Here is a 57,671-nt window from a genome sequence, read left to right on the forward strand (position 1 = left end):
GTGGTATCGGGCAGCGGCGCCTTGTCGGTATTGGAGCCGCCAAACAGATAGCGCCCGGCAATATCGGAATTGAGCATGGTCACCAGCTCGTCCAGCCGGGCATAAGACAGGCCCGGCAGCGTCGCCATATTGATATTGTTGGTGCCATATTGGCCCGGCATGGCCGAAGCGCGCCCCTCGGCTTCCATCTTGTCGAGGCGCGTCATGGCATTGTCGAGAAAACTCAGGCGCAGATTGACCGTGTCGATATTGGCGGAGAACGAATCGATCTTGGCGAGGCGCGAGCGCACCGATATCGACATGGGCAGATCGTTGCCCATCTCGGCCAGGGTCGATGCCTTCATGCCGGTGCCCAGCTGGGTCTGTAGCGTGGCAAAGCGATCCTGCATGCGCGAGATGACGGAGAACCCGGTCTGGATCGGATACATCGACTTGTTGACGATCATTCAGGGGTCTCCTCAGGTCGAAGCAAACAGGGCGTCGAGCAGTTCCTTGACCACCGACACGATGCGGGCATTGGCGGCATAGGCGTTTTGCAGCTCCATCAGCCGCGCCATCTCGGAATTGACGTCCACGCCGTATTCGGACGACATCTGATCCACGATGGTGTCGAGGGTCAGCTGGCGGTCATCGGACCGGGTCAGGGCCGCATTGATGCTGGAGCCCTGGAAATTGAGGACCTGGCCGATCACCTCGCCCAGATTGCCATTGAGCTGGAAATTCTTGGAATCGGCCGGATTGCCGCCGGAGACGAATTTGAGGTCGTTGAGCTGCCCGATGACGAAATTGGCGCGATCGGCATCGCCCAGCGTACCGCCCACCTCGTGCTGCACCATCAGGCGATTGTCAGCCAGGATCGCGCTATTGACCGTGATGCGCGCGGCAAAGCCCTGCTTCTGCGGCGGAATGCCATTGAGATTATTGGTGAAGGACGAGTCGCCCTGATCCACGAACAGATTGAACGCCAGGCCATCGCCCTGCACGCCTGAAGCGGTCGTGCGCACGGCAGCCGATTTGACCGTGGTCGGCCCGCCCGCGCCGCCATCCAGCACGCGAATATTGCCCGCGCCGGTGCTGCTGATTGTCAGGTTGGGCAGCTTGCTGCCCAGCATGTTGGCGGCCGCAGTGGCATCGCCCGACAGATTGATGCTGATGACGCGCTGCCCGGTGGCGTCGACATAATCCTTGCCATCGGTGCTGTTGACCACGCGAACGCGCCGTTCGACGCCGTTCTCGGTATAGGTCAGCACCACGTCATTGCCGGGCTGCATATTGGCCAGGCTCAGATCGAAGCCCGAAGCGCCCGCGGCACTGGCAGGCGTGCCTTGCGCCGTTTTGGTCGAGAAGGCCTGGGCAAGGCCCGCCGCGATCTCGTCGAGCTGGTCCTGCGCTTCCACCAGGGTGCGGTCGCGCAGGGTGACGAGGCCCGCCAGTTCCCCGCCCTGCAGGATGCCCTGCGCCACCAGATCGAGCTTGAGGCCCGACGGGGTGGTCAGGATCAGCTTGCCGACCGAGGTCTGGTTCTGATCGACATTGAACTGCGAATTGGGGGAGAGATTGCCCGCGCTTTCAAAGGAGAATTGCGAGACGCCATTGTCCAATAGCCCCACACCGGAGCGGGTCATCAGGGAAACGGTGCCATTGGCGCGGTAATCGGCTTGCACGTCGATCAGTTCGGCGACACCAGAGACCAGGCGATCGCGCTGGTCTTGCAAGCTGGCGCGCGCGGAATCGGTCATGCCCAGGTCGAGCATGCGGTTGTTCACTTCAGCGAGCGAATTGAGCATGCCATTGAGATTGTTGACGTGGCTGGCGATCTGCCCTTCGGTTTCCTGGCGCATGCCCTGGACCGTGCCGGACAGGCGATTGAGAGTCTCGGCCATGGTCTGGGCAGAGGCGACGGCCTGAGAGCGGGCGGCATAGTCGTCCGGGCTGGTCGCAATGCCCTGCAAGGTCTTTTGCAGATCGGCAAAAATGGTATCGAGCGAGCCGGCAGTGCCGGGCTTGCCCAGCGCGCCCTGCAGGCGATCGAGATAATTGGCCTGGATGCCCGAATTGGCGGCATCGCTGACCTGGCGCGTGTAATAGGTCTGCAGGCTGGTGTTGAAGGCGCGCGTGGTGCCCAAAGTACGGGCATAGCTGCTGTTCTGCGAATTGTAGTCGACGACGTTGAGCGACTGCCGGTGATAGCCGGGCGTTCCGGCATTGGCCACGTTGCGGCTGAGGATGGAGAGCGCATCCTGGCTGGTGCGCAGACCCGAAACCGCATTTGTCAGAGATGTCGTCAAACCCATGTCTTGGGCTCCTCACGCGAGAACAGGGTCCGCAGCCATTGCCGCGAACCCAAACTGTCGCCGCCGCTTCTAGCGGATCATGTTGAGCGCTTCCTGCAGCATCTTGTCGGCGGCGCTGACGATGCGAGTGCTGGCGGCATAGGCCTGCTGGGTCACGATCAGCTTGGTGAATTCATCGGAAATGTCGGTGTTGGAGGCTTCGAGCGCACCGCCCATAATGCCCTCGCCGGTGAGGTCCAGAATGGCTTCGCCCGATTCCGAGGTCGACGCGAACACTCCGCCATCGAGCCGCTTGAGCGAGTTGATGGCGTTGAAATTGGCCGTGACCACCTGCGCCATGTCGATGCGCTCGCCATTGGAATAGGTGGCGACCACCCGGCCATTGTCATTGATGGCCACCGAGACGAATTCGCCGGCGCCATAGCCGTTCTGGTTCAGCGTCGAGGTATTGGCCTTGCCGTTCACATCAGCGAACTGCGTCAACCCGTTGGTGTCGTAGCGCAATTCGACATCGCCCACGCCGATGCCGTTGATGTTGAGGCCGGTCAGCGTGGTGGCGCCGCCCGTCGGCGCTGCCAGCGATCCATTGGCGGCAAACTGGAAGGTTTCGTTGACACGGGTCCACTGCGTCTCCGTACCGGCGGCATTGCCGTTGGACATGTAATAGAGGTGCCAGGTATCGGTGCCGGGGGGTGTGCTGGTGGCGCTATCGACCTTGGCCCAGCGCATGGTCACCTCAGCCGGGGCGCCGTTCTGGGCGTAGACGGTGATGGAGCCGGCGGGGATCGTGTTGGTAAGGAATTGCGCATTTTGATTGGCGGTGATGGCGTTCACCGGCGTGCCATTGGCCACTGAGCTGACCGGCGGCGTGGTGTTGAACGAGGTCGAAAGCCCGGCGCTGGCCGAGGCTGTCATGGCGAAACCCGAATTGGTGGGCATGGTGATCTGCAGTTTGCCGGCGTCGGTACCGGTGGCCGGGATAGCGACGGTCGAACCGGAGCCATTCGGACGACCCTGCATATGGGTCTCAACTTCCGCCAGGACCTGGGCGACCGTCTTGCCATCGGTGTCGATATACATGTTGGAGGCGTTATTGGCGGGCGGAGCGCCGGCAGCGGCCGAGTAGAAATTGTAGTTGAACGCAGTGCCGCTGATCGCAATGGTCAGGGACTCGCCCACCAGATCGGCAGGGTCGGTGGTGAACGCGGTGGTCGAGGTGGCGCGTGCTGGCGTGAAGGTGCTCGGCAGATAATCGCCGGCCCGCATCAGCTCGCTATTGGGTACCGAGGCCTTGTATGCATCGGTCTTGGGCAATTGCGGCAGGTTGGCCTGGTAATTGATGCGGGTGGTCTGCTGGGCCGGCAGGAAGGCATTGGAGAGCTTGATGACGGCCGGGGCCGAGCCCGAGACGTTGCCCGTCGCCGGATCGATCGCCAGGCCCTTGAGGTAATAGCCGGCGCCATTGACCAGGAGGCCATCCTTGTCGATCTCGAAATCGCCGCGGCGGGTGTAGAAATTGGTGCCGGCAAAGGTGCCGTCGCCATCGGCCTGCCCGTTCTTGGGCTCGACCACGAAGAAGCCGTTGGAATTGAGCGCGATGAAGGTCTCGTTCGCCACCGTCTTGATGTCGCCCTTGACGTCATTGGTGCCGCGCGACTGCGCCAGCACCGCGCCCGGCACCTGGCGGCGGACGGGAGCGTCGGGGATTAGATCCAGGAAATCGGTTTCGATGCGCTTGTAGCCAGTCGTCTGCGAGTTGGCGATATTGCCGGAAATGTTTTCCAGCGCGTGCGCCTGCGCTCGCAGACCCGTCACCGCACTGGAAAGAGCCCCGTAAATACCCATCAAAAACTCCTCAAACTGCTCGCGCTGGTTGCGCCTGTTCAGCAGGTAGAGGAGCAAGTAGAGTGCCAACTGCGCTTGGCGTTGATTTTAAAAGGTAATTTCCTCAGAGACCGGGCAATTGCGGCGAAAACCCGGCAATTGAGTCCGGGCCCACCGGCAGAAATTGCCGCCCGCTTGTTGAGCCGTGGGGGTTAAGTCTGGTATTTTTGCCGAATGGCCACGTATTTTCGCGGGCATAGATTTAGTATTTCCCGGATCAACGAGCCACCTGCATCCTGCCGACAACAATATATCGGAGCTGCTACTAGGCCGGCAGCACCCAGTCCTGCCAAGTCGTCCGTGCCCCCTGCTTTCGTCCAGTGTTGAACCAATCGCCACGTGGCTGCTTGCGCCCCCCTTTTGACCGTCCATCTCATGTTATCGGGAATACGAAAGCTGCCATTCCGCGGTTTGAAGCGCTGTAGGAGAAGAGCCGCATTGGGTCGTTAGCCGAAAAGATTGCAGTTCCCAAAGGTGGACTTGAGAATAGGCATGTTATTGAATCTTGGGTGGTGCTGCTCTCAGTTGTAGGCTGTCAGCACCTGATCTGGATCCATAAAGCTTTCGTTAAATCGACTCGGTCATTTGCGTGCGCGCCCAAAACCATGGACGCGATATGCCGATGCCTAAAGGTGCCCTCACCCCGCGAATGATCTCCGATTTCTGCCGGCTTCGCTTGGCGAAAGTCCTCGAGGAAAACGAGCGGTCCGCGGTTTGTAGGTATCTCACAGACCTCCTAGAGCTACTCGTATTCCCGCCGTATCGCGGCCGATGGATCGACTGGGCGCAGGTCGCCATTACCGCCAGCGTCGAGAAGGATCGGCTCCAGTCCGCTCGGCACCAGCTCCAGCCGGTTTTCGATGCCGTATCGCGTGCAGTCGCCCTGCAGGACGCGGCGCCATCTCTCCGGACGCCACCTGAAGATATCCTGGCCGCCGAGACGCGGAACGCTCGATCGGTGCGAAAGGCCCGGTCGGTCGCGGCCGCAGAAAAATCAGCACCACGTAAGCGCGGGCCGAAGCCGAAGGTGATCGTGGAGTTCCCCGAGCCGCTGTGGACCGAATGGGAGGAACCGGAGACCCTTTCCGAGGCGCTGAACCTGCACATGCGACGCCACGGCGATTCGGTCCGGCACCTATTCCTGGCGCTGGACAGCAGGGGGACCGCCAACGACCAGCGCACCCTGATGAAGTGGTGCACCGGCCAGCTGGTGCCGCGCACGGTGCAAAGCCTGGCCGTCCTTGCCAAGGTCGAACGTCGCTACCGACTGCCCGAGGGCTACTTCAAGTCCAAGGTGCCGAACCGCGGACGGGCTACGTACGGAAATGGCCTCGAGGGGATTTCTGCACATGAGCGCCGGCGCCTTGCTTGGCATCTGCCCGACGACTTCCTCAGCCGGTCGAAATCGGAGCAGGACGAAATCCTGATTTGGGTGCGCCGGATCATCATCACGGGATCGACGGATTATCGCCGCTATCAGGCCGAGGCCATGAAGCAAAAATATGCGGTCCGCTTTACCGCTTTCCTGGGACGCCAGCGCAAGTCGGTCATGGCCAACGACAATCGGGACATCGACCCAGACGACCTGGACGCGGAACTGGAGTCGGCAGTGGTCGATGCGCCGGCGGCGCTGGACCGCGAAATGAACGAGCTCCTGCGTTTCAAGACCGCCACGCTGACGGCTTTCGGTCTCCAGCGTAATGGCGTCTGGAACGAGGAGACGGCATCGCAGAAGGTCGAGCATCTCAGCCTCATGTTCGGCTCGCTGGCGTCGGATCCCCGGAGTACGGTCAAGGGCTGCGGCGTGCCGCTGGATAGCCTGTGCTTCGCCATGCTGGTCTTTCCGTCTGTATGGGACTGGTACCTGCAATGGCGCGAGCGCCGGCGCGGATTCTACACGAAATGGGAAGTCGACATGCTCAGTGTGGTCCTGGGCATGACACGGGCCGACACAGGCTGGATACGGCAGACGCCAGCGCTCGCCGATCGCCTGCGGTCGATCCCGGGTCTGATATCCGACCATGATATCGAGACGGTCCAAAAGGACTGGGACGCCGCTTGCGAGACTTTCCACAAGCACGCTCGACACCGCATTAAGGAAATCCAGCGCGTCGCGCGCATCCACCGCGACCCGTTCGAGCCCATCCTGCCGGTGCTAGAGTCCGACAGCCCGGTCGGGGAATACCGCAAGATTACCGAGGAAATCCTGCGCCTAATGCCGGACGAACGTCGGTATCCCCGCGCGGCCGCCGAAGCCGTCAGGTCGTTCCTGCTGCTGCGCCTGGGCATGCACCTCGGGCTGCGGCAACGAAACCTGCGCGAGCTCCTGGTATGCCCGCGCGGCCGCATGCCGACGTCGGAGCGGCACCTCGAGGACAGGAAACGAGGCGAGCTGCGGTGGAGCGATCGCGATAAAGGCTGGGAAGTTCTGATCCCGGCCGTTGCGTTCAAGAACTCGACGTCGTCGTTCTTTGGGTCGAAGCCGTTCCGGTTGGTGCTGCCAGACCTGGCCGGGCTCTACGATATGATCGAAGCCTATCTGGATCGGCACCGGGTCCGCCTGATCGGCGATGCGGCAGACCCCGGCACGTTCTTCGTGAAGTCGGTCAAACGGACCAGCGCCGACGCATCATATAATCAGAACACATTCTACGAAGCATGGCGCCTGACCATCCAACGCTACGGCATCTACAATCCCTACACCGGCCGTGGTGTCATCCGGGGCTTGCTTCCGCACGGTCCGCATAATGTCCGCGACGTGCTGGCGACCCACATCTTGAAGCAAACAGGGTCGTATGAGCAGGCCAGCTACGCCATCCAAGACACGCCGGCCATGGTGGCAAAACACTACGGGCGCTTCCTGCCTCAGGACAAGGCGGCAATCGCTGCGAAGGTACTCAATAGGGTATGGGAGGCGGCTTGATGATTGGCATCGGAGGAATCGCCAAGTGTGGCAAACAAGCGCCCCATTCCAGCCGTTGAGGCCGGCATGGCCATCCACCAAAAGCGGACACCCTGGTTTGACGACTCCACGGCCCCTTGACCAATCAGCCATTTGCCTTGCCATATTGGGCGGTCGCCACCGGATCCGCTCATGCCTGACACCCGCTCCCCACGTCTCGCCGTCCTGATCGATGCCGACAACGCCTCGGCTCGGATTGCCGATGGCCTGTTCGAAGAGATAGCTAAGATTGGTGAAGCGAGTGTCCGGCGCATCTATGGGGACTTTTCCAGCCCGCGGTCTAAGGCGTGGGCCGATGTGTTGTCGAAGCATGCGATCATTCCACAGCAGCAGTTTGCCTACATCACCGGCAAGAACGCTTCCGACATAACATTGGTGGTCGACGCCATGGACCTCCTACACAGTGGAAGGTTCGATGGTTTTTGCCTCGTGTCATCTGATAGTGACTTCACACGACTCGCCGCTCGCATACGGGAGCAGGGTGTTGATGTCTTCGGCTTTGGCGAGCAGAAAACGCCAGAGAGTTTCCGACAAGCCTGTCGCCGCTTCGTCTACACTGAGAATCTTTTGCCGGAAGCCCCAGCAAATGTGGAGAGCGCGGGAGCGAAGGCTGCCCCCCTCCAATTGCCTGCCGATGCCGTGCCAATTCTGATGCGGGTGATGGAGCAGATGGACACTGAGGACGGATGGGTGCCCCTTGGCGCGGTCGGCAATCAGCTTGCCAACCTGGCGTCTGATTTTGACCCGCGCACTTTCGGCTTCCGTAAACTAAGCGACCTCGTTCGGCAGACCAGCGCGTTCGAGCTTGATCAGCCGGAGGGCCGAGCTCTTCGTATTCGAGCTAAGCTCGATAAAAAGCATCGCCGATAGCCGGCGAGCGTTGCGGCTCTGCGCTCCATTCCGGCCGTTGCCAACGGCAGGCAAGAATCTCAAAAGCCGCCGGTGGGTATATCACAGCAACGTCCATGACGCCTCATATCCCACGTTTGGAACTCGCTTCGCTTCCTATAGGTGGAACGGAAAGCGATCCCACTGTGTCCAGTCGAGCAGCGCGCACGACCGGCTCAAGCCTCAGCCGCGTAGCGTGACCGTCTGAACCAGGCCGCCCGACTGGCCATTACGGATTTCAAGCTGGCCGCCCGAACGTTCGATGATCTCCTTGGCGATCGCCAGCCCGAGGCCTGCGCCGGGAATAGTTTGGACGCGGCCGGGCTCAGCACGGAAAAAAGGTTCGAAGACACGCATGAGCAAGTCTTGCGGAATGCCCGGCCCCTTGTCGGCGATCTCGATCACGACGCTGGATCCGTTGGCAACCAGGCTCACAGTCCCGCCCTTGCCATGCGTAGCAGCATTGATCAGAAGATTGCGCAGTGCCCGCCGCATGGCCAGGCTTGGCAGCAAATCTATGATTGCCCCGTCGAGCCGGCCCAGCTCGATCAAATAATGCTGGGCTTGCAGTTCCTCGACCGTTTCGGCCAGCAGCTTGTGCAGTTCCACTGGGCTGTGATCACCCCAGGACACTTCCTCGCGCACCAGGCGGATCGCACTATCGGCGATCAGTTCGAGTTCATCGATATCCTTGATCCAGGAATCGCGGTCTTCGTCGGGCAGGAATTCCACCCGGATGCGCATACGGGTCATGGGGGTGCGCAGATCGTGGCCGGCGGCGGCGACCAGCCGCATGCGGCTTTCCACGGCGCTTTTAAGGCGGGCTGAGAGCCGGTTGAGAGCGGAGGCGGTTTGGCGCGCTTCCCCCGATCCAACCTCCGGGATATGAGGAATGACACCATCGCTACTGACTGAATTGACGGCGTTTTCCAGCATGGCAAAGGGCCGCGTCACGCGATAGGCCATGAATAGGGAAACCGCGATCACTCCCAACACGATCAGGCCAAGCCAGTAGGCCAGAGCAATCCATAATTCGGGCGGCGGCCCATCCATATTGGGAAATTCGACAGCGAGTTGCCGGCCGGCCACCTCGACCAAGGCCAATTGCCCATCCTGTTCGATCTTGTCATGGACGGCGACTGGCAGGTCGACGCCGCTTTGGCCCAGGCGGGCTTGTAGGGCATCGGTCAAATCGGGCCGCAATGGCCCCGTCTCGCTCGGCTGGGTGGCCACTTGGCTTGCGGAATCAAGGTTTTCATCAAAAAAGGCGCTGATAGCGACGATCTGGCTCGCCACCGGCACCACCATGCGGTCGGGGTCGGGTTGGTTCAGGGCAAAAATGACGGCTGTCGTCGCTACCAGGACGACGACGACGATGGCGCCGATCAGGATCGCGGCAATGCGGAAGCGTAGCGACCTCACGGGCTGGTCTCGCTGACTTCGACCCGCGTCGCAAGCTGATAGCCACCATTGCGGATGGTCTTGAGGATGTTGGCTGAGCCGGCTTCGCGGAACTTGCGGCGAAGCCGGCTGACCAGCACGTCGATGGAACGATCAAACGGGTTGGCTTCGCGGCCCTGCGTCAGATCGAGCAATTGATCGCGCGAAAGGACCCGGCCCGGCCGGTCCAGAAACACCTGCAGCAATTGATATTCGGCGCCGGTCAAGTCTACCGGAAGCTCATCCCGACCGATCACCGAACGGGTCGAGGCATCGGCGGTAAAGCCATCGAAATGATAAAGCTGCCCGGTTGAGATTGCTGGGCTGGGTGCGTTGACCGGCGCGCGGCGCAGCACAGCACGCATGCGAGCCACCAGTTCGCGTGGGCTGAACGGCTTACCGAGATAGTCGTCGGCGCCCAGTTCCAGCCCGATAATGCGATCGACCTCTTCCTTGAGCGCCGTCACCAAGATCACCGAAACATGAGGCGTGCGATTGCGCAGCATGCGGCAGATATCGAGCCCGGACCCGTCGGGCAGCATCACATCGAGCACCACCAGATCGATGGCCTCGCTGGCAATCCGCTCATCGAATTCCTGCCGGCTGCCGGCAAGGGAAACGCGAAAGCCCTGTTCGCCGAGAAAGCGGGCGAGCAGGCGACGAATTTCAAGATCGTCATCGACGACCAGAATGTGAGCGGACATGGCAAACCTCCACATCTTCAATAGCCCAGACGAGACTATTGCAAAGCGCGATTTTGTAACCGCACGTTGCCAAGGTCGGTCTGGCAATATCTGGCAACAATAATGGCCCTTCCAGCAATATACCGACACATCGGGACAATTCTGAGCAAAGAAGCTGGGGCATCAAGCGGGGCGAACTGCGCAATGGAGTGTCCCCCGTGTTCCGCGTCACCACGACTCTTGCCACCACACTGCTCCTTGCGGGCTGCACGACACTAGGCCAGCCCTATGTCGCGCCAAGTGTTGACACCAATGCCCGCTACGGCACCGCTGTGGCGGGTGGGGCCAAATCCGTAACCGCAAATACGATGTGGTGGCGCGCCTTCAACGATTCCCAGCTCAACGCGCTGATCGAAGCCGGGCTCAAGCAGAACCTGACGGTTGCGCAAGCCGTCGAGCGAGTGATTGCGGCCCGCGAAACCGCTGCCGCCAGTGGCATTGGCCTGCCGACCGGGTCGGCCTCGGGCTCGGCCGCAGCAGAAGGCAACAGCGCCGGTGGCGATGTCGAATTGAACCGCTCGGCGACAGCTACGCTCAACTGGGAAATCGATCTCTTCGGCGGCCTGGCCAAAAGGCGCGAAGCCGCGCAGGCCTCGATCGACGCGGCAACCGAAGAAGCCAATATGGCGCGATTGACCTTGATCGGGGATATCGCCACCGCCTATGTCGAGGCGCGGGGGTATCAGGACCGCATCCATATCGCCCGCACGACGCTGGAGAGCCAGAACCAGACCCTGGCGCTGACCCGCAAGCAGAATGAAGTCGGTGTCGTCACCCGGCTCGACGTCACCCAGCTTGCAGGCGATGTGGCGAGCACCGCAGCGAGCATTCCGGCACTCGAAATTTCGCTGAACGAGTCCATTCATCGATTGGGGGTGTTGCTGGGCCAGCAACCCTCAGCGCTCAAATCCATGTTTGCCGCCGCAACGCAAATTCCGCGCCTGTCGGGAAGTGTGCAGGCCGGCATTCCATCCGACCTGATGCGGGACCGGCCCGACATTAGGAAGGCCGAACGCACCCTGGCCGAGGCCGCAGCCAATATCGGGGTGGCGCAGTCCGACCTCTATCCAAGCCTGACGCTGGCCGGCAATCTCTCGGTGAGTTCTTCCACCAGTTGGTCGCTCGGCCCCACGCTGAGCCTGCCCATTTTCAACCGCGGCGCCCTGCAGGCCACCGTTCGTCTTGAGGAATCCGATGCAAGGCAGGCCTACCTTGCCTATCGCGAGACGGTGCTCGAAGCGGTTGAAGAAATCGAGAACGCGCTAGTGGGCTTCAGCAAGCAACAGGCCCGCCGCAGCGAGCTCGCCAAGAGCTATACTAGCTACTCCGAGGCCACCGATATTGCCGATGATCTCTACCGGGCGGGCGATACGACGCTGCTTGACCTGCTGACGGCCCAGCGCTCGCTCTACGACGCACGCGACTCGCTGGCGCAGAGCTCGGTCGCGGTGGCGACCCAATACATCATTCTTTGCAAAGCCCTGGGCGGCGGCTGGAACATATCCGGCGCCACCACGGCGGAGTCCCGCTCATGACGCATTCTGTCTTTTCCCGCTTGGTTCTGGTGCTGTCCACCAGCATGTTTTTTCCGCTTGGCGCGGCTTTCGCACAACCTGCTGGCCTTCCTCCTGGCATGGGGCTGCCGGCCGGTCCGACCGAAGTTGGCGTCGTTACTTTGACCGCCCAATCGGTTGCGATGACCAGTCTATTGCCCGGTCGGGTAGCCGCCTCGGCGACCGCCGAAGTGCGTCCGCAGGTAGGCGGTCTCATCACCGAGGTGAAGATTACGGAAGGGCAAGACGTCAACGCCGGCGACGTGCTCTTCGTCATCGACTCGGCGAGCTACCAGGCCGAGGTTGCGGTGGCGGAGGCTGATGTCGCCAGTGCCGAGTCGCAGATTCCTGCCGCCCAGGCCACCGTTACCCGCTACACTTCCCTGGTGCAGTCGGGCGGTGTCGCCCAGACTGAGCTGGATACTGCCGAAGCCACTTTGGCCCAGGCCAAGGCCCAACTCCTCTCGGCGCGGGCCTCGCTGCGGAAAGCCCAACTATCGTTGGACCGCGCCAATGTCACCGCGCCGATTTCCGGCACCGTTGGCACTATCGAGGGACAGATCGGCGCGCTGGTTACCGAAAACCAGGCCGACGCGCTGACCACCATTCGCCAACTCGACCCGGTCGATATCGAACTGGCCGAGAGTAGCACCAATCTGCTGGCGCTGCGCCACGCCCTGACGTCGGGTGCGCTGGAGGGGCAGAACGGAGAGCCGCCCACCATCTCGCTGACCCTGGAAGACGGTTCCAGCTATGATCAGACTGGCACCATCTCGGCCGCCGACATTATCGTCAGCCAGACCACTGGCAGCTTCACCATTCGCGCCAGCATGCCCAATCCCGATCGTCTGCTGATGCCGGGCATGTTCGTTCGGGCCACGGTGAGCGTGGGCAGTCAGCCCAATGCCTATCTCGTGCCGCAACGGGCGGTGACCTTCAATGACGAGGGGCAGCCCACCGCCTATTTTGTCGGCGCCGATAACAAGGCCGAGCAACGCGTGCTCACCGCCAGTCGCGAGTACGAGAATGCCTGGGTTGTCCTGTCAGGCGTCAAGGATGGCGATCAGCTCATCGTCGATGGATTGCAGAAGATCACGAATGGCGACGAGGTCAGCCCGCTCGCCGTGGTCATCGAGGACAATGGCGTGATCAAGCAAACGCCGCCGCGCGAAGTTGCCGACGCCATGCCAGTTGCCGGAGCCAACCCATGAGCGAGGTGACCGTGACCAATTCGGCGCCGGCCAAGGGGCCGCGCAAATCCATTGCCAGTTTCTTCATCGCCCGGCCGATCTTTGCCATGGTGCTGGCCATTGGCATTTCGCTGGCCGGTATCGTCAGCGTCTATACGCTGCCTATTTCCCAATATCCTGAAATCGCGCCGACCACAGTGAGCGTCAGGGCCACCTATACGGGCGCCAGCGCCGAAGCGGTTGAAAACTCGGTGACCACGGTTATCGAGAATGGCATGACCGGCTTTACTGACCTGCTCTATATGTCGTCGAGCTCCACCACCGGCTCGTCTAGCGTGGATTTGACCTTCGGCAGTTCGGTCGATCCGGACATCGCCCAGGTGCAGGTACAGAACAAGCTCGCTCTGGTCGAAAGCCAATTGCCTGAATCGGTGCAGCAGTCGGGCCTGGAGGTCAGCCGCTCCGGCAACAGCATCCTGATGATCGGCAACATTGTCTCGCCTGACGGCAGCCACACCAGTGACCAGCTCGCCGACATTATGTCCTCCATTATCGAGCCTCGCATCGAGCAGCTTGAGGGCGTCGGCGGCATCCAATCCTTCGGTTCAAGTTATGCAATGCGTATCTGGCTCGACCCGTTGGCGCTGGCCCAGTACAGCCTGACGCCGGCCGATGTCTCTTCGGCCATCGAGAAACAGAACACCCAGGTTGCAGTCGGCTCGATCGGCGCCTCGCCGACTGTCGAGGGCCAGCAATTGCGCGCCACCGTCACCGCACAAAGCCTGTTGCAGACGCCCGAGGAATTCCAGAACATCGTTCTCGTCTCCGGCGAGGATGGCGCCACCGTCCGGCTGGCAGACGTCGCCAGGGTCGAGCTCGGGCTCGAATCCTACGGCTCCAGCTCGACCTATAATGGCCAGCCGGCGGCGGGTTTCGGCGTTATGCTGACCAGCGGCGCCAACGCCCTGGACACTGCCGAGGCGGTGCACGAAGCGCTGGACGGTCTGGCCAATACCCTGCCCGAAGGCGTGGAGGTCGCCTATTCCTATGAAACGACGCCTTTCGTCGAGCTCTCGATCGAAAAGGTCGTCCACACGCTGATCGAAGCCATCATTCTGGTCTTCGTGGTGCTGTTGATCTTCCTGCAGAATTTCCGCGCCACCCTGATCCCCATGATCGCGGTGCCCGTGGTGCTGCTGGGCACTTTCGGCGTTCTGTATGTGCTGGGTTACTCAATCAACACGCTGACCATGTTCGCCATGGTGCTGGCCATCGGCCTGCTCGTCGACGACGCAATCGTCGTGGTGGAGAATGTCGAACGCGTCATGGCCGAGGAGCATCTATCGGCTCGCGAAGCGACCGAGAAGTCAATGTCCCAGATCACGGGCGCCTTGATCGGCATCGCCCTGGTCCTGACTGCCGTGTTCATCCCCATGGCCTTCATGTCCGGTTCGGTGGGGGTGATTTACCGCCAGTTCTCGATCACCATTTCCACCGCGATGATCCTGTCCGTGCTGGTCGCCGTCGTCCTGACGCCCGCTCTGTGCGTGATGTTGCTCAAGCCGCATGATCCCGGCAAAAAACGGTTCGCGCCCTTCCGCTGGTTCAATACCGGCTTTGGCAAGGCGACCGGGGGCTATGTGAGCACGGTCGGCCACCTCGTTCGCCGTCCGCTGCGCATGCTCGTGGTCTTCGCGGCCATTTGTGGCGGCGCCTATTATGTCTACAGCCAGATGCCGAGCTCCTTCCTGCCCGAGGAAGACCAGGGCGTGTTGATGACCATCATTACCCTGCCCAACGGCGCTAGCGCCGCCCGCACGCAGGCGGTGATTGACCTGGTGGAAGACTATTATCTCAACGTCGAGACCGAGGCAGTCGACAGCGTGTTTATGTCGCTGGGCTTCAGCATCTCGGGCAGCGGGGAAAACGCCGCTATGGCCTTCGTCCGGCTCAAGGATTTTGCCGACCGGACGGATCCCAGTCTCTCTGCGGCAGCCATTTCCGGGCGTGCCATGGGCTATTTCTCCAAAATCCGCGATGCCGAAATTTTCGCGCTGGCCCCGCCGGTGATCCAGGGCCTGGGCCAGTCCAACGGCTTTTCTATGGTATTGCTTGACAACGCCAACAACGGTGCCGATGCGCTCGCACAGGCGGCCAACCAACTCGCCGACAATACGGCCGGCAGCAGCATCGTCACCAATATTCGCGGTAACACGCGCGATCTGGACACCCAGCTCAAGGTGACGATCGACCAGGAGAAAGCCGGTGCATTGGGCGTGGATCTAGCCGCAGCCAATGCCTTGCTCGGGGCCGCCTTCTCCGGTTCGCAGGTCAACGATTTCATCTATCAGGGCGAGATCAAGCCAGTGATTATGTCGGGTGATGCCGATTTCCGCATGCAGCCGGAAGACATCAAGAACTGGTATGTGCGCAACAATACCGGCGAAATGGTCCCCTTCTCGGCCTTTGCCACCACGTCCTGGGAAAAAGGCTCCAGCTCGCTCGCCCGCTTCAATGCCACCTCATCGGTCACGATCAGCGGATCTGCGGCCGCTGGCGTCAGCTCTGGCGACGCGATGGACGAAATGGAGGCCCAGGTCGCCAAGCTCGAGGGCGGCTATGGCGTCGCCTGGACCGACCTGTCCTACCAGGAGCGCCTGTCAGGTTCGCAGGCCACTATGCTGTACGGCCTGGCCGTACTAGCAGTATTTCTCTGCCTCGCAGCGCTTTACGAGAGTTGGATTATCCCGTTCTCCGTCATCCTGGCCGTTCCGGTCGGGATTTTCGGCGCCGTCGTCGCCGCCCACACGTTCGGGCAGGACAACGACGTCTATTTCAAGGTGGGCCTCCTCACCACGATCGGCCTGGCCGCCAAGAATGCAATCCTGATCGTCGAATTTGCCAAGGATCTGGCGGCACAGGGCCGAAGCGCCATCGAAGCTGTGCTGGAGGCGGCGCGTTTACGGCTACGCCCGATCATCATGACTTCGGTGGCCTTCATTCTCGGGGTGCTCCCGCTCGCCACGGCCACGGGGGCCGGCTCAGGCGCCCAAAACGCCATCGGTATCGGCGTGCTGGGCGGCATGCTGGCGGCGACAGTACTTGGGATTTTCCTCGTTCCTGTATTCTTCGTCATCGTGAGCGGCAGGACCAAGGTTGTCACAGTTTCAGTTCCTGAGGAATGATAGAAAAAGGTCGGGCCCCTCCGACGTGCTCTCAGAGGCGCCAGTCGCTGCACTATATCCGTATCGATGCGGAGCAAAGGCAACTTGTAAGGGTACCAACCCGCCCAAACTGCTGCATGCGGTCGGTAATCGAACGCACCGCTCAATGGAGCGACTGCTTGCTCGGTTCCTTCACCAGAAGCCGTCCGTCTGCTTTCGGCCCCCTTTCAGCCATTTAGCGGGATCCGGGCAACTGCAAGAATGGGGCCGCTTGCAGCCTGTCCGGTTATATTCTCAACCGGTGGCAAGCAGACGATGTACTTGTGACCAAATCAACCGCGCCTGGTCCGAGACGCCGCTCTGATGATTACTGTGGTGGCGCTGGTGACGACGCTGGTGCTGAGCAGATGGAACAGCGCTCGTCTGTCGGCGGACCGGAACCTAGCCGAGCTCTTCGAAACCAGCCGCTCACCAACTTCCACGCAAATATGACAGCTACATGCCCACGTAGTTCGGGCCAGACCCTCCCTCTGGCGGCACCCAGTCGATGTTCTGCGATGGGTCCTTGATGTCGCAGGTCTTGCAGTGGACGCAATTGGCAGCGTTGATGCGCAATTGCGGCGCGCCCGCTTCCTCCACGATTTCATAGACCCCAGCCGGGCAGTACCGCTGCGCCGGCTCATCATAGATCTTCAAATTTACTTCGGTGGGAACCGATTGGTCGCGGAGGCGCAAATGGACAGGCTGCTCTTCGTCATGTGTCAAATTGGCCAGATAGACTGACGATGCGCGGTCAAAGGTAAGCTTGCCATCCGGCCTGTCATAAAGGATGGAACCCGCCGATTTTGCCGGTTTTAGCGTGGCGTGGTCAGCGTTGCCGTGGCGCAATGTGCCGAAGATGGACCGCCCCAGTATTCTGTGAGACCACAGGTCGATCCCACTCAGACCCAAACCCAGAAGCGCGCCAAAACGACTCACAATAGGCTTTGCATTGCGCGTCGGCCAAAGATCCTGCCGGATCGGCCCCTCGGTCACGCTCTCATTCAGGTTCTCGATCAGGTCATTGCCGCGTCCGGCCGACAGTGCGTCAACGAGCGCATCCGCCGTTTTGATGCCTGACCACATTGCGTTGTGCGTGCCCTTGATGCGCGGCAAGTTCATGAATCCTGCTGAACAACCAATCAGCGCTCCACCCGGAAAAGCGAGTTGCGGAACCGACTGCCAGCCACCGCTGGTCATAGCGCGCGCGCCAAAGGCAATGCGCTCCCCGCCTTCCAGGAGCGCACGCAAGTGAGGGTGCGTCTTGTATCGCTGCATCTCGTCAAAAGGCGAAAGATGAGGATTGTCGTAATTCAGGTGAACGACTAGGCCGATATGCACCCGCCGGCCCTCGCCGTGGTACACAAACCCCCCGCCCCCGGTTCCTGTTGAAAGCGGCCACCCAACGGTGTGCTCGATGCGTCCGGGCACATGCCGTTCCGCCGGCACTTCCCAGACCTCCTTGATACCGATGCCATATTTCTGCGGACCGCTTTCGTGGTCCAGATCGAAACGTGCGATTAATTGTTTGGCGAGTGAGCCCCGCGCGCCCTCTGCGATCAAAGTGTAGCGTGCATGTATCTCCATGCCAGCGGTGAAACCCGGCTTGGGCTTGCCCTCGCGGTCGCGTCCCATGTCACCGGTGGCCACGCCGCGGACGGCCCCCTGCTGGTCATAGAGCAGTTCAGTTGCTGCAAACCCGGCGAATACATCAATACCGAGCTTGGCCGCCTGCTCGCCCAGCCACCGGCAGATATCCCCAAGACTGGCAACATAATTGCCGTGATTGTTCAGGATCGGCGGCAGCAGAAATTGCGGCACCGCGAAGCGGCCCTGTCTGGTCAGGACACTGAAACTGTCGGAGCTAACAGGGGTCCGTAGTGGCGCCCCACAATCCGCCCAGTCTGGAATGAGAGCATCCAGGGCCGTAGGATCAATGACGGCGCCTGAAAGGATGTGCCCGCCGATTTCCGCGGCCTTTTCCAGAACCATGATGGTCAACGGCTGACCATTGGCCTGTGCCCTTTGTGCCAGCCGGATGGCAGCACTCAGGCCCGCGGGGCCCGCACCCACAACAACCGCGTCGACCGATATCGCTTCACGCTCACCCATGGGAGTGCTTCCCATCAGTCTTGAAGTTGTCGCGTAAGTTCGGGAATGGCCTCGAAGACATCGGCGACGAGGCCATAGTCCGACACCGCAAAGATCGGGGCCTCGGGGTCCCTGTTGATGGCGACGATCATCTTGGATGCTTTCATCCCCGCCAAGTGCTGGATGGCTCCGGAAATGCCACAGGCGACGTAGATGTCAGGGGCGACGATCTTGCCGGTCTGGCCGACCTGGCAGTCACTGGATACAAATCCCGCGTCCACTGCAGCACGCGATGCCCCGACGGCAGCATTCATTCGTTCGGCAAGGGGCAGGATGAGGGACTCAAATGCCTCGCGGCTTCCCAAGGCCCGACCGCCCGACACGACCACGCGGGCGCTCCCTAGATCTGGCCGCTCGCTCATATTCGGACTGACCGAAACCACGCGCGATGCGGACGCGCCTATGCTGGCAGGCATCTGGCGAACTTCGGCAGCACCATCCAGCGCAGCCGGCTCAAAGGCGGAACTGCGCACTGTCAGGACCAGCGTGGGATCGGACGAGCTCACCGTTGCTATGGCGCTGCCGGCATAGATGGGACGCTCAAAGGTGTCGGGCGCCACAACTTTAATGACTTCGGACACCTGCATCACATCGAGCCTGGCGGCAAGGCGGGGCATCACATTCTTACCCGACGTTCCGGCAGGTGCCATGAACACGGAATAATCCGATGCAAGCCGCGCCAGCAATTCCACCATCGGCTCAGCCAGGTGCCGGTCCAGTTGCTGGTTTTCGGCCAGAATGATCGCATCGACACCGCTGATCCTGCTCAGTTGCATGGCGGCCTGCCGGCACTCGACGCCCGCAAGCAGGATATGAATACCGGTTCCGATTTCTGCGGCCGCCGAAGCTGCCCGGCGGGCGCTGTCCTGAAAACTGGCTTCAGTGTGATCGACTATGACAAGAATGGACATGAGTGCCTCAGATCTCTCAGATACGGCCTGCGGCCAACCTCAAAATGCTGGCGAGTTCGCCCACCGACCGAACCATGGTGCCCGCTTGACGGACGTCCGGTTCACGAACACCCAGCAAGGTCAGCCGTGGCGCGATGTCGACGCCGAGGTCCTCAACGGCGATCTCGGCCAGGGGCTTGTTCTTGGCCTTCATGATGTTGGGCAGCGACGCATAGCGCGGCTCGTTAAGGCGCAGATCCACAGAGACCACCGCCGGAACGGACAGCGCCAAGGTTTCCAGGCCATCGTCAACCTCGCGCACGACGGTGATCTCGCCACCGGCAATCCGCACAGAGGACGCGAAGGTTGCCTGGGGCCAACCGAGAAACTCGGCGAGCATCTGCCCTGTCTGGTTACAATCATCATCGATGGCCTGCTTGCCCAGGAAAACCAGGTCCACCGCCTCGCGTTGAGCGATTTTTTTCAATACTTTCGCCACTGCAAGCGGTTCAATCTCGCGCGGGGCCAGCACATGAATGGCACGGTCCGCGCCTATGGCCAGCGCCTTGCGCAGGGTTTCCTGTGCGGTACGCGGACCGATGGAAACCACCACAACTTCCCGCGCCATCCCCGCTTCCCTCTGTCGGATAGCCTCTTCCAGGGCAATCTCGTCAAAGGGATTGGCGGCCATCTTGACGCCTGACAGATCGACATCGCTGCCATCATTGCGAACGCGTATCCGCGCTGTGGAATCGGCAACCTGCTTGACGGGAACAAGGATGGAATAGGTCATGGCTTTCTCTGAAGTCCGGGGCGGCTATGTTAGGCCGTATGCGCCTGGCGCCCCGCTTTGGGTACCAGGCGCTTTTAAGGTCAGTGGCCGGCGATCATTTCATCGATGACCTTGCGGGTAGCCGTCAGCTCATCGAATTGAGCCGCCGATGACACGGACACCATATGCGAACCGACTTCGCCGATGCGGCGATTGAGATCGGCGCCCACGGCGGAGTCCGGATTGGTCAACTGGCCAAGATGCTCTTCTTCGCCGACCATGGACATGCCCTCGGTTACAAACCAGGCAGCGAACAGACGTGCGGCATTGGGATTGGGCGCATATTCGGGCACGAAAACCTTCATGCCCAGGACCGGCGTATAATCCGTGAACGGACGGAACCGGAGCGGCTCACCGCGATCGATGGCCAGGTCCGTGGCGTAAGCCATGCCCGTCCCAATCGCCGCTTCACCTGCCGAGACAGCCGCTCCGACTGCGCCGCTGCCGTCCTTGAGCACCGGGTTGTTGTTCAACAGCCCCTCGACAATCTCCACCGTGGCGTCATGTCCGATTTCGTAATTGAGATAGTCGACCGGCGCGATGTGGAAGGCATTGAGCGCGAGCTTTCCCTGCCATTTTGGGTCGGCCATATCCGCAACCTTCTGCGGCAGGTCGGCTTCGTCGACAAAATCGGGGTTCCAGATTAACCCATAGACCAGGTCATACATGGCCAGGACGGAGTTCTTCATCTCCGGCGGCACCCCACCTGTTGCCGCTGCAATGCCACGCAGATTGTCTGCGAACAGACCGGCCCAATCGACATTGGCCACATATCCGGCCTGAACCGACGGCCACAGATCATCGACACTGCCCTGCCCCACATCGGCGCTGAACCGACCTGACGGACTCTCGGCCGCCAGTCGGGACATCAGAGTGGTCGGGTGCATCGGCGCCCATTCAATATTGATATCGAGATCGTATTTGTCCTTGAACGCATCGATCAGCAGTTCGCGGCTTTCCGGCTTGGTGGGCTGAAGCAGCAGGACCACCAGATTGCCTTCTTCCCGCGCACCAGCGACCAGATCTTCAACGTTTTCGGCGGCCTGGACGGCGGCACCACCCAAAGTGGCGAACATCGTGCCAGCGACAAGTAGCGCCGGCAAATGGCTCAGTTTGCGCATGATTTTGAACTCTCCTCCTGTGCCGCAGGCAGATCAGGGCCGCGGACTTTTCATGGCCAAGGCTCCTCCCTTTGCCATGACTCAACGATAAATCCGGAAAACATGCACGTCAACATAATATCAGACCTTTTAAAAAAACATGCCAAATCGACATTTGGAGGTTGGTGGCGCATTTCATAGCCGTCCGCTTTCGCAAGTCACCAATCTGCACCGGCCACAGAAACTAAAATACTTATTTGTCCGATCAATGATCCATAGATAAGATATGCCCATTCTAATGCCTGTTTCAGGAGGCCTCATGAAAACCACACGCCCCAGGACTCCCGCCAAGTCAGCAGACCCGTCGCCCGTCGGGCGTCCGTTGAAAGGTGCAGAGAAGTCTACCGGCCGCCGCTTCAGTATCGAGCGAATTCGCATTCCCAAGGCGGCAGACGTCCTCGCATCTCATCTGCGCGACGAGATTGTGGAAGGCCGTTTATCCAATGGGGAAATGCTGCCTACTGAACGCGAGCTGGCCGAAGGCGCCGGCCTGTCGCGCTCGTCGGTTCGCGAAGCATTGCACATGCTCGAGATCGAGGGCTTGCTGGTGACCAAGCCTGGCCGGAACGGCGGGTCCATGGTTTGTCAGCCAAGCCGGGACACCATCGTCAAGACTGTCAGTCTGTATATATCGAGCCGCAAGACGCAACTGACCTCATTGATCGAAGCGCGGGCCGCGCTCGAGCCTTCCGGGGCCATGTTGGCAGCGAAGCATCGGACCGATGTCGATATCGAAGCGATTCGGTCCATGCACGAAAACCTTGAGGCGAGCATTGACGATCTTGACGAGTTCCTGCGCGCCAATATCGATTGGCACCTGGCGGTCATACATGCCAGCCACAACGACCTGATGATCGCTTTCATGGAGTCGATCTCGGGTCAGGTTTATGCGGCCACCAATGTGGAGCGCATGAACCCGCTCGAAATCAGGCAGCAGGTCATCAAGGTGCATGGCCGCATTAGCGATGCCATCATCGAAGGCGACCCTGCCGCCGCAAAGCGCAGGATGGAGCGGCATGTGGGCGCTTATGCGGGGCATCTGGGCATTGAATAAAACAAGGCAGGGGCCGCCAAGCCTGTTCGGAAACGACGCTAGATCAGTTCCGAGTGAAAGGCCTTCGCCACGATCCTCCAGCCATCGGCGGGCCGCAGCAGGTGCAAGACGTCAACGAAGATTTGCGTCGGCGTGACCATCTCGAGCATGACCGTCGCGCAATGGGGGCCGGCGAACTGGATGGAGCGTAGTGCACTCCGCTGTTCGTGCCCCTGCGATGCAGCAGAGGGACGGTTCGCAACGATGTCGATCCATTCACTGGCGAGAAAGAGTTTCAACGCGCCTTCGGCAACGAATTGTAGACGGCAGTCCGGCAGGAACAGGGTCCTCAGGGTTGCCGCGTCGCCTTCGTGAAAGGCTCGGGCATAAGTTTCGGCGAGTGTGGCCACTGCAGTGTAGTCTGCGTTCATTGTGTTGTCCTCACGTGTTGTCCTCACGCATTGATCTCGAGCACTTGCTTCATCCAGCGGCATCCGTTGTGAAAATTGGTCACTGCGCTACCCGGCGGCACCAGCGCATCGAACTGCGCTTCCAGTTCAGCAGGAAAGGCCAGGTCAAGAACCGGCAGCATGTCTTCCAGCTGCGCCATGGTGCGCGGACCGAAAATCGGCGCTGTCACCGCAGGACGATCCCGCACCCACGCCATTGCCAATTGCGCCACCGGCACACCGATCTCGCCCGCTATGCGCGCCACACCAACGCCGACGGCAATTCCGCGGTCATTGACGCGGTCAGCATAGGCGCCGCCACGAACGACGGCCCGAGAATCTGCGGGCAGATCTGCCTTGCTGGTGTAACGTCCTGCCAGCACGCCCTGGGCCAGTGGCGCATAAGGAATGAGCCCTATGCCTTCCTGCAGGCATAGCGGCACCAATTCATTCTCAACACGGCGATCGAGCAGGTTGTAAGGGGGCTGCTCGGCTACGAAACGAACCAGGCCGCGTCTTTCGCTGACGCCGAGGCCCTCCATGACTTTCCAGGCCGGGTGGGTGGAAGTGCCGATATAGCGCACCTTGCCCTGCTGAACGAGATCGTTCAACGCCCCCATAGTTTCTTCGACAGGCACCTCGAAATCCGGGCGATGCAATTGATAGAGGTCGATATGATCGACTCCCATGCGCCTCAAGCTGCGTTCGCATTCGCGAATGATATGCAGACGGGAATTGCCCCGGTCGTTCGGCCCTTCGCCAACCGGATAATGCACCTTGGTGGCGATGACGATGTCATCGCGCCTCCCGAATTCTCGGATAGCCCGACCAAGATAGGCTTCGCTACGCCCTTCATTGTAGGAATTGGCCACGTCGAACAGATTGATGCCTGCAGCCATGGCGCGTAGCATGATCGCTACGGACTCGTCTTCCGGCGTAGGCCCGCCGAAATTGAAAGTGCCAAGGGCCAGTGGCGAAACCTTGAGGCCGCTGCGACCCAGATACCGGTATTGCATCGAATATCCTCTTTCGTTCAGGCGCTGGATTTGCTCGACCGCCCCAGTTCCAGGCGGGACGTGAAAATCTGCACTGGCACCACCAGCATCAGCAGTCCGGCCACCAGCACGATGGCCAGCGCGGATGATTTCGGAATTTCCGGCGTCGTCCAGAGAACGTAAAGTTCGGATGCCGCCACGACATTGGTCGCTGTGATGAGAAACAGCGGAAAGGTGATGTCACGGGCGCTGTGACCTGCCACCCAAAGCCAGCCATTGAGAATATGCGGCAAGAGGAGCGGAAAGATCACGCGCCGAAGCATGGTGAACCATCCTGCACCCGAGATCAGTGCCGCGCTTTCCAGCTCCTTGTGAATCTGCAGCAGGGCGGCATGCATGGTCCTGGTGCCGTAGGCGATATAGGCCGTGACATGGGCAAGGATGATCAGCCAGATCGTGCCGTAAAGCGGGGTCCGCAGATAGATGAGCAGGATCGCAATCGCCAGCACCACTGGAGGAATGGCCATCGGCGCAAAGGACACCAACTCCAGCGCACGGCTCACACGGGTCTTGGTGCGCACGGCAATCCAGGCGATCATCACCGAGAGCACCATCACAATGGTGGCGGAAAACAGGATCAGGATGATCGTGTTGAACAAGGCCCTGGTGATCTGACGTTCCTTGAAGACACTGGCATAGTTCTGCAGCGTGAAGCGGCTCAGCGCCTCCCAGGAGGGTATTGCATAGAACGGCTGGAAGCTGGTCCAGAGCAGCACCAGGAACGGCAGCAGCATGATTGTGAAGTAAAGTCCCACCATGACCGCAGCTGGCAGCTTCCAGGCCCCGAGCGGACGCTTCGAAGGGCGGAAGGCCTTGCCAGTCACCACTCGGAAACGCTCACCCAGCCGGACCACACGAAAATAGACGGTCATCAGCACAGCCGCCAGAACCAGGAAGAACGTGCCGAACGTGGCGGTCAGCGAGTAGTCAGGGCGGGAAATGTCGGAATTGGCCAGTAGGAAAATCTGGGTGGACAGCACCTGAACCTTGGCGGTCAGGCCGATGACCAGCGGCAGGTCGAAGGCCTGGATCATCGCCATGAACAACAGAATGCCGACCGACATCAGTCCGGGCACCAGCAGAGGCAGGGTCACCGTGCGGAACACGCCCAGGCCTGAGGCACCATGCACCGCCCCGGCACTTTCCAATTGCGGGTCCATATTGCGCAGCAGGCCGGCAATCATCGAAAAAGCGGTGGGCGCAATGGCGAGACCGGTGATCACGATCATCGAGCTCATCGAATAGATGGTAAAGGCCACCCCTTCGACACCGAACAGGGCGCGCACCACCACATTGATGATGCCATTGCCGGGATTGCCCAGCAGAATCCACCCGAAGGCCAAAACCACTGGCGGAATGGCCATCCACGAATACATCAGGGTGCGCACAAGCGCCTTGCCCGGCAGGTCCGTCCGTTCCACGAGCCAGGCTATGCCGAAGGCGAGCAATACCCCAATAGTCACCGAACCGAGCGCGTATTGCAGCGTATTGAGGACAATCTCGAGCAGGCGAGGATTGGTGACGGCCTCGATATAATTGTCGGGCGAGTAGGTACCGGACTCGAAAGGCAATTCCCCCGAGGGGGCCAGGCTGGTCCGGAACAGGATGAGCAGGGGCGCGACAACCAGAAGGGTCATCAGCGCAAGCAAAACAATGGAAACGATCGTTGTGACGTTTCGCCTGGTGTGCTGATTGGTCAGTGCTGCGGCGGGTGCAGAAGACATTGAAGCGTTCCTTTGCAAGAGCAGTCGCTACGACCGACAGGCCAGAACAAGGCACCGGTCTTCGGGAAGGCGGAAGGCGACCGCGGTTCCCGTCTCATGCCGCTGATATGGACTACCGAATACCCGCACGATGGCCCCATCCGCCGACACGAGCTCAATGTCGAAGAACTCGCCCAAAAAGCTGGTGCGACCGACGGTGGCAGCAAATACGTTCGCCCCCTTGGCTTCGGCCCCGGCGGGCAGGATCTCTACGCCATGGGGACGCACCATCAATTCGGCTGTCTGCCCCTGCTGCGCGGTTGCCGGCAGGGGACAAGAAAGCGGCCCAAACGCCGTGTTCACCACGCCGCGCCCATCGACACCCACCTGCTCGACTTTGCCCTGGATGATATTGCTGCGCCCGACGAACTCGGCCACGAATGCCGACTTCGGCCGAAGGTAGAGGTCTTCCGGCGTTCCGAGCTGAACCACGCGCCCCTTGTTCATCAGGGCGATGCGATCGGACATCGAGAGCGCCTCGGTCTGGTCGTGGGTGACATAGATGGTGGTGATGCCCAGCGCCTTGACCAGATCGCGCAACTCGACACGCATGGCGTCGCGGAGCTTGGCATCCAGATTGCTCAGAGGCTCATCGAGCAGAATAATGGAAGGCTCGCTGACCAGGGCGCGCGCCAATGCCACACGCTGCTGCTGTCCACCGGAAAGGTATGGCGCAGGCCGATCCACATAGTCCTGCAGCATGACACGTTCGAGGGCCGCCTGCACTTTCGTGCGCACCGTGCTCGAGGGCAGTTTGCGCGGGCCATGCTGCAGCGGAAAAGCCACGTTCTCATAGACCGTCATATGGGGCCAGATCGCGTAGGACTGAAAGACCATGCCAAGGCCGCGCTTGTTTGGCGGCACCAGGATACCCGGGTCACTGTCGAAGACGACCCGGTCACCCATCGTGATACGTCCGGTGCCCGGATGCTCGAGCCCTGCAATACACTGCAGGGTAGTCGTCTTCCCGCATCCGCTGGGGCCAAGCAGGGTGAAGAACTCTCCCTGAGCGATATCCAGCGAGACGTCGGTAAGCGCCGGCGCAGGCATCGCCCCGGCACCGACCTCGCCGGTTGGAGGATAATACTTGTTCAAGTTTTCTAGGCGCAGCACAGTCTTCCTCCCAATTTCCAGCGATCTCGGCACCGGAGACCGAACCACCCGCCCCTCTCGATCCTTGGTATGGACTCTTGGGAGCACCCCGCCAGAACGGCGGATATGGAAACTCAATGGGCGCAAACTAGCTGACGGCATATTCATACGTCAATTGCTTTGGTTCAATAATATGCTATTATCGACCAAAGTTCGATTTCAAGGCCTCCTTCCGCGGTGATAGAGGTCGAAAAAGCCGGTATAACGCTTATAAATGATCAAATAGGCGCCATAACACCGTTTGGTTGACCAAAAGGAATGTCATGTACCAGTCTGCACAGCCGATCCCTATGACCTTGAGACAGGAAGGCCTTGAACGGCTCGACACTGCCGTGCGCGCCGGCATCGCTGCTGAGCTTTACGACGGCATGGCAATCGCCATTGCAGACAGCAAGGGGCAGACTCATACCCTGGTGGAAGGGTTTGCAGACCGGCAGCAGAACCGCATGCTGTCGAACGATAGTGTGTTCTCGATTATGTCACTGACCAAGCCAATGACCGCCATCGCCATCTTTCAGGCGGTGGAACAGGGCCGGCTGTCCTTGACGACGAGAATTGCCGATATCCTGCCGGATTTTGCCGCCAACGGAAAGCAGCGCGTTACGGTCGCGCAATTGCTCTCGCATACAGGCGGAATGCCCTTCACCTTGCCTGGTCTCACTGAGAGCATAGAAGGGGACTTGCGGGCGACGGTCGCCCTTGCCTGCAAAGTGGCGCCGATCAACCCGCCCGGCCAGGTGGTCAGTTATTCGGCGCAGGTATCCTATGACATTCTCGGCGGCGTGATCGAGCAGATCGATCCAGCAGGAAGACGCTACGCAGACATTATCGACCAGCAGATCCTGCAGCCATTGGGCATGACCCGAACCGCGATCGGCCTGCGCGCAGATCTTGTGGCGGACCGCGTTCCCGTCGTGCCACGCAATCCCACTGAGATGAACCAGCGCCTGGCAGCGCGCGATACCAGGATCACGGCACAAACAGAGCTGCCTGGAGGCGGTGGTTTCTCTACCCTGGGAGACATGGCGCGGTTTGCGGCCATGCTGGCCTCCCGCGGCACCCTTGACGGATCAAGGGTCATATCGGCAGCCAGCCTCGATTTGGCGACAACGAACCATACTGGCTTGCTGCCCAACAATACCCTGGCCGCCCAGCGCGAAGCACGGGGCTGGGAACCGTTTCCGGCATTTCTCGGACTCGGCTTCTTCCTGCGCGGCACCGGGCTTTTTCCAACGCCCTTTGGCCAACTGGCTTCCCCGGCCACATTCGGAGGTATCGGCGCAGGCTCGACCGTCATGTGGGTCGATCCGGTTCGGCAGGTGAGCGCTGTAATGCTCTCGAGCGGATTGATGGATCAGGTGGACAGCCACCTGCGCTTTCAACGGCTCTCCGACATGATTCACGCCGCTCTCGCCTGAACTCCTCTCAACTCGCGGACCCAGATAATGGAAATCGACCCGACCCCACTCGCCATGCGTGACAACTACAAGCTGATGACCGGACTGATCGTGCCACGGCCGATTGCCTGGGTGAGCACTTTGTCGGAAAACGGTCAGGTCAACCTGGCGCCGTTCTCGGCCTTCACCTTCGTGTCCCACAAGCCACCCATGCTGGCGATCAGCATTGGGCGCCGCGGGACCGAGCTCAAGGACACTGGCAACAACATCCTGCGCACGGGTGAGTTCGTCGTCAACATTGGCAACCTGGCCCTGCTTGAGCCATTGCATCTGAGTTCCGCCCATTATCCCAGCGACGAAAGCGAAGTAGAGGCGCTTGGACTTGAAACCGCGCCGAGTTCCCTTGTGGCGCCGCCACGGCTTGCTGACGCGCCCGCCAGTCTTGAATGCCGGCTGAATTTTTCGCGCCCATTCGGGGATGAGGAGAACTATCTCATGGTCGGCGAGGTTTTGCGCTTTCATATCAAGGATCACCTGGTCAATGCCGGAAAGGTCGAAACCCGTGATCTCGACCCCGTGGCCCGACTGGGCGGCCCCAAATATGCGACTCTGGGCGAAATCGTAATCATGCCCCCTGCCCTGGTCGTGGAGCGGGTGGAATAGCACTCGTGGCCGACCGCACCGACGAATTCGTTTTTGACTATCTTGTCGTCGGCGCCGGCACGGCGGGCGGACTACTGGCAAGTCGGCTTGCGGCCGACGGACGTTTCACAGTGGCTCTCGTCGAGGCCGGTCGACGGTCGGCGAACCCGCTCCTCTCCCTCCCCCTTGGCGTGGGCCAGGTGTGGAATGATCCGCGCTACAACTGGTCCTATCGCAGCGAACCAGAACCGTTCCTGGATGGCCGTGAGCTCTATCTGCCACGTGGTAAGGTGCTGGGTGGTTCCTCAGCCATCAACGCCATGAACCATGTTCGGGGCAATCGCCACGACTACGAAAGCTGGGCCGCGCTGGGCCTCAATGGCTGGAGCTACGATGAAATCTTGCCCTACTTCCTGCGCAGCGAAGACTGGCGCGGCAGTCCATCGGCCATGCGCGGCGCGGGCGGGCCGATAGCCGTCTCGGAGCCGGCACAAAAGGACCCGATCATCGATGCGGTCTTTGCCAGCCTCCGGGCCGCCGGGCACAGACATAATCGAGACTACAATGGTGTGGTGCAGGATGGCTTCGGCCGCGCGCAGTTCAACATGAGCCAGGGGCGTCGCCAGGACACAGGCTCGCGCTTCGTCTTTCCGGCGGCACGGCGCCAAAGCTTAAAAGTCTTCGGCAATACCGTGGCCGACCGCATCCAGTTTTCGGAACAGGGGCGCGCCATTGCGGTCGATGGCGTCCGGGACGGACTGCCCCTGACGATCCGGGCGCGGCGGGAAATCATTCTTTCAGCCGGAGCCTACGGTTCGCCAGCCATCTTGTTGCGCTCCGGCATTGGACCGGCCGAGGAACTGGCGGAGCACAACATCCCGTTGGTCGCGAACCAGCCAAATGTCGGCCGAAATCTCTTCGATCATCCCCGTATCGCGTTGGAATATGTCCGGCGCAGGCCTTCGCAAATTCATAGGACCCTGAGATATGACCGGCTGGTCATGGCATTGGCCCGCGGAACCCTGTTCGGCACCGGTCCGGCGACCCAGCCCCTTGCGGCTGGGCACCTCTTTGCGCATACGCGCCCGGGGTTGCCCGCCCCAAATGTGCAGGCCCTGTTCAGACTCTTCAATCCACGGCTGCGCCCACGCTGGCCGTTTAGCCCCCGAGGCGAGGCCGATACCTTCGGCTTTGTCATCTGCCTGCTGCACCCGCAGAGTCGTGGCTATGTGCGGCTCAGAGCACGCGCCCCTCACGCCCCGCCGGGAATTCGCCACAACTTTTTCGCCAGCGCCGAGGACTTGCAGCAATTGGTTGAAGGGGGGCGGATGCTCCGCGCGGCGACCACCAGTCCATTGCTGGACGACCACGCTGCCGGTGAGCTCTATCCCGGTGACGACTGTCAGTCAGATGATGAATGGGCGGATTTCGTGCGGAGTACGGCCGACACCATTTTTCATCCTGGAGGCACCTGCGCCATGGGCACCGTGACCGATGCGGATTTGTCGGTCCGGGGTGTTTCGGGACTGCGCATTGCCGATGCCTCGGTGATGCCGCTGCCAGTCTCGGGCAACACCAATGCTGCAGTTATGATGGTCGCTGAGCGCGCCAGCGACCTCATTCTGCGCTCTTCGCACTGCTAGCGGCGACCGGAAGGCCGCCGCCACTACCGTTTCAGAGTTGGAACTGCCAGGTTTCGGGCACCCATTCAAAGGCATCCCCAGCCCGTGCGACATGTCCCAAGGCAGGGAACGCAAGATGCGAGGCCGTCATCAACCAACGCTTGTCGGCCAGCATCTCTAGGGTATTGCGCCGGGTCTGCGTGGCAAGATCGCGATCCACGTCGAACAGGAAATTCTCGTCCAGCAGGCGAAAGCTATAGAGCTGCGAGTAGACCAGGTCGCCGGCAATGAAGAGCTGCTCATCTCCTGATTGCAGCAGATAACCGGAATGTCCCGGCGTATGGCCGGGAAGCGGAAAGGCCGAAATTCCCGGAAAAACCTCCCCGATGCCGTCAAAAAGCCGAATGTGCGCATAGTGCTCAGGCAGTGTGCGGGCGCGCATGATCCAGGGTCGGTTGCGATCATTGGACCGCGCCAGAACCAGATCCCCCATATAATAGTCGAATTCGTCGCGGTGGACGATCAGCTCTGCATTGGGAAAGGTCGCACCGCTCTCGTCAAGCAACCCGCCAACATGATCGGCATGCATGTGCGTGAGCAACACCCCGTCTATGTCCGCCAGTGAGATGCCAATGGCCGCCAGGTTCTCCTTCAGCAGGCCGGAGGTCTCCCCGAACAATGGCCCGCTGCCGGCATCGACGAGATAAGTGCCATCCACTGTTTCCAGCACATAAACCGCCGTCCCCATCTTGAAGGGGCCCGGCTGCAAGAACCCGTCCTGTGCAATTTTGTTGAACTGCTCCGCACCGGCCGAGAACATGTCCGGAGCCGCTGTCAGCTCGCCGTCGGAAATGATGTTCACAAGGACTGAGCCAATGCGGCGGCGGTAGATTGCCGGCACCTGTCGGCTTCTGTCTTCATACTGTTTCATAATCCCTCCCACTCCCTTGATGCCATTTGGGGCCTTCATTTTGATGCCAGGACCTACCTACCACACCGTCCTTCTCAACAAAAGGTCTGATATTTAGAAGGTAGTATATTTCTTGACGTTGGACTTTCGAGGCAATATTGTGTCGTCACTCAAATACGACCGCGCGCCATATGGAGCCGCGGCACCCAATATGGTGGAGGAGCACGCAATGAGTGCAGTTCTTGACGACCCCGGATTCGCTCAGTTCGACGGGTGGGCGATGCCGCCAGAACTCCAGGAATTGCGTCAGACCGTCCGGGGCTTCATGACCGACCAGTTGCGCCCTGCCGAAGACAAACTCCCCCACGACGCTTATGCCCTTCCGGAGGAAGCGCTGATCGAACTGCGTCGAAAGGCCCGCAACCTCGGGCTGTGGTGCGTCCAAAGTCCCGCAGAGTATGGCGGTGCAGGACTGAGCCTGCTCGGCCAGGTAATCGTTGCCGAAGAAGCCGCAAAATGTCGAATGGGCGCCTACATCCCCGCTGGCGGGGCATTCGGCTTCGATCCGCCGAATGTTATCTTCAAGGGAAGTCGCGATCAGATCGAGCGTTACGGAATCCCGACCATTGAAAGTGGCGAAAAGACATTTGTCGCCATTTCAGAGCCCAGCGGAGGCTCGGACCCGGCCCGCGCCATCCAGACCCGCGCCGTCCGCAAGGGCGACCGCTACATAGTCAATGGCACCAAAATCTGGATCACCGGTGCTGGCCAGTCAAAATGGGGGGTGCTGTTCGCCCGCACCGGCGAGGAAAAAGGGCGGGGCGCCATCACCAGCTTCATCGTGGATGTCGACCGGCCTGGCCTCACCCTTTCCCCCATCAACGTCATCCGCTCCTATTCGCCTTACGAACTTTCCTTCGAGGACTACGAGATCCCGGTCGAAAACCGCCTGGGCGAAGAGGGGCAAGGTTTTGCCCTCGCCGAGGACTGGTTGGTACATGCGCGCGTCCCCTACGCTGCCGTTACCGTGGGCACGGCGCAAGCAGCGCTCGATATTGCGCTCGACTGGGCACGCGACCGCGAGACATTCGGCAAGAAGCTGGGCGACCACCAGGCCATTCAATGGATGCTCGCCGATTCTGAGGTGGATTTGCGTGCTGCGCGCCTGTTGATCTACCAGGCGGCCTGGAAGGCCGAGCGCGGCGAAGACATCAAGCTTGAGGCCTCGATCTGCAAACTCTTTGCCAGCGAAGCCGCCAACCGCGTCATCGACCGCTGTGTTCAGATCCTGGGCGGGATGGGCGTAGCCGCCGAACTGCCGCTCGAGCGCTGGTTCCGCGAAACCCGCATCAAGCGCATCGGCGAAGGTCCATCCGAGGTGCACCGCATGGTCATCGCCCGCGATCTGATCCGCAATGGCTCACGCGAGGTCTTCTGATGCCGGTCAACCTCACCATCGACGAGGGCATTGCCACCATCGTTCTCGACCGGCCCGAACGGCTCAATGCCATGGATCAGGAGCACTACCGACTGCTCTCCGAGGCCTGGATCGAAGTACGGGACAATCCTGCCATTCGGGTCGCCATCATTACTGGCGCTGGAGAGCGCGCGTTTTCGGTGGGGGCCGATCTCAAGAGCTTCGCGGGGTCACCGGCGCCCCTGGATCAGGTCTGGCAGCCCCAAAAGGATATGCTGCTCAACCGGGGCCTGGAAATCTTCAAGCCGATCATCGCCGCAGTTAATGGCTACTGCCTGGGCGGGGGCATGACACTCCTGCTGGCCACGGACATCCGGATCGCCTCGTCCAGCGCCGTATTCGGTCTATCCGAGGTCAAGCGCGGCCTTATCGCGGCCAACGGGGGCACCCAGCGCATCCTGCGCCAGCTCCCCCATGCCATCGGAATGGAAATGCTGCTGACCGGCGACAATATTTCGGCCGAGGATGCAGCGCGCTGGGGTCTGGTCAATCGGGTGACCGAACCCGACCAACTCATGCAGACCGCACAAGATATGGCCCGGCGAATTGCCATCAATGCGCCTTTGGCCCTGCAAGCCAGCAAGGAACTGGCGTTGCGCAGCTACGACACAGACCTGGCCAGCGGCCTGCGTTCCGAACAGGTCGCCAACCGGCTTCTCCAAACCAGCCAGGACCTGGCCGAGGGCACGAAGGCCTTCTCCGAGAAACGTCCGCCCAACTTCCAGGGACATTAGAGATGAACCCAAACCCGTCCAATCTGCTGTCCGGCGTTACCGTCATCGACGTCGGCCAGATCTACAATGGTCCCTACTGCACGTTTCTGATGGCCATGGCCGGCGCCAATGTCATCAAAGTCGAGCCTCCCCAGGGTGATCCGTTGCGCAGGCGATCCGTCGTGGGCGGTGCCGCCCTGCCCTTCGCCATGCTCAACTCCAACAAGTCCATGGTGTCGCTGAACCTTAAGAGCGAGCGCGGCAAGGAAATTTTCCGCGAAATGGTTGGCCGCGGCGACGTGGTGGTCGAGAACTACGCACCGGGCACGATGGAGAAGCTTGGCCTGGGATATGAAGACCTCAAAACCATCAATCCCAAACTGATCTACGCCGCCGGATCAGGCTATGGCCGCAGTGGCCCCAAGGCTAGATATCCAGCCATGGATCTCACTGTTCAGGCCATGGCCGGAGTGATGAGCACAACCGGTTTCCCAGACCGTCCCCCGGTCAAGGCAGGTCCCGCCATTTCCGATTTTTTCGGCGGCATACATCTCTATGCGGGCTTGATGACCGCCCTCTACGCCCGAGCCATGACCGGCGAGGGCCGACTGGTCGAGGTCTCAATGCTTGAGGCGGTCTATCCCTCGCTGAGTTCCAGCCTTGGTCTGTTCTACGGCACTGGCGGCGCCATTCCCCCGCGAACCGGCAATCGCCATGCAGGCCTCGCCGAGGCGCCTTACAATGTTTATCCGACCAGTGACGGGCATATCGCCATTATCTGCGTGTCCGAAGCCCATTGGCGCTTCCTGACCCAGGCCATGAACCAACCCGAGCTGGGCGACGATCCGCGCTACGATACGCTCAAGAAGCGCGTGGATTGCGTCGAGGACGTCGACGCGCTGGTGGGGGCCTTCACCGCCAAATGGGCCAAGCAGCCGCTGTTCGACCTGCTCATGGCTCATCGTGTGCCCTGCGCCCCGGTGCGTACGCTCGACGAGGTGGTCAATGACGATCATCTGCATGAGCGCGGGGCGCTGCAATGGATTGACCACCCCATCTATGGCCGGGTGGTTCTGCCACATTCGCCGCTACGCTATCAGGACCAGCCACTCGCGGAAATCGTCCCCTCGGGCGAACTCGGGCGCGACAACCGGGACATCTATTGTGGCTGGCTGGGCCTGTCGGCTGCTGAGTTCGACGGCCTTGGCGAACAGGGCGTGATCTGATGCAGGGCAAGGTGGTCATCGCCGGCATCGGGCAAACAGAATTCGGCAGGCACGAAGGCCGGTCGACCTATTCGCTCAATGCCGAAGCAGCCCGCAAGGCGCTTGCCGACGCAGGCATCGAAAAAGACTGCGTCGATGGGTTGTTCGTCAAGTTTCCAACCTCCAATTTCGAGTTCATGTACGGCCAGAAGCTTGCCGAGGCGCTCGGGATCGTGCCCCGTATTGGCGGGGTATGGGATCAGGGCGGCGCCGCCAATGCTTCCCTGGTGGGCTATGCGGCAATGGCGATCGAGGCCGGTCAATGCGACATTGCCCTCGTCACCTTCGCAGACAATCCCAAGTCAGGCACCCGTCAGGCCTACCAGCGCCCATGGGGCAATGACGAAGTCCATGGCTGGTTCGGTGTCCCAGCCGGCTACGCCATGATAGCGCAGCGCCATATGCAGCAATATGGGACTCGGCCAGAGGACCTGGCGGCGGTCGCCATGGCCTGCCGCCGCCACGGCGCCAGCAATCCGCGGGCGCAATTGCGCAAGCAATTGAGCCTGGACGACTATATGGCCTCCCCGCCCATCGTCTCACCGCTGCGACGGGACGATTGTTGCCTGGTTTCGGATGGCGGCGCGGCCCTGATTTTGATGAGCGCCGAGCGCGCGCGATCTCTCAAGGTCGACAAGCCCGTGCCCATACTCGGCTTCGGTCAGGGACAGACCTCATGGGAGGTCAGCCAGCGCCCCGATCTGACGACCACAGCGGCAAAGGTATCGGCGGCGACAGCGTTCGCGGCGGCGGGGCTGACACCGGCCGATATTGATGTGGCCCAGATCTATGACTGCTTCACCATCACGCCTTTGCTGACACTGGAAGACTACGGGTTCTGCAAGCCCGGGCAGAGCGGCGCCTTCGCCTCGGAAGGCAATCTGGAGCTTGGTGGCGCCCTGCCGATGAACACTTCGGGCGGACTGCTTTCGGAGACAGGTATGCCCGGCATGCAACTCATTATCGAAGGGGTGCGGCAGATGCGCGGCGAGTCCGTCAACCAGGTGCCCGACGCACAACACTGCATCATCTCCAATCAGGGCGGCATCATGCATACGCACTCCACCCTTCTACTCGGAAACTAGGAGGGCTCAGTGAACCTGTCACCGGCATTTCCCACCCCAATTCTGGATGCGGTCAACGGTCCGTACTGGCAGGCACTGGCGGCCGGCGAGCTGACATTCCAGCGCTGCGAACAATGCCACCATGCGTGGTTGCCGCCCCGAACTGAATGTCCGCGCTGCCTCTCCGATCGCCCCGTCTGGGAACAGGCTTCTGGTGCAGCGCGCCTTGTCAGCTGGGTCGTCTACCACAAGGCCTTTAATCCGGCATTTGCTGACCGCCTGCCTTACAACGTTGCGGTCGTCGAACTGGCCGAAGGTCCCAGGCTGATCAGCAATCTTGTCGGCTGCGAAGACGAAAGCACATTGCGGATCGATTTGGCCCTCAGCTTCGAAACTCGCAATGAGCATGGCACCACCATTCCCGTTTTCCGGCCGCGGAGCGTCTGACAATGTCGTCGAAAGTCATCATCACCTGCGCCATTACCGGCTCGATCCACACACCTTCAATGTCGCCCTTCCTGCCGGTCACCGCCGAAGAGATCGCGGATTCGGCCGTTATGGCAGCTGAGGCCGGCGCCGCGATCCTGCATCTGCACGCCCGCGACCCTCAAACCGGCAAGCCTGATCAGCGGCCGGAGGCGTTCCTGCCCGTTGTCCAGTCGGTGAGGCAGCGCACCGATGCGGTCCTCAATTTGACCAGTGGCGGTGCACCCACCATGACCATCGCCGAGCGCATCCAGCCGGCCATGGTGCTCAAACCCGAGCTGGCCTCCTTGAACATGGGATCGATCAATTTCGCCCTCTTCCCCATGCTGGCCCGCTTCACAGAGTTCAAGCACGACTGGGAGCGCCCCTACCTGGAGGGCAGTCGCGATCTGATCTTCCGCAATACCTTCGCTGACATCGAATATGCGCTGGCCCAATGCGGCGGCAACGGTACCCGATTCGAGTTCGAATGCTATGATATCGGGCATTTGTACAACCTGGCGCACTTTGCCGATCGCGGTCTGGTCAAGCCGCCATTCTTTGTTCAAAGCGTCTTCGGCCTGCTTGGTGGCATAGGCGCTCATGCAGAAGATCTTCATCACATGAAACGCACCGCCGATCGGCTGTTTGGCGATGATTACCGCTGGTCGGTGCTTGGAGCTGGTCGCAATCAGATGCGCGTTGCCACCCTCGCGGCCGCACAGGGTGGCAATGTCAGGGTTGGACTGGAAGACAGTCTATGGTCAGGCCCTGGCCGACTGGCGCAGTCCAATGCGGAGCAGGTCACAACCATCCGCGCCATCTTGGAAGGCCTCGGCCTTTCCATTGCCACGCCAGAGGAAGCACGTGCATTGCTCGACCTCAAGGGCGGGAACCTCGTGGATTTCTAGGGAGAATGGAATGACTGCACGAAAGACGGCCTTGATTACCGGTGCCAGCGCCGGGATAGGGCGCGCCGTTGCCACTGAATTGGCAAAGGCCGGCTATGCCATCGCCCTGGTCGCGGTGGACAATCCGCAGCTTCATGAGACCACAGCCGAGATCGACAGGCTGAGCCAGGCACAGGCATTCGCAGCCGATCTCAGCCGGACAAGCGCCATTCCAGAACTGGTCGACAATGTCGTCGCTGCCTTTGGCCAGCTCGACGTGCTGGTCAATTGCGCTGGAATTTCCAAGCGGGGCGCCCTTGATGAACTCGATGACGCCGATTGGCAGGATGGCTTCGCGGTCAAGTTCTTCGGCACCATCGCCATGATCAAGGCCTGCTGGCCCCACCTCAAGGCGCAGCGCGGGTCGATCGTCACCATTGCCGGGGCTTTGGGCCACACGCCCAGCGACACCTCGCTTGTCGGCGGGGCAATCTGTGCCGCGCTCATCAACTATACCAAAGGCATCGCTGAAACAGGGCGCCGGGACGGTGTACGCGTCAACGCCCTCAATCCCGGCTGGATCGATACGGGACGGCTAGGCAGCCAGCTTGAGCAAAAAGCATTAGCCGACGGGCATGGCGACACGATACGGGCCGGACAGGACATGATTGAGGAACTCAAGATCCTGCGCTTCGGCCAGCCTGAGGATGTGGCCCGGCTGATCGGATTTCTGGTTTCAGATGCCGGCTCGTTCATCCATGGCACGGCAATCGACATCGATGGCGGCCTGAACAAAGGGGTGTAGCGCGCTACACCCCCTCCGCCTCAAGCGGCAAATTGCGATACATACTTGGTGACCATATAGGCCGCCACGCCCTCGGTACCGCCTTCAGAACCATGTCCGCTTTCCTTGACCCCGCCAAACGGCGTCTCGGGCAATGAGATCTGCGGCGTATTGATGCCGAGCATCCCCACCCTCAGATTCTCGGACACGTAGTGGGCGTGGCCGACAGAATTGGTATAGGCATAGCCCGCCAGACCGTAGCCCAGGCCGTTGGCGTGCCGCATCATTGCCTCTCGGTCATCGAAAGGCAGCAAGGTTGCCACGGGTCCAAACGGCTCTTCGCTCAAAATGCGACTGTCTTTGCCAAGCTGGTCGATCACCGTAGGCTGGTAGAAATACCCCTGATTGCTGTCGCGCGTGCCGCCAAGCAGAAGTCGAGCGCCCTTAGCAACCGCATCGCCCACCAGGCCGTCAATCCGCTCCAGTTGCCGCGCGGACGCCAGGGGTCCCATCTGCACGCCTGCCTCGGCGCCGTCGCCTATTTTCAACTTGGACGCCTCGCGGCAGAAGGCTTCGACAAATGTGTCGTATATGCCCTGGTGCACATAGAAGCGCGTCGGCGAATTGCAGACCTGGCCGCCATTGCGGTATTTGCTCGCAACCAGGATGCGCGCTGTGGCCTCGACATCCACATCATCGAAAACGATTGCCGGGGCATGTCCGCCCAGTTCCAGCGTCGCATGCACGAGATTGGCCGCCGCCTTGGCTGCGATAACCTTGCCGGTCTCGGAGCCACCGGTAAAGGAGACCTTGGCGACGCCTTCCCCGGCCAGCAAGCTGTCGACAAGAAATACATTGCGGCCGAAAAGCAGGTTGACGACGTCAGCCGGCAAACCAGCCTCGATGAAAGCCTCCAGGACATTGATGGCAGCGCGCGGTGTCTGCTTGTTTCCGACCAGGATCGCGCTGCAACCGGCCGCGAGGCATTCGCTCAGTTTGCGCGCAACGAACATCACCGGCACATTCCAGGAGGGAATCAGGACCGAGACGCCCACCGGCTCGCGGGTCACCATTTGGGTAAATCGTGCATCTCGCGCCGGAATGACCCGACCATATTGTCGGACACCTTCGGAAGCCGACCAATCGATCATGTCTGCCGAGACGGCGACCTCAACCATCGCCTCGGCAAGAATCTTACCCTGCTCGCGTACCAGATCCATGGCAATTTCGGCCTGCCTTGATCGCAGAACAGTTGCTGCATTGCGTAGGATCTGCGCACGTTCATAGGCAGATTTGCTGCGCCAGATATCAAGTCCGCGCCGGGCGCTGGCCAGCCCTTCATCGATCTGCGCCTGCGTGGCCATCAAGCCGGTACCCAATTCGGTACCCTTTGCCGGATTGATTGCGGCAAAGGCCTCAGCGCCATCCTCCCGCCAGCGTCCTGCGATGTAGTGGGCATAGGTCATGTGCACGTAAAGCTCCTTAAGACTCGTTCCAGTGAGCGAGCGGCAACCCGGGGATTGGCGACCGGAAAACAGCAAGGCGCGTCATGTTGAGCCCGCCGACATAGACGGTTCTGAGATCTGCGCCCGCAAAGGTCAGGCTGGATGGGTGATCGAGAATGGTGCCGTCTTGGTCTTCGAAGACCAGGTGGCATCGACCATCCGGTGCGATCATGTAGAGTTGGTTGCGCGTGATTTCGGTGACCCAGAGATTGCCTGCGCTGTCAAAACAGATGCCGTCAATCAGGGCGCCCTGCTGGATGGGGTCCGGCCCGAAGACTTCCTTTGGCCCTACGCTGCCATCGTCATTGATGGGCGCGCGTGAAACTCGGCCAGCGCGCGTTTCGGCCATGTAGAGATAGCGTCCCGCCGCATCGACCCGCACCTCATTGGTGAAGAGCAGGCCATCCACCACAATACGGGGGCCCTGTTGATCGATCAGGATAACGTAGCCATCGGAAACATCGCGATCGAGTGCCTCAAGGTGATTTTCGAGGCGAGAGGACACCGAGAGCCAATAGCGACCAAGATTGTCCCTGCCGACGAAATTTGCGGCCCCCACAGGAACACCATCTACACTGTCGAGAAACACCTCATGGCGGCCATCCGGAAACAGCCGATAGAACTTGCGGAGGGCGATATTGGCCAGCAGCAATGTGCCATCGGGTGCCAGCGTCATGCCGTTCGGTTTGCCACCCAAAGTTCCGATAAGCGTATGTGAGCCACCGGGGGCCAGTCGCGTGGCTGACCCGCGATTGTCAGAGACCCACAAGGTCCCGTCGGGCCGCGCCACTATGCATTCGGGGCGGCTTAACCCCTCTCCGAAGAAACTGAAATTTTCTGGCGACAACACAAAATCGGCCATGACGACGCTCATTGGTTCATTATTTAGACCTCAAAATACACAAAGGTCAACCAATAGCAACTAGGCCAATTCCTCCTCATTGCCCCTTTTGGGCTCCAGCGGGCCCAGAGCGCGAAACTGGTTCCGCACCTCTACAACAAAGGCACGGACGCGAGCGGTGCGGCGAAAATCCCGGTGATAGAGCACCCAAACATCTTTGTCCGATGGGGCCTGCAGTCCCGGCAGAAGGACCAGATCCGCTATGACGCGACCGACCATGAGAGGCAGTTCCACCACGCCCATGCCCGCCCGCGCTGCGGCCAGGCCCGTCGATTTGCCATCGACCTTCGCCAATGCCCGACCTCGCGGGAAATAGCGCTTGGTCCAGGGCGGCGAACCTTTGCTTTGGTCAATCCAGATCCAGTCCAGATCGTCGCACTGCGCTGCCTTTGTCGCATCCAGTCCTCGGCGATCGAGAAAGCCCTGACTGCAATAGAGCCCATTCTCATTGGCGATGAGCCTGTGTCCCATGAGCGTGTCCTGCGGCGCAGCCGTCGCCCGAATAGCGATGTCCGCCTCATGCCTGGTCAGACTCGATAGCTGGTCAGACGCAACGAGTTCAAGCTCGATGTCGGGGTGCCGTCTGGCAAATTCGGCGACCATCGGCATCAACACATGGTTGGCCAGCAGCGGTGGCGCGGTGACGACCAACCGGCCGGCCAGGCGAGCATCTTCCGCACTCGCCCCACGCGAGAATTCGGTAGCCTTACGCTCCACCTGCTCAGCAACCGCGACAAGCGCGGCACCAGCGGCTGTTGGCACCGCACCACTGGCCAGCCGGTCGAACAGGCGCGCACCAATACGCTCTTCAAGTTGAGCAATCCGTCGTGACACCGTCGAATGATTGACGGCAAGCAGCTTGGCCGCTCCTGTGGTACTGCCCGTACGCACCAGCGCCAGGTAAAAGCGAATGTCGTCCCAATCCTGCATTGTGCGATTATGCACAACAACTGTCCAAAAGTCGATGATTTTCAATCACGCAGATCACTGTTAGCCCAGAGCGAACATCCCGAGGATCACTTCTTGGGGACCACCGATGGAGACTGACTGATGAGAATTTCCCGACGCAACGTACTAGCCAAAGGCGGAGCGGCGACGCTTGCTGGCCTGACCATGCCCGCTGGACTGACCCTGTCCGCCGCCGAGGACGCGCAACCTGCCTGGACAATCGGTGATTTCAGGATCACGCCACTGCTGGACGGCGTGGTCGAAGTCGACGAGACCATCTTCACCGACGCTGACCCAGCCGCTCGCCGCGACCTGTTGGAGGACGCTGGCCAGCCGGAGGGCAAGATCCGGCTCGACGTCAACACCTTCCTGATCGAGCGTGGCGACACCACCATTCTCGTCGATACCGGCACGCGCGACCTCTACGGCCCCACGCTTGGAAAGCTGCCCGCTGCCCTTGCCGCCGCCGGCGTCGACCCATCGGACATTCAGCATGTCATCCTCACCCACATGCACAACGATCACGTGGGTGGACTGGTCGACGGCAATGGAAAGTCCGCCTTTGCCAACGCACAATTGCACGTGGCCGAGGCTGAATGGACCTACTGGACCTCCGAGGACAATTTTGCCAGCGCAACGGCCGCAGGCCAGTTTTCCTTCGCTGGCGCCCGCGCCGCCACCCCGCTCTATCAGGACCGCGTCCAACCTTTCTCGGGCACGGCAGAAATTCTCCCTGGCATTCACCCCATTGCCCTGCCTGGCCACAGCCTGGCTCATACCGGCTTCCGCCTCACCTCCGGTGCTGATCAATTGATCATCTGGGGCGATGTTGTGGTTTCACCTGAACTGCAATTCGCGCATCCGGAATGGACCTCGACTTTTGATGCCGACCCAGCGCAGGCGGCACAATCGCGCATGCAGATTTTCCGTGAAGTCGCTGCCGATCAGATCCCGGTACTTGGCATGCATCTTCCTTTCCCGGGCGCAGGGACGGTTCTACGAAATGGAGATGCCTACGAACTGACCGCACTCTAAGTAGCTCGTCTAGACGCCCGCATCTGGCGACAAACGCTTCATCGGCCTGTGCAATGAGTGCAAATGACACGGGCCGATGACGCTATGAATGTCTCCGCGACCCGTTTCAATTAGGGGCCTGGCCGCATTGAGGAACCAACGAAGACCGATGAATGGTCGACGTGGGGCCGGTGGCAGACCGGCAGCTATCAGCATCGGGGAACGAATTGCAGCCATCGGCCGTCCAAGAACGACGATATCTATGGATACAGCTCGATATGGTCGTGCGACGAATGCGGCGCCCAGCCGGGGTGCCCGGTTCTGGCAAAGCTGAGGAGACGGCCGGACATGCGGATTGCCAGCTCGGCTGCGCCCTCGTCGCCTTCGGCGAGGGGGATGCGGCTCAGGTCGCCGAAGACAAAGGGCTCGTCGAAGCCGTGCGCGGCACCCAGCCGCCCCCCCTCGAAACTGGACACCCAGGCGAATTCATAGGCAAAACCGGTGCCGCCTTCTTCCGCATGTGCTGTTACCGTCTTGATGGCAGGATCGCGATAAATGGCGCGGGATAGAAAAACTTCTTCGTATTGGGTGAAGGTCAACGCGGGGTTTTCGGCTTCCAGCGCGGCGAGACTGGCCTCTGCTGTCGGCGATCCGAAGCGGGCGATGGAGGCCAGCAGAGCTGCGCGAGTGGTGACCTCGGGCATCATGCCGAAGGCGTACCACATGCGGGCTTCGTCCCGGGCCCAGCCGGTGACGATCTGGTGGTCGCGGAAGCGTCCGGATGCAAGGCCGTCAAGCGGATGTCGCTGCAGACTGGTGCCGTCGAGCACGATACCAAAGGTGCGGCCACCGGGGGCATTGCGCTCTCCCAGATGCGTCGCCAGCACCTGATCCTGCGTCGCCAGGATGGTTTCGACCGGCAGGGCACGCAGTGCCGTTTCGTCACCCGGCGTCACACCCGTGCGGGCGAGGAAATCTGCCGTCAGGGCAATCGCCGTCTCCGGCGCGATGATGCGGCTGGCGGGGCCGCTCATCAGCCAGACCCGGCGGTAGAGATCCGCTACGCCATCGACGCCGAACAGGGCGGCGATAGTGAAAGCCCCGGAGGACATGCCGACCAGCGTGACATTGTCCGGGTCACCTCCGAAAGCCGCGATGTTGTCGTGCACCCAATGCAGTGCCGCGATGAAGTCCAGCATGCCGCGATTGGCGGTGGCGTATTCGGGTCCGAAGGCGTCGCCCAGATAGAGGAAGCCCAGGGCGCCGACCCGCATGTTGGGCCGCACCAGCACGACATCGCCCCGGCGGACAAACTCCGCCTCGTTGAGAGAGGAGCCTTGCGCGGCACCGCTCTGGAAGCCGCCGCCAAAGGCATGGACGATAACCGGTCGGCGGGCTTCATCGGCTGCGGGGGTAAAGACGTTGAGGTTGAGGCAGTCCTCGCCGGTTTCGAAGCCGTCGCCGCGCGGTGCCCAGTCCGGTGCGCGCCGGACGGCTTGCGGCGGTGCGAAGCGGAAACGCGTTGCATCGACCAAGCCGCGATTGTCCACCGGCACCGGCGCCTTGAAGCGCAGCGCCCCCACCGGGGGCTCGGCATAGCGGATGCCGAGGAAGCGATCGCCGCCCTCGTCCCGAAAGCCGCGATAGATTGCCTCGCGACTGGGGACATCGACAATGCTGGCGTCGCTCATGCCGACGCCATTCCGTCCAGCAGGTGACAGGCCGCCTTCTGTCCACCACCCAGATCGCGCATTGCCGGCTTGTCGGTTGTGCAGCGCTCGAAGGCATGGGGGCATCTGGTGCGGAAGGCGCAACCGGAGGGCACGGCGTGGGCGCTGGGAATTTCACCCTTGAGCCGTGCCCTTTGGCCGCTTCCCTTCCCCGGGGCAGAGGCGAGAAGCGCTTGGGTATAGGGGTGGGCCGGCGCGCCATAGATGCGATCACGCGGCCCTTGCTCGACGATTTCGCCGAGATACATCACGCCGATCTCGTCGCACATGAACTGCACCACGCGCAGGTCATGGGAGATGAACAGCATGGTGGTGCCATGCCGGTCCTGCAGGTCGCGCATCAGGTTGAGCACCTGCGCCTGCACCGAGACATCGAGCGCGCTGACCGGCTCGTCGGCAACGATCATTTCGGGATTGGTGGCCAGTGCCCGGGCAATGGCAATGCGCTGACGCTGGCCGCCCGAAAATTCGTGCGGATAACGGTCGAGCGCGGCGCGGGGCATGCTGACTTCGGCGAGCAGCCGCTCGGCGGTCCTGAGCTGTTCGGCAGGCGTGCCAATACCATGGACAAGCTGGGGTTCGACCAAGGCGTCGCGCACGCTCATGCGCGGATTGAGCGAGCCGAACGGGTCCTGAAAGATCATCTGCATGTGACGCCGCTCGGCGCGCAGGTCCCGGGCAGACAGGCCGGCAAGGTCGCGCCCGCGGAAGCCGATCGCGCCGCTGGTGGGTTCGACCAGGCGCAGCACCAAGCGGGCGGTGGTGGACTTGCCGGAGCCGGATTCGCCTACCAGCCCGAAAGTTTTTCCCTTTGGGATGGTGAAGCTGACATCGCGCACGGCCTTAACGGCCTTGAACGATTTGGAGAGGCCCGTGACGGAGAGGACGGTTTGCGTGCTCATCGATTGCCCTCCAGCGGGTGCCAGCAGCGGGCATCGGTCTGGCCGTGCCGTTCGAGCGATGGACGAGTCTGGCATTGTGCATCGGCGCGGCTGCAGCGCGGCGCAAAGCGGCACCCTTCGGGCCATTGCCCCACCGGCGGAACAGTGCCGAGGATGGGGGTCAATCTGGTGCGGCCATCGTCATGGGCGGGCACGGCATCGATCAGACCCCGTGCGTAGGGGTGGGTCGGTGCTCCGACGATATCGGCGCTGAGACCGCGCTCGACCACGTCACCGGCGTACATGACCACGGCCTTCTCGCAGAAATCGCCCACCACTTCGAGGTCGTGGGTGATGAAGAGCATGGCCAGATTGAGCTCGCGCCGCATGTCTTCGAGCAGGTCGAGCACCTGGGCCTGGATGGTCACGTCGAGCGCCGTGGTCGGCTCGTCGGCAATGATCAGCGAAGGGCCACAGGAAATGGCCAGGGCGATCATGACGCGCTGGCGCATGCCACCGGACAATTCATGCACATAGCCCTTGAGGATGTCGCGGGCGCGGGGAATGCCGACCCGGTCCAGCAATTCTGCGGCCCGATTGGTGGCCTCGCCCTGGCTCAGGCCCAGATTGTGCCGAAGCGTGTCTGTCATCTGCCGGCCGATGGAAAGGGCCGGATGCAGCGCCGTCATCGGCTCCTGAAAGATGAAGCCCATATGCCGCCCGCAGAGCCGGCGCCGATCCCCCGGGGACAGGTTCGAAATGACCTTGCCATTGAGCGTGATCGTGCCAGATATCACTGCGTTTTCCGGAGCAATGCCCATGATGGCTGAAGCCGTGATGGACTTGCCGCAGCCGCTCTCGCCCACCAGCGCAACGGCCTCACCCTGGCGGATGGAGAAGGAGACATCGGTGACGATGGGCAGCATGCCATCGGCATTGCGCAATGACAGACTGAGATTGTCGACATCGAGAACGGTGGGGGCAAGCGGAGCCGGCGAGAGCTGATCGGCCGGCAGCGGGGCGAGGTGCGCGGTCATTGATAACGGATCCGGGGGTCAAGAATGGCGTAGATGAGGTCGATGGCCAGGTTGAGCACTGCCAGGACCAGCGAAATGGTGAGGACTCCGCCCTCGACGAGCGGATAGTCGCGCCGCCCGACGGCTTCGACCAGCATGCGTCCGAGGCCGGGCAGCGCGAAGATGATCTCGATAGCCACCGCTCCACCCAGCATATAGCCGGCGGAGAGGCCCGCCACGGTCACCACCGGCATGGCGGCAGTGCGCATGGCGTATTGGCCGATGACCTTGCTTTCCGGCAGGCCCTGGGCCCGGGCGGTAGTGATATAGGGTTCGTTGAGCACATCGAGCATGGACGAGCGCATCATGCGGGTCATCAATGCGGACTGCCGGACGCCCAGCGCCAGGGCCGGCAGGAAAATGGTCGATGCGAAGGCGATAACGCCCGCCGATGGCGGATTGTAGCCGGCCACTGGGAACCAGCGCAGCGTCACCGCGAAGATGAAGATCAGCAGCAGGGCGAACCAGAATTCGGGCAATGATATCCCCAGCACCGCCGTGGTCACCACGCCACGGTCAATCGGCCTGTTGCGGTTCATGGCCGAGATCAGGCCCATGGTGATGCCAATCAGAATGGCCAGGGTCAGTGCCACCAGGGTGAGCATGATCGTCACCCCGGCATAGCGGGGAACGATCTGCATCACCGGCTCGCGGAAGAAGATCGAATTGCCCAGGTCGAGCGTGACGATGCCCTTGAGCCAGAGCAGGAACTGTACCCAGATGGGTTGGTCGAGGCCGAGCTGGGTCCGCAGTGCCGCGATCTGTTCGGCGGTGGCCTGATCGCCCAGCATCATGCCGGCAGGATCACCTGGCGACAGGCGCAGCAGCAGAAACACCAGGATCAGCGGCACGAAGATCGTGGGCAGGATCAGAAGGAAGCGTTTTCCGAGATAGCGCAGCATGTCAGCGCCTCCGTGCCAGGCGCGGATCGAGAATATCGCGCAGACTGTCGCCCAGGAGATTGAGCGCGAGAATGGTGAACATCAGCGCCAGGCCGGGAAACAGCACGATCCACGGCGCCTGGGCGATATAGTTGCGCGCTTCAGTCAGCGCATTGCCCCAGCTGAGTTCCTTGGGACCGATGCCCACCCCGATAAAGCTCAGGCCCGCTTCGCCCAGAACGGCTGCGGAGAAGATGAAAGAGGCCTGCACCAGAATGGGGGAACTGACGGCCGGCAGGATGTAGCGGGTGAACAGGCGGAGCGTCGGCACGCCCACGGCGCGGGCCGCCTCGATCATCTGCAATTCGCGCACGACCAGTACCTGCCCGCGCACGATTCGTAGGGATGGGGCGATGAGCACGATGGAAAGCGAGGTGATCACCGTGGTCATGGACGGGCCCATGATGCCGGCCGCGGCGGTGGCCAGAACAATGCCTGGAAAGGCCATGAGGCCATCGACAAGGCGCATGAGTACCACGTCGACCTGACGATAGAAGCCGGAAATGGCGCCCAGAACGACGGCGATGGACATGGAAATCACCGTCACGACAAGGCCAACCAAGAGTGAGGTGCGGCCGCCATGCAGCACCATCTTCAACATGTCACGCCCCAGATTATCGGTGCCGAAAAGATGTTCGGCACCGGGCGGGATAAACCGATCGGCCGGGCTGACCCGCAGCGGGTTACCGGGCGCCAAGAGCGGTGCAAGCACCGCGCTGAGCGCCAGGATTGTCAGCATGATGATCGACGCCATGGCCGTGGGATTGGCCAGGAGCCGCTGCCAGACCGATCTGTTGGTGGTGACGAAGGCCTCTTCGTCACCACCGGACAGGCGGTCGGGAGATGTCGCCTGGATCAGGGTCATAGATCAGCTCTGCGGGGGCGGTGCGACATTGTAGAAGTCGCCAGAGCGCGAAGGAATGCGCGCGGGATTCCCGACACCGGTGCGAATGCCATACATGTTGGATTCGGTACCGAACTTGATGAACGGGAACTGGTCATAGGCCAGCACGTGGATCTTCTCGAAGATGGCCTTGCGGGCATCCGGATCGAGCGTCGTGGCAATGTCCTGCATCAGTGCCATTTTCTCGGGATCTTCCCAGAAGCCGGGATAGCTGGCGTTGAGATAAGCGATCGAGGTCGGATCGACATAGGTAGGCAGGAAGCTCGAGAAAGCATCCATCGCTGCTTCATCGGCCCGGGCCTGGATGTAATTGGCCATCGGCGATTCCACGATCTCGACATTGATCCCATATTCCTCGAGCATCTGCGAGGCAGTGATCGCGGTCAGGAAATGCTTCTGGTACTGCTCGGAAGCCACCAGCCAGCGGATGGGCTCGCCATCATAATCGGAGGCGGCGAGATATTCCTCGACCTTCTCGGCGTTGGGGGTTCCGAAGCCATCGGGGACGCCGGCGGTGGTGTACCAGAACGAATTGGGATCGGGGATCCAGCTCGGATCAAGCGTGTAGAATTCGGGATTGCCCACCGAAGCGAGCATGATCGGCTCCATCTCCAGTGCATAATATATGGCCCGGCGCAGGTTGACGTCGACGGCGACGCCCGACCTGGTGTTGAACACCACGGTCAGCGACTGGTTGTTCGGAACCACCACGGCTTCGGTGTTGGGGTCATTCTGCAGCGCATCGTAGAAGTCGCTCGGCAGCTCATTGGCAATGTCGATTTCGCCGGTGATCAGCGAGTCACGGCGCACCGAGGCTTCCGGCATCAGGCGGAAGATGATCTCGTCGGCATAGGCGTGCTTCATGCCCGAGGCGCTGGAGCTGGGTTCGCTGCGCGCCGCATAGTCGTCCCAACGGGTCATGGTGACACCCTGATCCGGCTGATATTCAGTCAGAACATATGGTCCAGTGCAGTCGAGGCCACGTGTGGCTTCTGTCGGCGATGCGCCCTCGAGCGAGGCTGAAGACATGACGACCGCCTGGGTCCCTGCCAGGAGGCCGGGAACGATTGGTGAAGGCGATGCCAGCTCGAACACCACGGTCTTGTCATCAGGCGCTGTGATGGCAGATACAGCACCCTTGAAGGCCGCGCCGATGCCGGCTGACTCGCGGAACCGTTCGAGCGATGCGACGACGTCTGCCGAGGTAAGCGCGGCGCCCGAATGGAACGTCAGGCCATCGCGCAGGGTCACGGTGAGGCTGGTGCCGTCTTCGCTATATTCAAAGCTGTCGGCCAGCATGGGCTGGGGCGTCCAGCTTTCATCGAGCGCGAACAGGCCCTCGCAGATGACGCCGGCGGTGGCCCAGTTGACGCCGAAGGTGGTGACCACCGGATCGGGCGAGGGCGCCATCTGGGAAATGGCGACGCGCAGGGTGCCGCCCCGCTCGAATTCCTGGGCCACTACCGGCTGGGCGACGATCAGCGCCAGTGACGATCCGGCCAGGAGGGCCCCTCGCATGCGTTTGTTCTTGGTCATTTCATTCCTCCCTTTGCCCTAGCGGGCGGTTTGCAGAACGGACGCCGCCTGGAGCGCCTCGCCCGGTTCGATCGGCACCGGGATCTCCATTCCCAGCACCAGATAGCTCAGACACTTGCCGTGGGTGTCCACGCCAAGGCTGGAATTGACGCCGCCCTCGAGGGCGTCCTCGATGACGAAATTGAGCGCGGCGAGAAGGGGCAGTTCGTAGCGGGTGACCCGGGTGACGCCGCGATGGGCAAAGAGCGCCGCGACGCGCTCGGCGGTGACTTCGGCCAGAAGCAACGGCCAGTGGCGCGGCTCATAGGCGATGACATTGACGTTGAGGCGGTTGCCCTTGTCGCCGGAGCGGCCATGGGCGATCTGGTGCAGGGTGACCGTGCGCAGGGGGGCGGTCATGGCTCGCCTCCGGCGAAGTGGAAGCCCATGTCCACGAGGTCGCGGGGCACCATGTGCGAGAGCGTCCGCACGCGGGGCCGCACGCTTTGGCGCACGCCGCCGCCGCCGGCCGGGCCGCAGCAATAGAGGGCATTGACCTCCTGCACGGCCCTTTCCACCTCGCGTTGCGACTTGCCGCCGAAGGCGAAGCGGACGCGATAGTCGCCGTCGGCGGTGTCGCCGAAATCGTCCAGCAGATCGCCGTGGTCGCTGTCGAAGGCGCTGACGCAGCCGATGATGTCGGCGCGATGGCGGACGGGCAGGTCGCGCCGGCGGACGCGTTCGCTGATGGTGGTGATGGCCAGCCGCGCCCGGGCCAGGGCGTTGGGACCGGCATAGGAAATTTCGGCCTCGCCCAGCCAGTCCCCGTAGAAGCTGACGGTGGCCTTGAGCTGGCGGGGCGCCTCGTGCCCGCGCGCGCCGGTGACCCGGACCCTATCCGGCCCGACCTGGTCGAGCGCGACACCTGTTATGTCCAGGGTCACATCCGGCGTGAGATAGGCCGCAGGGTCGTGGATTTCATAGAGCAGCTGTTCCTTGACCGTGCGCAGGTCGACAAGCCCGCCTGTGCCTTCCGCCTTGGTGATGACGAAGCTGCCATCGGCCTCGACCTCGGCGATGGGGAAGCCGATATCGGCGGTGCCCGGAACATCCTTGAAGCCGGGATCGGCAAAGAAACCACCCGATACCTGGGCGCCGCATTCGAGCAGGTGCCCGACCAGCGTCCCCGCCGCGATGCGATCCAGATCGTTCCAGGACCAGTTGAAATGGGCCACGAGCGGTCCCAGGGCCAGAGCCGGATCGGCCACGCGGCCGGTGACCACAACCTGGGCGCCGGCCTTGACTGCGTCGGCGATCGCCCGGGCGCCCAGATAGGCATTGACGGCGATGACGTCGCCATCGAGGTCGGGCAGGCGTCCATCGCCGTCCCAGCGCTCTGTCTGGCGCAGGTCCACCTTGCCCACGAGATCGTCGCCGGTGACGATGGCGATGCGCAGCGTGCCCAGACCCAGCCGTTCGGCCAGCGCCGCAATGGCGCGGGCCGCGGCCGGCGGATTGGCCTGGCCGAAATTGCCCACGATGACGATGCCGGCCGAGATGCACTGCGCCAGGATCGGTTCGAGAATGTCGGTGAGGAGAGGCTCGAAGCCGCGCCGGGGATCGTCGCGCTTGGCAATCTGGCCCAGCGCCAGGGTGCGCTCGCCCAAGGTCTCGAAGATCACCGCGCCACCCTCGCCAGCAGCTGCGATTGCAGCCACTACCGATTGCGGGGCGTCGATACGGTCACCCGAAAAGCCAGCGCCACTGCCAATACGATACACGAGGATCCTCCCTGATCGCCATTATCATCGGTATGATTATCGATAATGTCAACAATGATTGTATGGCTATGGAAAATTGGCTAGTTTGGGCGGGTGGAAAGCGTGGATTCGAGGACCGCATGCGGGTTGCCAAATCGCTGTCGGAACAGGCCAAAAGCTGGGACGGAGTATACCGCGACTTGCAGCGGCAGATCATTGCAGGGCAACTCCGACCGCGTGAGCGGCTGGTGGAGGACGAAATCATCGAGCGGACTGGTGCAACCCGTCATGCCGTCCGGCGCGCCTTTGACGAACTCGAGCGTGTAGGCCTAGTTGTACGGCAGCCCAACAAGGGCGTGCAGGTGCGCGACTATTCCATTACCGAGGTGGAAGAACTCTACGAGATCCGTGAATGCCTGGAGACCCGCGCCGCCACCCATTTCGATCGTCCTGCCGGACCAGAGCTGGTGGCGCAGCTCACCGACATCGCTACGCGCCACCGCGAAGCCTCGCGCAGCCAGCGCTATGCCGAAGTCTTTTCCCTCAACAACGATTTTCACGAAGTCCTGTACCGGGCGGCGGGCAACCAGCAGCTAGCCGACGCCATTCTGCACTATACCTTCGCCACCCATCCCATCCGCACCCGCGCCTTTCCGAGCGAGGAACTGCGTGAAATCGCTATTGGCCAGCACTTTGACATGATCGATTCCATCGCGCGCGGCGCCCCCGGCGAGCTCGCGGAGATCATCCGCCTGCATATCCAGGGACCAAAGGAATTTTACCTCAAGGCCACCTATATTCAGGGTGCCCTTTAGCTTCTAGCCGGCGGGTTGGGAGAGGAACCAGGCGACCAGTTCGGCTGAATTGCTGACCCCAACAGACCGCGCCAGACGAAGCCGATGCGCTTCGACAGTCCGGTGCGAAAGCCCCACTTCCTGGGCAATGGCGGCATTGGTCTTGCCCTGCGCCACCAGGGTCAGGATCTGCCGCTGTCGCCCCGTGAGCTTGAGCGTCGTTTCACTCACCGGCCGGCTCATCGGCTCGAAGCAATAGAGCGCTGCGGCGAAAGGGTCGCCGGCATCCTGCGACCGCCCATTGACCCGGCACCAGAATCGCCTGCCGTCGGCGGCGGCCATGATGCGCTCGTCGTAGTAGACAGCGCCGCCGGGCAGATGGTGACGCCACATTTCCCCGGTGCGCACGAAGTCGGCAATGGCAGGATAGAGCCGCGAAAAGCTGGCCTCGACCAGTTCCTCCCGCCGATAGCCGAACAGGTCCGTAAACTCGGTATTGCAGTCGCGGATAATGCGATGGGTCGCATAGACCATCGGCACCGGTATGTCGGCGAGGGCGAAGTGAAGCGCTGTAGTCATGTGGTAGAAATACGACTAACTCCCGACGCCCGACAAGCCCTAGCGTTCGCTCAACGACCCCGAATGGGAGGAGGAGCGCGGATGCGCAAGGTTCGTTCAAGCGTTGCCGAAGCGTTGGCCGGTGTGCTGGCCGACGGCATGACCATCATGTCCGGAGGCTTCGGCCTCTGCGGCATCCCCGAAGCCCTGATCGAAGGCATTGAAGCCTCGGGCGCCAGGGGGCTGACCGTCATTTCCAACAATGCCGGGGTCGATGGCATCGGCCTTGGACGCCTACTGGCGACCCGGCAGATCAGGAAGATGATCTCGTCCTATGTGGGTGAGAACAAGCTCTTCGCCGAACAGTACCTGTCGGGCGAGCTCGAGCTCGAGTTCAACCCGCAGGGGACCCTCGCCGAACGCATCCGCGCCGGGGGCGCAGGTATCCCGGCCTTTTTCACCAAGACAGGCGTGGGCACGCTGGTTGCCGAGGGCAAGGAATTGCGCCGCTTCAGCGAGGATGACTATGTCATGGAAACCGGGCTCGTCGCGGACGTCTCGATCGTCCATGCCTGGAAGGGCGATGCCGAAGGCAATCTCGTCTACCGGATGACGGCGCGGAACTTCAATCCGATGATGGCGACCGCCGGCAAGGTGACCATTGCCGAGGTGGAAGAGCTGGTCGAGACCGGCAGCTTCGACCCCGACCATATCCACACGCCGGGCATTTTCGTCGACCGCCTGGTGCATGTACCCAACCTGACAAAACATATCGAGCAGCGCACCGTGCGCCAGCGCGACGAGGAGGTGGCATAATGGCGTGGACCCGTGACCAGATGGCGGCCCGCGCCGCGCGTGAACTCGAAGACGGCTTCTACGTCAATCTGGGCATCGGCATCCCGACGCTCGTCGCCAACTTCATCCCCAAGGGCATGGATGTGCGGCTGCAGAGCGAGAACGGGATGCTGGGCATGGGCCCCTTTCCCTTTGCGGGCGAGGAGGATGCCGACCTCATCAATGCCGGCAAGCAGACCATCACCGCGCTGCCCGAAACCAGCTTCTTTTCCAGCGCCGACAGTTTCGGGATGATCCGGGGTGGTCACATCGACCTCTCCATTCTCGGGGCCATGCAGGTTTCCGAGAGCGGCGATCTGGCCAACTGGATGATCCCGGGCAAGATGGTCAAGGGCATGGGCGGCGCAATGGATCTCGTCGCGGGCGTCAAGCGCGTCGTGGTGGTCATGGAGCACGAGGCCAAGGGGCAGGCCAAGCTCCTCAAAGAGTGCACCCTGCCCCTCACCGGTCGGCGCGTGGCGGACCTCGTCATCACTGATCTCGGCGTCTTTTCCATTGCCCGCCGCGGCGAGACTGATATGCGGCTGATCGAACTGGCCGATGGCGTCAGCGTCGATGAGATCACCGCCAAGACCGAGGCGCGCTTTTCGGTCTCGCTCGCGGAGAAGGCGGCATGAGCGGCGGCGTCATTGTCGGTGCCGCCCGCACGCCGGTCGGCAGTTTTCTTGGGCCTCTGAGCAGTGTTCCAGCCCATGACCTGGGCGCCATAGCCATCACCGCAGCTTTGCAACGGGCCGGCGTCTCGCCGCACGATGTCAACGAAGTCATCCTCGGACAGGTGCTGACGGCCGGCGCCGGCCAGAACCCGGCCCGACAGGCGGCCGTCAGGGCCGGCATACCCAAATCTGCCACCGCTCTCGGCATCAACCAGGTCTGCGGCTCGGGGCTGAGGGCTGTGGCCATGGGCATGCAGCAGATCCTGTGCGGTGACGCCGATATCGTGGTGGCAGGCGGGCAGGAATCCATGTCCCTCTCCCCCCATTGCCAGCATTTGCGGGCGGGCACCAAGATGGGGCCGGTGAGCCTTGTCGATACAATGGTGACAGACGGATTGCTGGACGCCTTTGGCGGCTACCATATGGGCATCACCGCCGAGAACGTCGCGCGCCAGTTCGGCATTTCGCGCGAGCAGCAGGACGAGTTTGCGCTCGAAAGCCAGAAGAAAGCTGCCGCCGCCCAGGCCGCCGGACACTTCAAGGCGGAGATCGCGCCGGTGAGCATCGAAACCCGCAAGGGTACGACAGTCGTCGACGCCGACGATCACCTCCGCCCCGATACCAGCGCCGAGGCGCTGGGCAAGCTGCGTCCTGCCTTCGACAAGGAGGGCTCCGTGACCGCCGGCAATGCCTCGGGTCTCAATGATGGTGCGGCGGCTTTGGTGCTGATGCGGGCCGACGAGGCGGCGCGGCGCGGCCTCACCCCCTTGGCCCGCATTGCCGGCTGGGCCACGGCGGGTGTCGATCCCTCGATCATGGGCACGGGCCCCATTCCCGCCTCGCAGAAGGCGCTCGCCAGGGCGGGCTGGACCATTGCCGATCTCGATCGCGTCGAGGCCAATGAAGCCTTCGCCGCACAGGCCTGCGCGGTCAATGCCGGCATGGGCTGGAACCCCGACATCGTCAACGTCAATGGCGGCGCCATCGCCATCGGCCATCCCATCGGGGCGTCCGGCGCGCGCATTCTCGCCACCCTGTTGCACGAGCTGGCACGCAACAATCTCAGCAGAGGTCTTGCCACGCTCTGCATCGGCGGCGGCATGGGCGTGGCCATGTGCGTGGAACGATAGTGCAGCGGGGCGCAAACTCCTGCCACACGTTTCATATGTCGGGTATCGCAGAGACACAACAAAAAGCCGCCAGTCGGCTATCGGCCCCAAACCGGCAGTCATCGAAGATGTGCTTTCTTGTCCGTAACGTCTTCCTAGATGCTCATACCCCCCGTCGTCGCATAGCGGTCCTCGGCCACGCAGTCGGCGACGGTTAGGCCAGACGTGCGGCTGCACTCACGATGGCTTTCGCCGCATTCAGAATATCGCTCTCTGTGGTGGTCCGTCCTACGCTGAATCGGATCGAGGAGGCCGCCTCTTCCATGCTCAGGCCGATGGCAGTGAGAACGTGAGAAGGTTCCAGACTGCCCGAGGTGCAGGCAGACCCTGTTGATGCTGCAACTTCTGGCTGAAGCATCGCTAGAAGTTGCTCCGCGTCTGCCCCCTTTATGTTGATATTAGCGTTTCCAGGGTGCCGAAGCTTGTGATCCTTGGTCCCGTTTAACTCGAAGTCGAGCCCACCTTGTCGAAGGTAAACGAGGAACTGATCACGGATTTCGGCGACCCTGGCACGCTCTTCCATCCCACTTGACGCCACGATCTCGCAGGCGGCACCCATGCCAACACACAATGATAACGGCAAAGTTCCTGGCCTGATGCCCTGCTGCTGGCCACCACCAAACAAAATAGGCGTTATCAGCGGCTGTAGCTCTCGAGATATATAAAGTGCGCCAACACCCATTGGCCCCCCCATTTTGTGTGCCGACAGGCTGAGCATGTCGCATATGGTCGCTACACCTGAAAGATCGGTAGCGTAAGGAGCTTGAGCAGCATCGCAGTGCAAGAAGACATTACTGCGTTTTGAGGCGATGGAAACGATGTCTTGGATAATGCCGATTTCGTTGTTCACAATGCCGATGGATATCAGCGCAGTCTGAGCTGTCACCATTGACGCAATCGCGTCGGGCGAAACTTTGCCTTCCCTGTCCACCGCAACCTCGTCAACGGAAAATCCATACTCCGAAAGAGCCTCGCAGGCCGCAAGAACGCTCTTGTGCTCGATTGCGCTCCTCAGGACGCGGTCTTTCCCTCGTTTCCGCTCCTTCCGCATCCCTAATATAGCAAGGTTATTGGCTTCAGTTGCGCCGGACGTGAAGAAGATTTCATCTGGATCAGATCCGATCATCGCGGCGACTTGTTGGCGTGCTCGCTCTACTTTCGCCGCCGCCGCCCATCCGAACGAGTGTTCAATTGAGCTAGCATTGCCATAGCCCGCTTCGAGCATCGCTTCCAAGACGATCCCATGCATTGGCGTGGACGCCTGATGATCGAGGTATATGCCAGCCAAACTCACCTCCCGACCTGGACGAAGCATCCAGATGAGCGTTGACCCTAGCGGGTTGGCAATTTAGTGTCACTACAGACGTTATCCTGAGGCAGCTAAATGGTTCGTGGCCCCCTATTCGAACAGGACTACCGTCCGCAATTTTCGGGTCATGAAACCTTCCCGCTTAAGTATGGCTGGCTGAAAAAGGCAGTAGACGCAGTTAGTTCCAGCGATCCATTCGTTTCAAATCGTTCATTATTTCTTGCAGATGAGGCCATTGGAAACTTTGGCGTCGGCAAGAACATGGTCGCCGCCATTCGGTATTGGTCCGAATCGGTTGGGATGATTACGCCAGCAAATGGCGATGGGGTAATCGAGGTTACGGCGCTTGGCGAGTTGATATTCGGCAAACGCGGGTTGGATCCCTACATGGAGGTCGCCGCGACCTCTTGGCTCGCTCATTGGCGTCTTTGTGGTCGGCCCAACAGGACAACTTGGTTTTGGGTGTTCGGCTACCTGCCGGTGACTGATTTCTACAGGGAGAACATCTATTTGGGCCTTACCAGTCTCGCCAAGGACCGCAAGTGGCAGCGCATCTCGGACCCGACGGTAAAGCGCGACGTCGACTGTTTCATCCGCAGCTATGCCTCGCGGGTGGCCGCCGGCGGCGCGGTGCACGAAGACGAGCTAGAATCCCCTCTCGTTGAACTCGGACTGATCCGCGCCGTCGGCCGCAAGGACGGTTTCCGGATGGTGCGCGGCGCCAAACCGAGCCTTGGACCCGGCGTATTTCTTTATGCGCTTCTCGATTTTTGGGAGCGGTTTGCGGGTGGGAGTGCGTCCCGGAAGAATTCGCTATCCTTTGAAGCGATTGCTTATGAGCCGGGATCACCCGGCCGCGTATTCCTGCTCGATGAAACCGATCTCGCCGATCGCCTTGCGGATCTCGAGAGCTTCACCGACGGCGCCCTGATGTGGTCCGAGACTGCGGGCCTGAAGCAGGTGCTGCGCCGGCGCGACATCGACGATACCCGAGCTCTGGAATACGTGGCCCGCGATTATGCCGATGGCATAAGGCTCGCATCATGACCCTGATCGACCGCGTCGCCATCGAGCCGCGTTTCCAACGCGCCGTCCGCATCGACACCGACCTCGGCAATCCCGAGGCCCTGCGCGGCTTTGTCTGTCCGCCGTCCTCGGTGAGTATCCTGCGTTCGATGGCCGAGCACGTGTCCGATACCGGACAGGCCGCCTTTACTTGGACGGGCCCGTACGGGTCCGGCAAATCGAGCCTCGTCATTGCGTTGAGCGCCCTGATGAACGGCA

At 61.4% G+C, this 57,671-nt stretch carries 50 protein-coding genes (1 of these 50 running past the window's edge); 23 read left to right on the top strand and 27 right to left on the bottom strand.

Features of this window, described 5'->3' with window-relative positions; genetic code table 11:
• From FF80_RS12205 to FF80_RS12215, 3 genes are all read right to left on the bottom strand, one after another.
• Positions 1-446: hypothetical protein (locus FF80_RS12205; RefSeq protein WP_035100769.1), on the bottom strand; the 446-nt coding region annotated here is incomplete at its 3' end.
• Between the two features lie 12 nt (positions 447-458).
• Entirely contained in the window at positions 459-2,294 is a 1,836-nt protein-coding gene (flgK, locus tag FF80_RS12210; RefSeq protein WP_035100772.1) for a flagellar hook-associated protein FlgK, read from the bottom strand.
• A 69-nt stretch (positions 2,295-2,363) separates the two neighbouring features.
• Positions 2,364-4,139 (bottom strand): flagellar hook-basal body complex protein, encoded by a 1,776-nt coding sequence (locus FF80_RS12215; protein WP_035101250.1) that lies wholly within the window; start codon positions 4,137-4,139, stop codon positions 2,364-2,366.
• Positions 4,140-4,794: 655 nt separating this feature from the next.
• Here FF80_RS12215 and FF80_RS12220 point away from each other — a divergent pair.
• Together FF80_RS12220 and FF80_RS12225 are read left to right on the top strand one after the other, a co-directional pair.
• Positions 4,795-7,101: a hypothetical protein gene (locus FF80_RS12220; RefSeq protein ID WP_035100775.1), complete on the top strand. Its 2,307-nt coding sequence runs from the start codon at positions 4,795-4,797 to the stop codon at positions 7,099-7,101.
• Between the two features lie 171 nt (positions 7,102-7,272).
• Positions 7,273-8,010, top strand: coding sequence for an NYN domain-containing protein (locus tag FF80_RS12225; protein ID WP_035100777.1), 738 nt, complete (start codon positions 7,273-7,275; stop codon positions 8,008-8,010).
• A gap of 201 nt (positions 8,011-8,211) precedes the next feature.
• Here FF80_RS12225 and FF80_RS12230 read toward each other — a convergent pair whose 3' ends face one another.
• Both FF80_RS12230 and FF80_RS12235 read right to left on the bottom strand, forming a co-directional pair.
• Positions 8,212-9,450 carry an ATP-binding protein gene (locus FF80_RS12230; RefSeq protein WP_035100779.1) on the bottom strand — a complete coding sequence of 413 codons (1,239 nt, stop codon included), beginning with the start codon at positions 9,448-9,450 and terminating at the stop codon, positions 8,212-8,214.
• Entirely contained in the window at positions 9,447-10,172 is a 726-nt protein-coding gene (locus FF80_RS12235) for a response regulator transcription factor (protein ID WP_035100781.1), read from the bottom strand. Before FF80_RS12235 ends, FF80_RS12230 begins: the two co-directional genes overlap by 4 nt.
• A gap of 197 nt (positions 10,173-10,369) precedes the next feature.
• On the opposite strand from FF80_RS12235, the gene FF80_RS12240 reads away from it, so the two are divergent.
• Genes FF80_RS12240 through FF80_RS12250 form a run of 3 tightly spaced genes read left to right on the top strand, consistent with a single transcriptional unit; the run spans position 10,370 to position 16,139 of the window.
• Entirely contained in the window at positions 10,370-11,746 is a 1,377-nt protein-coding gene (locus FF80_RS12240) for an efflux transporter outer membrane subunit (protein WP_035100783.1), read from the top strand.
• Complete coding sequence (locus tag FF80_RS12245) at positions 11,743-12,975, top strand: efflux RND transporter periplasmic adaptor subunit (RefSeq protein WP_052153466.1); 1,233 nt, start codon at positions 11,743-11,745, stop codon at positions 12,973-12,975. The genes FF80_RS12240 and FF80_RS12245 overlap by 4 nt, the downstream gene beginning before the upstream one ends.
• A 50-nt stretch (positions 12,976-13,025) precedes the next feature.
• A complete protein-coding gene (locus FF80_RS12250; RefSeq protein ID WP_035101254.1) occupies positions 13,026-16,139 on the top strand; it encodes an efflux RND transporter permease subunit in 3,114 nt (1,037 codons plus the stop codon).
• Between the two features lie 474 nt (positions 16,140-16,613).
• On the opposite strand, the gene FF80_RS12255 is transcribed toward FF80_RS12250, so the two are convergent.
• The 4 genes from FF80_RS12255 to FF80_RS12270 form a co-directional block, all read right to left on the bottom strand.
• Positions 16,614-18,269, bottom strand: coding sequence for an electron transfer flavoprotein-ubiquinone oxidoreductase (locus FF80_RS12255; protein ID WP_081917411.1), 1,656 nt, complete (start codon positions 18,267-18,269; stop codon positions 16,614-16,616).
• Positions 18,270-18,283: 14 nt separating this feature from the next.
• Complete coding sequence (locus FF80_RS12260; protein WP_035100786.1) at positions 18,284-19,219, bottom strand: electron transfer flavoprotein subunit alpha/FixB family protein; 936 nt, start codon at positions 19,217-19,219, stop codon at positions 18,284-18,286.
• A 16-nt stretch (positions 19,220-19,235) separates the two neighbouring features.
• Entirely contained in the window at positions 19,236-19,991 is a 756-nt protein-coding gene (locus tag FF80_RS12265; protein WP_035100788.1) for an electron transfer flavoprotein subunit beta/FixA family protein, read from the bottom strand.
• Between the two features lie 80 nt (positions 19,992-20,071).
• The gene (locus FF80_RS12270; protein ID WP_035100790.1) at positions 20,072-21,151 is read right to left on the bottom strand and encodes an extracellular solute-binding protein; all 1,080 of its coding nucleotides are present in this window, start codon (positions 21,149-21,151) and stop codon (positions 20,072-20,074) included.
• 298 nt (positions 21,152-21,449) lie between these two features.
• On the opposite strand from FF80_RS12270, the gene FF80_RS12275 reads away from it, so the two are divergent.
• The gene (locus tag FF80_RS12275; protein WP_160172831.1) at positions 21,450-22,244 is read left to right on the top strand and encodes a FadR/GntR family transcriptional regulator; all 795 of its coding nucleotides are present in this window, start codon (positions 21,450-21,452) and stop codon (positions 22,242-22,244) included.
• Between the two features lie 38 nt (positions 22,245-22,282).
• On the opposite strand, the gene FF80_RS21010 is transcribed toward FF80_RS12275, so the two are convergent.
• Genes FF80_RS21010 through FF80_RS12295 form a run of 4 tightly spaced genes read right to left on the bottom strand, consistent with a single transcriptional unit; the run spans position 22,283 to position 26,603 of the window.
• Positions 22,283-22,654 (bottom strand): nuclear transport factor 2 family protein, encoded by a 372-nt coding sequence (locus FF80_RS21010; protein ID WP_052153468.1) that lies wholly within the window; start codon positions 22,652-22,654, stop codon positions 22,283-22,285.
• 23 nt (positions 22,655-22,677) lie between these two features.
• Positions 22,678-23,688: an aldo/keto reductase gene (locus tag FF80_RS12285; RefSeq protein WP_035100792.1), complete on the bottom strand. Its 1,011-nt coding sequence runs from the start codon at positions 23,686-23,688 to the stop codon at positions 22,678-22,680.
• A 17-nt stretch (positions 23,689-23,705) separates the two neighbouring features.
• On the bottom strand, positions 23,706-25,451 hold the full coding sequence (locus FF80_RS12290) for an iron ABC transporter permease (protein WP_035100794.1): 1,746 nt from the start codon (positions 25,449-25,451) through the stop codon (positions 23,706-23,708).
• A 27-nt stretch (positions 25,452-25,478) separates the two neighbouring features.
• Positions 25,479-26,603 carry an ABC transporter ATP-binding protein gene (locus FF80_RS12295; protein ID WP_035100796.1) on the bottom strand — a complete coding sequence of 375 codons (1,125 nt, stop codon included), beginning with the start codon at positions 26,601-26,603 and terminating at the stop codon, positions 25,479-25,481.
• Between the two features lie 329 nt (positions 26,604-26,932).
• On the opposite strand from FF80_RS12295, the gene FF80_RS21015 reads away from it, so the two are divergent.
• Genes FF80_RS21015 through FF80_RS12310 form a run of 3 tightly spaced genes read left to right on the top strand, consistent with a single transcriptional unit; the run spans position 26,933 to position 30,324 of the window.
• Positions 26,933-28,060 (top strand): serine hydrolase domain-containing protein, encoded by a 1,128-nt coding sequence (locus FF80_RS21015; RefSeq protein WP_052153472.1) that lies wholly within the window; start codon positions 26,933-26,935, stop codon positions 28,058-28,060.
• A 27-nt stretch (positions 28,061-28,087) separates the two neighbouring features.
• A complete protein-coding gene (locus tag FF80_RS12305) occupies positions 28,088-28,702 on the top strand; it encodes a flavin reductase family protein (RefSeq protein WP_035100799.1) in 615 nt (204 codons plus the stop codon).
• A 5-nt stretch (positions 28,703-28,707) separates the two neighbouring features.
• Entirely contained in the window at positions 28,708-30,324 is a 1,617-nt protein-coding gene (locus tag FF80_RS12310; protein WP_035100802.1) for a GMC family oxidoreductase N-terminal domain-containing protein, read from the top strand.
• Between the two features lie 31 nt (positions 30,325-30,355).
• On the opposite strand, the gene FF80_RS12315 is transcribed toward FF80_RS12310, so the two are convergent.
• Complete coding sequence (locus FF80_RS12315) at positions 30,356-31,234, bottom strand: MBL fold metallo-hydrolase (protein WP_160172832.1); 879 nt, start codon at positions 31,232-31,234, stop codon at positions 30,356-30,358.
• A gap of 139 nt (positions 31,235-31,373) precedes the next feature.
• Between FF80_RS12315 and FF80_RS12320 the strand changes: the two genes are divergently transcribed.
• Genes FF80_RS12320 through FF80_RS12350 form a run of 7 tightly spaced genes read left to right on the top strand, consistent with a single transcriptional unit; the run spans position 31,374 to position 37,892 of the window.
• On the top strand, positions 31,374-32,651 hold the full coding sequence (locus FF80_RS12320; protein ID WP_244445767.1) for an acyl-CoA dehydrogenase family protein: 1,278 nt from the start codon (positions 31,374-31,376) through the stop codon (positions 32,649-32,651).
• Positions 32,651-33,424: an enoyl-CoA hydratase-related protein gene (locus tag FF80_RS12325; protein ID WP_035100804.1), complete on the top strand. Its 774-nt coding sequence runs from the start codon at positions 32,651-32,653 to the stop codon at positions 33,422-33,424. The genes FF80_RS12320 and FF80_RS12325 overlap by 1 nt, the downstream gene beginning before the upstream one ends.
• Before the next feature lie 2 nt (positions 33,425-33,426).
• A complete protein-coding gene (locus FF80_RS12330; RefSeq protein ID WP_035100806.1) occupies positions 33,427-34,629 on the top strand; it encodes a CoA transferase in 1,203 nt (400 codons plus the stop codon).
• The gene (locus FF80_RS12335; RefSeq protein ID WP_035100808.1) at positions 34,629-35,753 is read left to right on the top strand and encodes a thiolase family protein; all 1,125 of its coding nucleotides are present in this window, start codon (positions 34,629-34,631) and stop codon (positions 35,751-35,753) included. The genes FF80_RS12330 and FF80_RS12335 overlap by 1 nt, the downstream gene beginning before the upstream one ends.
• Positions 35,754-35,762: 9 nt before the next feature.
• Positions 35,763-36,179, top strand: a complete 417-nt coding sequence (locus FF80_RS12340) for an OB-fold domain-containing protein (RefSeq protein ID WP_200877198.1) — start codon at positions 35,763-35,765, stop codon at positions 36,177-36,179.
• Positions 36,180-36,181: 2 nt separating this feature from the next.
• On the top strand, positions 36,182-37,108 hold the full coding sequence (locus FF80_RS12345) for a 3-keto-5-aminohexanoate cleavage protein (RefSeq protein WP_035100810.1): 927 nt from the start codon (positions 36,182-36,184) through the stop codon (positions 37,106-37,108).
• Between the two features lie 10 nt (positions 37,109-37,118).
• Positions 37,119-37,892: an SDR family oxidoreductase gene (locus tag FF80_RS12350; protein WP_052153478.1), complete on the top strand. Its 774-nt coding sequence runs from the start codon at positions 37,119-37,121 to the stop codon at positions 37,890-37,892.
• Positions 37,893-37,912: 20 nt separating this feature from the next.
• Here FF80_RS12350 and FF80_RS12355 read toward each other — a convergent pair whose 3' ends face one another.
• From FF80_RS12355 to FF80_RS12365, 3 genes are read right to left on the bottom strand one after another with little or no spacing between them, the layout of a single operon-like run.
• Positions 37,913-39,337 (bottom strand): NAD-dependent succinate-semialdehyde dehydrogenase, encoded by a 1,425-nt coding sequence (locus FF80_RS12355; RefSeq protein ID WP_052153479.1) that lies wholly within the window; start codon positions 39,335-39,337, stop codon positions 37,913-37,915.
• Between the two features lie 16 nt (positions 39,338-39,353).
• Entirely contained in the window at positions 39,354-40,250 is an 897-nt protein-coding gene (locus tag FF80_RS12360; RefSeq protein WP_035100817.1) for an SMP-30/gluconolactonase/LRE family protein, read from the bottom strand.
• A 48-nt stretch (positions 40,251-40,298) separates the two neighbouring features.
• A complete protein-coding gene (locus tag FF80_RS12365; protein WP_152558369.1) occupies positions 40,299-41,252 on the bottom strand; it encodes a LysR family transcriptional regulator in 954 nt (317 codons plus the stop codon).
• 75 nt (positions 41,253-41,327) lie between these two features.
• On the opposite strand from FF80_RS12365, the gene FF80_RS12370 reads away from it, so the two are divergent.
• Positions 41,328-42,260: an MBL fold metallo-hydrolase gene (locus FF80_RS12370; protein WP_035100820.1), complete on the top strand. Its 933-nt coding sequence runs from the start codon at positions 41,328-41,330 to the stop codon at positions 42,258-42,260.
• 239 nt (positions 42,261-42,499) lie between these two features.
• Here the strand turns inward: FF80_RS12370 and FF80_RS12375 are convergent, their stop codons facing one another.
• From FF80_RS12375 to FF80_RS12410, 8 genes are read right to left on the bottom strand one after another with little or no spacing between them, the layout of a single operon-like run.
• On the bottom strand, positions 42,500-43,930 hold the full coding sequence (locus tag FF80_RS12375) for a carboxylesterase family protein (protein ID WP_052153483.1): 1,431 nt from the start codon (positions 43,928-43,930) through the stop codon (positions 42,500-42,502).
• Positions 43,927-44,871 carry an ABC transporter ATP-binding protein gene (locus FF80_RS12380; protein ID WP_035100824.1) on the bottom strand — a complete coding sequence of 315 codons (945 nt, stop codon included), beginning with the start codon at positions 44,869-44,871 and terminating at the stop codon, positions 43,927-43,929. Before FF80_RS12380 ends, FF80_RS12375 begins: the two co-directional genes overlap by 4 nt.
• Positions 44,868-45,887 (bottom strand): ABC transporter ATP-binding protein, encoded by a 1,020-nt coding sequence (locus tag FF80_RS12385; protein WP_052153484.1) that lies wholly within the window; start codon positions 45,885-45,887, stop codon positions 44,868-44,870. Before FF80_RS12385 ends, FF80_RS12380 begins: the two co-directional genes overlap by 4 nt.
• Positions 45,884-46,828 carry an ABC transporter permease gene (locus FF80_RS12390; RefSeq protein WP_035100828.1) on the bottom strand — a complete coding sequence of 315 codons (945 nt, stop codon included), beginning with the start codon at positions 46,826-46,828 and terminating at the stop codon, positions 45,884-45,886. The genes FF80_RS12385 and FF80_RS12390 overlap by 4 nt, the downstream gene beginning before the upstream one ends.
• A gap of 1 nt (position 46,829) precedes the next feature.
• On the bottom strand, positions 46,830-47,732 hold the full coding sequence (locus tag FF80_RS12395; protein WP_052153485.1) for an ABC transporter permease: 903 nt from the start codon (positions 47,730-47,732) through the stop codon (positions 46,830-46,832).
• Positions 47,733-47,735: 3 nt separating this feature from the next.
• The gene (locus FF80_RS12400) at positions 47,736-49,307 is read right to left on the bottom strand and encodes an ABC transporter substrate-binding protein (RefSeq protein ID WP_035100830.1); all 1,572 of its coding nucleotides are present in this window, start codon (positions 49,305-49,307) and stop codon (positions 47,736-47,738) included.
• Between the two features lie 18 nt (positions 49,308-49,325).
• On the bottom strand, positions 49,326-49,706 hold the full coding sequence (locus tag FF80_RS12405) for a hypothetical protein (RefSeq protein ID WP_052153486.1): 381 nt from the start codon (positions 49,704-49,706) through the stop codon (positions 49,326-49,328).
• Positions 49,703-51,067, bottom strand: a complete 1,365-nt coding sequence (locus FF80_RS12410) for an acyclic terpene utilization AtuA family protein (protein WP_035100832.1) — start codon at positions 51,065-51,067, stop codon at positions 49,703-49,705. The genes FF80_RS12405 and FF80_RS12410 overlap by 4 nt, the downstream gene beginning before the upstream one ends.
• A gap of 119 nt (positions 51,068-51,186) precedes the next feature.
• Here FF80_RS12410 and FF80_RS12415 point away from each other — a divergent pair, with 119 nt between their 5' ends.
• A complete protein-coding gene (locus tag FF80_RS12415) occupies positions 51,187-51,861 on the top strand; it encodes a GntR family transcriptional regulator (RefSeq protein WP_160172833.1) in 675 nt (224 codons plus the stop codon).
• A 3-nt stretch (positions 51,862-51,864) separates the two neighbouring features.
• Here FF80_RS12415 and FF80_RS12420 read toward each other — a convergent pair whose 3' ends face one another.
• Positions 51,865-52,419, bottom strand: a complete 555-nt coding sequence (locus tag FF80_RS12420) for a LuxR C-terminal-related transcriptional regulator (RefSeq protein ID WP_035100834.1) — start codon at positions 52,417-52,419, stop codon at positions 51,865-51,867.
• A gap of 81 nt (positions 52,420-52,500) precedes the next feature.
• Here FF80_RS12420 and FF80_RS12425 point away from each other — a divergent pair, with 81 nt between their 5' ends.
• The 3 genes from FF80_RS12425 to FF80_RS12435 are packed head-to-tail and all read left to right on the top strand — an operon-like array spanning position 52,501 to position 55,039.
• On the top strand, positions 52,501-53,214 hold the full coding sequence (locus tag FF80_RS12425; protein WP_035100838.1) for a CoA transferase subunit A: 714 nt from the start codon (positions 52,501-52,503) through the stop codon (positions 53,212-53,214).
• Entirely contained in the window at positions 53,214-53,870 is a 657-nt protein-coding gene (locus FF80_RS12430) for a 3-oxoacid CoA-transferase subunit B (RefSeq protein ID WP_035100841.1), read from the top strand. The genes FF80_RS12425 and FF80_RS12430 overlap by 1 nt, the downstream gene beginning before the upstream one ends.
• The gene (locus tag FF80_RS12435; protein ID WP_035100844.1) at positions 53,867-55,039 is read left to right on the top strand and encodes an acetyl-CoA C-acetyltransferase; all 1,173 of its coding nucleotides are present in this window, start codon (positions 53,867-53,869) and stop codon (positions 55,037-55,039) included. The genes FF80_RS12430 and FF80_RS12435 overlap by 4 nt, the downstream gene beginning before the upstream one ends.
• 193 nt (positions 55,040-55,232) lie before the next feature.
• Here the strand turns inward: FF80_RS12435 and FF80_RS12440 are convergent, their stop codons facing one another.
• Entirely contained in the window at positions 55,233-56,366 is a 1,134-nt protein-coding gene (locus FF80_RS12440; protein ID WP_200877199.1) for a cysteine desulfurase family protein, read from the bottom strand.
• Positions 56,367-56,462: 96 nt separating this feature from the next.
• Here FF80_RS12440 and FF80_RS12445 point away from each other — a divergent pair, with 96 nt between their 5' ends.
• Together FF80_RS12445 and FF80_RS12450 are read left to right on the top strand one after the other, a co-directional pair.
• Positions 56,463-57,434, top strand: coding sequence for a DUF4007 family protein (locus FF80_RS12445; protein WP_035100850.1), 972 nt, complete (start codon positions 56,463-56,465; stop codon positions 57,432-57,434).
• On the top strand, positions 57,431-57,671 hold the 5' portion of the coding sequence (locus FF80_RS12450) for an ATP-binding protein (RefSeq protein WP_035100854.1). Its footprint extends 3,104 nt past the window's final position; the window shows 241 of its 3,345 coding nt (coding positions 1-241); it begins with the start codon at positions 57,431-57,433; its stop codon lies off the right edge, out of view. The genes FF80_RS12445 and FF80_RS12450 overlap by 4 nt, the downstream gene beginning before the upstream one ends.

This window comes from Devosia sp. LC5 (genome assembly GCF_000735585.1).
GTDB lineage: Bacteria > Pseudomonadota > Alphaproteobacteria > Rhizobiales > Devosiaceae > Devosia.

Excerpts from the sequence above, each read along its gene's own strand:
- flgK (WP_035100772.1), bottom strand. The coding sequence starts at position 2,294 with ATGGGTTTGACGACATCTCTGACAAATGCGGTTTCGGGTCTGCGCACC.
- FF80_RS12215 (WP_035101250.1), bottom strand. The coding sequence starts at position 4,139 with ATGGGTATTTACGGGGCTCTTTCCAGTGCGGTGACGGGTCTGCGAGCG.
- FF80_RS12220 (WP_035100775.1), top strand. The coding sequence starts at position 4,795 with ATGCCGATGCCTAAAGGTGCCCTCACCCCGCGAATGATCTCCGATTTC.
- FF80_RS12225 (WP_035100777.1), top strand. The coding sequence starts at position 7,273 with ATGCCTGACACCCGCTCCCCACGTCTCGCCGTCCTGATCGATGCCGAC.
- FF80_RS12235 (WP_035100781.1), bottom strand. The coding sequence starts at position 10,172 with ATGTCCGCTCACATTCTGGTCGTCGATGACGATCTTGAAATTCGTCGC.
- FF80_RS12245 (WP_052153466.1), top strand. The coding sequence starts at position 11,743 with ATGACGCATTCTGTCTTTTCCCGCTTGGTTCTGGTGCTGTCCACCAGC.
- FF80_RS12255 (WP_081917411.1), bottom strand. The coding sequence starts at position 18,269 with ATGGGTGAGCGTGAAGCGATATCGGTCGACGCGGTTGTTGTGGGTGCG.
- FF80_RS12260 (WP_035100786.1), bottom strand. The coding sequence starts at position 19,219 with ATGTCCATTCTTGTCATAGTCGATCACACTGAAGCCAGTTTTCAGGAC.
- FF80_RS12265 (WP_035100788.1), bottom strand. The coding sequence starts at position 19,991 with ATGACCTATTCCATCCTTGTTCCCGTCAAGCAGGTTGCCGATTCCACA.
- FF80_RS12270 (WP_035100790.1), bottom strand. The coding sequence starts at position 21,151 with ATGCGCAAACTGAGCCATTTGCCGGCGCTACTTGTCGCTGGCACGATG.
- FF80_RS12275 (WP_160172831.1), top strand. The coding sequence starts at position 21,450 with ATGAAAACCACACGCCCCAGGACTCCCGCCAAGTCAGCAGACCCGTCG.
- FF80_RS21010 (WP_052153468.1), bottom strand. The coding sequence starts at position 22,654 with ATGAACGCAGACTACACTGCAGTGGCCACACTCGCCGAAACTTATGCC.
- FF80_RS12285 (WP_035100792.1), bottom strand. The coding sequence starts at position 23,688 with ATGCAATACCGGTATCTGGGTCGCAGCGGCCTCAAGGTTTCGCCACTG.
- FF80_RS12290 (WP_035100794.1), bottom strand. The coding sequence starts at position 25,451 with ATGTCTTCTGCACCCGCCGCAGCACTGACCAATCAGCACACCAGGCGA.
- FF80_RS21015 (WP_052153472.1), top strand. The coding sequence starts at position 26,933 with ATGACCTTGAGACAGGAAGGCCTTGAACGGCTCGACACTGCCGTGCGC.
- FF80_RS12305 (WP_035100799.1), top strand. The coding sequence starts at position 28,088 with ATGGAAATCGACCCGACCCCACTCGCCATGCGTGACAACTACAAGCTG.
- FF80_RS12315 (WP_160172832.1), bottom strand. The coding sequence starts at position 31,234 with ATGAAACAGTATGAAGACAGAAGCCGACAGGTGCCGGCAATCTACCGC.
- FF80_RS12325 (WP_035100804.1), top strand. The coding sequence starts at position 32,651 with ATGCCGGTCAACCTCACCATCGACGAGGGCATTGCCACCATCGTTCTC.
- FF80_RS12330 (WP_035100806.1), top strand. The coding sequence starts at position 33,427 with ATGAACCCAAACCCGTCCAATCTGCTGTCCGGCGTTACCGTCATCGAC.
- FF80_RS12335 (WP_035100808.1), top strand. The coding sequence starts at position 34,629 with ATGCAGGGCAAGGTGGTCATCGCCGGCATCGGGCAAACAGAATTCGGC.
- FF80_RS12345 (WP_035100810.1), top strand. The coding sequence starts at position 36,182 with ATGTCGTCGAAAGTCATCATCACCTGCGCCATTACCGGCTCGATCCAC.
- FF80_RS12350 (WP_052153478.1), top strand. The coding sequence starts at position 37,119 with ATGACTGCACGAAAGACGGCCTTGATTACCGGTGCCAGCGCCGGGATA.
- FF80_RS12355 (WP_052153479.1), bottom strand. The coding sequence starts at position 39,337 with ATGACCTATGCCCACTACATCGCAGGACGCTGGCGGGAGGATGGCGCT.
- FF80_RS12360 (WP_035100817.1), bottom strand. The coding sequence starts at position 40,250 with ATGAGCGTCGTCATGGCCGATTTTGTGTTGTCGCCAGAAAATTTCAGT.
- FF80_RS12370 (WP_035100820.1), top strand. The coding sequence starts at position 41,328 with ATGAGAATTTCCCGACGCAACGTACTAGCCAAAGGCGGAGCGGCGACG.
- FF80_RS12375 (WP_052153483.1), bottom strand. The coding sequence starts at position 43,930 with ATGAGCGACGCCAGCATTGTCGATGTCCCCAGTCGCGAGGCAATCTAT.
- FF80_RS12380 (WP_035100824.1), bottom strand. The coding sequence starts at position 44,871 with ATGAGCACGCAAACCGTCCTCTCCGTCACGGGCCTCTCCAAATCGTTC.
- FF80_RS12385 (WP_052153484.1), bottom strand. The coding sequence starts at position 45,887 with ATGACCGCGCACCTCGCCCCGCTGCCGGCCGATCAGCTCTCGCCGGCT.
- FF80_RS12390 (WP_035100828.1), bottom strand. The coding sequence starts at position 46,828 with ATGCTGCGCTATCTCGGAAAACGCTTCCTTCTGATCCTGCCCACGATC.
- FF80_RS12395 (WP_052153485.1), bottom strand. The coding sequence starts at position 47,732 with ATGACCCTGATCCAGGCGACATCTCCCGACCGCCTGTCCGGTGGTGAC.
- FF80_RS12400 (WP_035100830.1), bottom strand. The coding sequence starts at position 49,307 with ATGACCAAGAACAAACGCATGCGAGGGGCCCTCCTGGCCGGATCGTCA.
- FF80_RS12405 (WP_052153486.1), bottom strand. The coding sequence starts at position 49,706 with ATGACCGCCCCCCTGCGCACGGTCACCCTGCACCAGATCGCCCATGGC.
- FF80_RS12415 (WP_160172833.1), top strand. The coding sequence starts at position 51,187 with ATGCGGGTTGCCAAATCGCTGTCGGAACAGGCCAAAAGCTGGGACGGA.
- FF80_RS12420 (WP_035100834.1), bottom strand. The coding sequence starts at position 52,419 with ATGACTACAGCGCTTCACTTCGCCCTCGCCGACATACCGGTGCCGATG.
- FF80_RS12425 (WP_035100838.1), top strand. The coding sequence starts at position 52,501 with ATGCGCAAGGTTCGTTCAAGCGTTGCCGAAGCGTTGGCCGGTGTGCTG.
- FF80_RS12430 (WP_035100841.1), top strand. The coding sequence starts at position 53,214 with ATGGCGTGGACCCGTGACCAGATGGCGGCCCGCGCCGCGCGTGAACTC.
- FF80_RS12435 (WP_035100844.1), top strand. The coding sequence starts at position 53,867 with ATGAGCGGCGGCGTCATTGTCGGTGCCGCCCGCACGCCGGTCGGCAGT.
- FF80_RS12445 (WP_035100850.1), top strand. The coding sequence starts at position 56,463 with ATGGTTCGTGGCCCCCTATTCGAACAGGACTACCGTCCGCAATTTTCG.